The following is a 43,547-nucleotide window of genomic DNA, read 5'->3' as shown; positions in this document are numbered from 1 at the left end:
ATAATGAGCCCATCGATCAACTTGTTGCGATGACACTTGTTATTCGGACGCAGCATCCACGTGATGTGTTTACATTAATTCATGGTAGCTTTGGGGCGTTGTCATCTTCTGGTCAGCAGAGTCTTGGTCGAATATTCGGCCGGGATTATGTCGGACCCATTGCGCGTTTCTTTGCTCAACCGGCTGTTCATTTGCGTGAGCATGTGGATCCTAAGATGGCGAGTTCTTTCTATATCACAAGCTTGGCACCGATATTTGGTGATTTTCATGCTTTAAATGCACAGCAAGATATTCAAACAAGAGTGCAAGAATTAGTTGATTTAATCTTACATGGTGTTGTCCAGTAGGTCCTTGATTTTTTTACAAAATAGCGTATACTATAACATAGTAATACTGCGAATAAATACGAAAATCATGATCTATTGTCCATGAATTTCATCATAGTTGAGGCAAACGTTGTCTGCGGAAACAGCGACGATTGCTTTTTTTGTGCCTATACCTTATCTTTTTAAGGGGTATTTTTGATTTTGTAATCAAATTGTAATGTACAGAACGCAGTGAAAAACAAACGAGGTGATAAATGTGGCAGGACATTTAGTAAAGTATGGTAAGCACCGTACGCGTCGTTCATATGCTCGAATTAAAGAAGTCTTAGATGTGCCGAATTTGATTGAAATTCAAACGGCATCTTATAAGTGGTTCCTTGATGAAGGTATTAAAGAAATGTTTGGCGATATCATGCCAATTGATGATTTCCAAGGTACTTTGTCTTTGGAATATGTCGATTATAAATTGATGGAACCAAAGTATACAATTGAAGAAGCGCGTGAGCATGATGCGAACTACTCAGCACCACTACATGTGACATTACGTTTGACTAACCACGAAACTGGTGAAATCAAGAGTCAAGATGTGTTCTTTGGTGAGTTCCCATTGATGACAGACCAAGGAACATTCATTATCAATGGTGCGGAACGTGTTATCGTTTCTCAATTGGTACGTTCACCTGGTATTTATTACAATCAAGAAACTGACAAGAATGGTCGTCCTCATTTTGGTACCACAGTGATTCCTAACCGTGGCGCTTGGTTAGAATACGAAACGGATGCTAAAGGTATTGCCAACGTTCGTATCGATCGTACACGTAAACTCTTGATGACGGAGCTTGTTCGTGCATTAGGATTTGGTTCTGATTCAGACATTTTAGAAATTTTCTCTGACCAATATGATGCTTTGAACATGACTCTGGAAAAAGACGTTCACAAAGATATGTCGGATTCACGTGTTGAAGAGTCATTGAAGGACATTTACGAGCGTCTACGTCCGGGAGAACCTAAAACAGCAGATTCTTCACGTGCGTTACTTGTTGCGCGTTTCTTTGATCCACGTCGTTATGACTTGGCCAATGTGGGACGTTATAAGATTAATAAGAAGTTGTCGCTCAAGACACGCTTGCTTGGACAGACATTAGCCGAAACATTGGCTGACCCTGATTCAGGCGAGATTATTGCTGAAAAGGGAACTGTTGTAGACAAGACAGTCATGTCTGAATTAGCACCATTCCTTGAACGTGAAGATTTCAAGACGACAACATATACACCATCAGGGGATGCTGTTTTGCAAGAACCAGTTATCCTACAAAAAATTAAGATTGAATCACCTGAAGATCCAGAAAAAGCACTAGTGTTAATCGGCAATGGTCATATTGAAGCAGCTAACCGTACAGTGCGTCCTGCAGATATATTAGCAGGTATGAATTATTTCTTGAACTTGCAAGAAGGCATCGGTTCAGTTGATGATATTGACCACCTTGGAAACCGTCGTATTCGTTCAGTCGGCGAATTACTACAAAACCAATTCCGTATTGGTTTGACACGTATGGAACGTGTTGTGCGTGAACGTATGTCAATCCAAGATGCTAATACTGTAACACCACAACAATTGATTAACATTCGTCCAGTTGTGGCTGCAGTTAAGGAATTCTTTGGTTCATCACAGCTATCACAGTTCATGGATCAAACTAACCCATTGGGTGAATTGAACCATAAGCGTCGTTTGTCTGCATTGGGACCTGGTGGTTTGACACGTGATCGTGCTGGTGTTGAAGTGCGAGATGTGCACTATACGCATTACGGTCGTATCGATCCAATTGAAACGCCAGAAGGTCCTAACATCGGGTTGATTAACTCGTTGGCCACTTATGCACGTATTAATAAGTATGGCTTTGTTGAGACACCTTACCGTCGTGTTGATTGGACAACCCATAATGTTACCGACAAAATTGATTATTTGACAGCTGATGAGGAAGATAACTTTATCGTGGCGCAAGCTAACTCACCTTTGAACGATGATGGTAGTTTTGTTAACGATACAGTTATGGCACGTTTCGGTGAAGAAAACATCGAAACACCCGTTGATAAAATTGACTACATGGACGTGAGTCCTAAACAGGTTGTTTCTGTTGGAACTGCTGCGATTCCGTTCTTGGAAAACGATGATTCTAACCGTGCCTTGATGGGTGCCAACATGCAACGACAGGCTGTGCCGTTGTTAGACCCACATTCACCATTAGTGGGAACAGGTATTGAATATAAGGCAGCTCACGATGCTGGTGTTGCTTTGATTTCCCGTGCCGCCGGTGAAGTGGAATATGTTGATGGTCGTCAAATCCGTATTCGTCGTGAAGATGGCCAACTTGATACGTATGAATTAATGAAGTTCCGCCGTTCTAACGGTGGTAAAAACTATAACCAAAAGCCAATTGTTAAAGTTGGTGAACACATTGATGATGATCAAGTTATTGCTGATGGCCCATCAATGGAATTAGGCGAACTTGCTCTGGGACAAAACCCATTGATTGCCTTTATGACTTGGCAAGGTTATAACTTCGAAGATGCCATTGTTTTGAATGAACGCTTAGTTCGTGAAGACGTTTATACATCAATTCATATTGAAGAATATGATTCAGAGGCGCGTGATACAAAACTTGGCCCTGAAGAAATGACACGTGAAATTCCTAACACTGGTGAGGAACAACTGCGTGACTTAGACGAGAATGGTATTATCCGCATTGGTGCCGAAGTCCATGATGGCGACATTTTGGTTGGTAAAGTAACACCTAAGGGTGTTACAGAACTTTCTGCTGAAGAGCGTCTTTTGCATGCAATCTTCGGTGAAAAGGCACGTGAAGTACGTGATACTTCATTACGTGTCCCACACGGTGGTGGTGGTGTTGTCCAAAACGTTCGTATTTATACGCCTGAAAACGGTGATGAATTAGCACCTGGTGTTAACATGATGGTTCGTGTTTATATCGCCCAGAAACGTAAGATCCAAGTTGGTGATAAGATGGCTGGACGTCACGGTAACAAGGGTACAGTTTCAGTTGTTGTACCTGAAGAAGATATGCCGTATATGCCTGATGGAACACCAATTGATATCTTGTTGAGTCCCATGGGTGTGCCATCACGTATGAACATTGGGCAGGTCTTAGAATTACATTTGGGATTTGCTGCACGTAATTTGGGTATCCATGTTGCTTCACCAGTCTTTGATGGTGCAACAGATGATGAAATTGAAGATGCTTTGCGTGAAGCAGGACTACCAGTTGATGGTAAATCTGTTGTCTATGATGGCCGTAGCGGTGATGCCTTTGACAAGCGAGTTGCTGTCGGTGTTATGCACTATATGAAGTTGGCCCACATGGTTGATGATAAGATTCATGCACGTTCAATCGGTCCTTACTCACTTGTTACGCAACAGCCATTAGGTGGTAAAGCACAGTTCGGTGGACAGCGTTTTGGTGAAATGGAAGTTTGGGCGCTGGAAGCTTATGGTGCTGCCTACACATTGCAAGAAATTTTGACTTATAAGTCTGATGATGTTGCTGGTCGTGTTAAGGTCTATGAATCAATCGTTAAGGGTGATTCAATTCCTCGACCTGGTGTTCCTGAATCATTCCGTGTTCTTGTGAAAGAATTACAAGCACTTGGTTTGGATATGCGTGTTCTAGATGTTGCCGGTGATGAAGTTGAATTACGTCAAATGGATGAAGATGATTCAATTTTGCCAGTTGATGCTTTGGAAAAGTTAGCACGTACACATCCAGATCTTTTGAATCAAGAAGATGACGAAGTTAAAGTTGCGTTTGCCAAAGTAGAGTCTGACGAAGACACTACTGAAACAGAATAAGTGAAGAAAGGTAACAGCAAATAGATGGCTATCGATGTTAATAAGTTCGAAAGTATGCAAATCGGTTTGGCTTCTCCTGATAAGATCCGTTCATGGTCTTATGGTGAAGTAAAGAAGCCAGAAACGATTAATTATCGAACACTTAAGCCTGAAAAAGATGGTTTGTTCGATGAGCGTATTTTTGGACCTACAAAAGATTATGAATGTGCTTGTGGAAAATATAAGCGAATTCGTTACAAAGGTATCGTTTGTGACCGCTGTGGTGTAGAAGTTACATCATCAAAGGTACGCCGTGAGCGTATGGCCCACATCGAATTGGCTGCCCCAGTTACACATATTTGGTATTTCAAGGGAATTCCTTCACGTATGGGACTAGTGCTTGATATGAGCCCACGTTCATTGGAAGAAATTATTTACTTTGCCTCATATGTTGTTATTGAGCCAGGAGATGCACCAGTTGAAAAGAAGCAACTATTAACTGAGCGCGAATACCGTCAATTAAAGGTACAATACGGTGCTGATTTCGTAGCGGGCATGGGTGCTGAAGCAATTAAAGCTTTGTTAGCTGATGTTGATTTACAGTCTGAAGCGGATAATTTGAAGCACGAATTGCAAGAAGCCACAGGACAAAAACGAGTACGTGCTGTACGTCGTTTGGATATTGTTGAAGCATTCTTAACATCTGAAAATAAACCACAGTGGATGGTTATGGATGTTGTACCAGTTATCCCACCTGACTTGCGTCCGATGGTTCAATTAGAAGGTGGTCGCTTCGCTACATCTGATTTGAATGATTTATACCGTCGTGTAATTAACCGTAACAATCGTCTGAAGCGTTTGTTAGATTTGAATGCACCTGGTATTATCGTTCAAAACGAAAAGCGTATGTTACAGGAAGCTGTCGATGCATTAATCGACAACGGTCGTCGTGGACGCCCTGTTGCTGGTCCTGGAAATCGACCATTAAAGTCACTTTCACATATGCTGAAGGGTAAGCAAGGCCGTTTCCGTCAAAACCTGTTGGGTAAGCGTGTTGATTATTCTGGTCGTTCAGTTATTGATGTTGGACCATTCTTAAAGATGAACCAAATGGGCCTACCACGCCCAATGGCATTAGAACTTTTCCGACCATTCATTATGCGCGAATTAACAAAGCGTAACTTGGCCGGTAATGTTAAATCAGCTAAGCGTAAGATTGATCGTCAAGATAATGATGTTATGGATGTTTTGGAAGATGTCATTAAAGAACATCCAGTTCTTTTGAACCGAGCACCTACGCTACATCGTTTGGGAATTCAGGCTTTTGAGCCAGTGTTGGTTTCAGGTAAGGCAATGCGTTTGCATCCTTTGGTAACTGAAGCTTATAACGCTGATTTTGATGGCGATCAGATGGCCATTCACGTACCACTTTCTGATGAAGCACAAGCAGAAGCACGTTTGTTAATGCTTGCCGCTGGGCACATTTTGGCACCTAAGGATGGAAAGCCAATTGTTGCGCCATCACAGGATATGGTGATTGGTAACTATTACCTAACGACTGAAGAAGCTGGTCGTGAAGGTGAAGGTATGATTTTCAGTAGTGTTGCAGAAGCACGCATTGCTTATGAAAATAAGATTGTGCATTATCATACACGTATTGGAATTCAAACATCGACATTCCCTGACGAAAAACCATTTACTGATGAACAACGCCAGAAGATTATGATTACATCTGTTGGTAAATTGTTGTTTAACGAAATTTTGCCAGTAGACTTCCCTTATATTAATGAACCATCTGAAGATAACTTTAAGGGTATCAGTGATGAATTCTTTATTAACTTTGGTGAAGATATTCATGATCATTTGGCACATGAAGAAATTGTACGTCCCTTTAAGAAGGGATTCTTATCTGATATTATTGCCGAAGTTTATAAGCGTTATAAAGTAACAGAAACATCATTACTTTTGGATCGCATGAAGGACTTGGGTTATGATAAATCAACACAATCTGGATTGACGGTTGCCATGACAGATGTTATTGAATTAAAAGATAAGCCAGCAATTTTGGAAGATGCCCATAAGCAAGTTGCGACAGTAACAAAGCAGTTCCGTCGTGGTTTGATTACAGATTCTGAACGTTATCAACGTGTGACAGAAATTTGGACCAAGGCCAAGGATATTATTCAAGATCGTTTGATTGAATCCTTCGATGTGACTAATCCAATCTATATGATGCAGGATTCAGGTGCGCGTGGTAACATTTCTAACTTCGTTCAGTTAGCCGGTATGCGTGGTTTGATGGCTGGACCTGGTGGTAAAATTATTGAATTGCCAGTTACTGCTAACTTCCGTGACGGCTTGACTGTGATGGAAATGTTTATTTCTACCCACGGTGCCCGTAAGGGAATGTCAGATACGGCTTTGAAGACAGCCAACTCTGGTTACTTGACACGTCGTTTGGTCGATGTTGCGCAAGATGTTATTGTGCGTGAGTACGATAATGATACTGATCGTGGACTAGAAGTTTCAGCAATCATGGATGGCAACTCTGTTGTTGAACCGTTATATGATCGTATTTTGGGTCGTTATGCAATGAAGTCGGTATTTGATCCTGAAACTGGTGAAAAGATTATTTCAAAGAATGAAATGATTAGTGAAGATATCGCCAAGAAGATTATTGCTGCTGGTATTGATAAGGTAACGATTCGTTCCGTCTTTACATCAACAACAGAACACGGTGTTTCAGTCTTGGATTATGGTCGTAATTTGGCGACTGGAGAAGATGTTGAAGTTGGTGAAGCAGTTGGTACAGTTGCTGCCCAATCAATTGGTGAACCTGGTACGCAGTTGACAATGCGTAACTTCCACACGGGTGGTGTTGCTGGTGGAAACGATATTACGCAAGGTTTGCCACGTGTGCAGGAAATTGTTGAAGCACGTATTCCTAAGGGACGTGCTGAAATTTCTGAAGTTACTGGAATCATTGCTTCTATCGAAGAGAATCCAGCTGAACGCACAAAGATCGTAACAGTTGAAGGTGAAACAGATACACGTTCTTATACATTGCCACTTTCTGCACGTATGCGTGTTGGAGAAGGTGATGAAATTCAACGTGGTCAAACACTTAATGAAGGACCTATCGATCCTAAGGAATTGTTAGCTGTTACTGATACATTGACAACTGAGAGCTACATGTTGACTGAAATCCAAAAGGTTTATCGTTTGCAGGGTATCGAAGTGTCAGATAAACATATTGAAGTCATGATTCGTCAGATGATGCGTAAAGTACGCGTTATGGATCCTGGGGAAACACCTTTGCTTCCTGGTACATTGATGGATATTGCAGACTTTAAGCGCGCTAATGAACCTGCATTGTTTGCTGGCAAGGTGCCTGCTACAGCTCGTCCAGTTTTGTTAGGTATCACTAAGGCTGCGCTTGAAACCAATTCATTCTTGTCAGCTGCATCATTCCAAGAAACAACACGTGTCTTGACTGATGCTGCTATTCGCGGTAAGAATGATCCGTTGGTTGGTTTGAAGGAAAACGTTATTATCGGTAAGATTATTCCAGCTGGTACTGGTATGGCTGAATATCGTAAGATAAAAACAAAGGTTGTTGGCGACACTATTGAGAGTGACGACAACGAAGTTGAAGAAAATATTCAAACATTAGATGAAGTTGCACGAACATTTAATGACAAGCATTAAAAAAAGCCGCTACGTTAAGTAGTGGCTTTTTTATTATGCTAATAAATCGTTAACAAATTTTTTGAGTTGTGCCTCATCCGTTTTATCAGGGATGAGATTAATTTTAACATTTTGTGCAGCCTTGTTTGCTTTCGCATTGGACAATGCTGTATCAAATTTATCTACAGCAACACAATAATCATCTTCATAGAACAAATCACCTGAACCAGCAACGCCATACTTTGTTCCTGATAAATCAATAAATTCTAAATCATCGTAGAAATCTAATCCTTCATCAGGTAATGAGCCATTATCATAAGTGTACGGTACGACAACCGCAATATCTTGATTTTGTAAATCTTCAACTTCAGTTTGAGATATTTCTGATTTAGTAACCATAACATCATGTGATTTTAATTGGTCAATAATAATATCTGCAACAGCTTCATTATTACCAGTAATCGTTGCATAAACAACAATAGCATTCATAGTTTATATCCTTAATCATGAGCTTATTTATTTTACAAATTCTATCATACAATACTCAATTCAAATAATCATGGAAAATGTGTTAAATATTTTAGCACATTTTTAACTGTTGTAATGTATCATTTTCAAGTTAATTATTTAACAAAAAATTAACAAAAAGACCAGAACCTTTATATTTGAGGATAGAAAAAATAGGCGTTATAATAACCGTAGTTTGATTGATATGATATATGTCATCAATAACATAAATGAAAAGGGGTAGTATTAGTGTCTGAAATCGGGGTAAAAGTTATTGCAGATCCAATCAATGTAGCAGTGGTTAAGCGGGATGGTCGGCGTGTCACATTTGACTATCATAAAATATTGGTTGCTTTAAATAAGGCGAATCAAAAGATTCAGGGGGAGGGCAACGCAAGCGACGAAGCAGCACTTGAAGATGTCATGCTTGATGTTGTAGAAGAAGTTAAAAAGCGGTTTACAGACGATGTTAAAATTTATGAAATTCAAAACATTGTTGAACAATCATTGCTGGCACATCACTTTTTTGATTTAGCCGAGGAATATATTAACTATCGTGCGCGCCGTGATTTTGAACGGAGTCAAGCAACCGATGTTAATGTTAGAGTTCAACGCCTGATTAATAAAGACAGTGCAGTTGTGAATGAGAATGCCAATAAGGATAGTCATATTTTCAATACACAACGAGATTTAACAGCTGGAGCGGTTGCTAGAGCTATTGGGTTGAAAATGTTACCACCCAAGGTGGCTAACGCTGATATGAAGGGTGAGATTCACTGGCATGATTTAGATTATCAACCTTATAGTCCAATGACAAATTGCTGTTTAATTGATTTTAAGGAAATGCTAACGAATGGTTTTACAATCGGTAATGCTGAAGTAGAAACACCAAAATCAATTCAAACGGCAACTGCTCAGATGGTTCAAATTATTTCAAACGTAACATCAAGTCAGTATGGCGGCTGTTCTTCAGATCGTACTGACGAAGTGTTGGCGCCTTTTGCAGAAAAAATTATCAAAAGCATCTTACCGAGTCTAAGCAATGGATTAGTGATGCTGAACAACAAATTGATTATGCCAAGCAACAAACAAAAAAGACATCTATGATGCCATGCAAGCGTTGGAGTATGAAATTAACACATTATACTCATCACAAGGACAAACGCCTTTTACTACTGTTGGATTTGGTTTAGGAACGAGCTGGATTGAACGTGAGATACAGAAAGCTATTTTACAAATTCGAATAGAAGGTTTGGGAAAAGAAAAGCGTACAGCAATCTTCCCTAAATTAGTCTTTACAATTAAAAAGGGGTTAAACTTCGCGCCAGGAGAACCTAATTATGATATCAAATCATTAGCTGTTGATTGTGCAACTAAACGTATGTATCCTGATATCTTAATGTATGACAAAATTGTTGAATTAACAGGTAGTTTTAAAGCACCAATGGGATGTCGTTCATTCTTACAGGGTTGGCATGATGAAAATGGTAAAGAAGTGAATGCAGGACGGATGAACCTTGGCGTTGTCACGGTTAATTTGCCAAGAATCGCTTTGGAAGCCAATGGTGATACGGAAAAATTCTGGAAAATTCTAGAAGAAAGACTAGATATATGCCGAGAAGCATTGGTCTTTAAGGTTAATCGTGTTAAAGATGCGACGCCTGAGAATGCACCTATTTTGTATCAGTTTGGTGCCTTTGGAAAACGATTGGAAAAAGATCAGAGTGTTGATGAGTTGTTCAAAAATAAGCGAGCAACAGTTTCCTTAGGATATATTGGATTATATGAGGTTGGTGCTGCTTTCTATGGCCCCGATTGGGAACACAATGCAGAAGCCAAAGCATTTACTGTTAATATCGTGAAAAATCTTTGGGAACACTGTAACGACTGGGGTAATGAGTATGGTTATCATTTCAGCGTTTATGGTACACCAAGTGAAAGTTTGACAGATACTTTCTGCCGTTTAGATGCTGAGAAATTTGGATTAGTACCCAATATTACAGATAAAGATTATTATACAAATAGTTTCCATTATGATATTCGCAAGCCAGTGACACCTTTTGAAAAATTAGACTTTGAAAAAGATTACCCTAAGTATTGTTCCGGTGGCTTTATTCATTATTGTGAGTATCCAAATTTGAAACAGAATCCAAAAGCATTGGAAGCTGTTTGGGATTATGCTTATGATAAAATTGGTTATCTTGGTACAAATACACCAATTGATCAGTGCTTCGAATGTGGTTTTAAGGGTGAATTTATGCCTACGGAACGTGGCTTTAAATGTCCAGATTGTGGTAACACAAATCCTGAAACTTGTGATGTTGTGAAGCGAACATGTGGCTATCTAGGCAATCCACAGAAACGCCCAATGATTCATGGTCGGCATAAGGAAATTGTCACACGTGTTAAGCATATGAGTTTAGGAAATGATGCCACAAGTGCAGCACGCCAAGGTTAGGAGACAATATGTCAGAAGAAATCGAGACTGCCACACCGCGTCAGCGACCTAAAAGAGTACGACAGCCTAAGAATCCTAAACCACAAGAATGGCTAGCAGAAGACTTGAGTATGGATTATGTGGCAAGTTATAAGCCGTTTAATTTTGTCGATGGAGAAGGCGTACGTTGTAGCCTCTATGTGAGTGGCTGTAAATTTAGCTGTCCAGGTTGTTATAACAAGGTTGCGCAAAACTTCCATTATGGACAACCTTATACACAGGAACTAGAAGATCAAATTATTCAAGATTTAAGTCAAAGTTATGTTCAGGGCTTGACGTTGCTTGGTGGCGAACCTTTTCTCAATACGAATGTTTGTATCGCGCTAGTTGATCGTATTCATCGCGAATTTGGTCACGATAAGGATATTTGGTCTTGGACGGGATATACTTGGGATGAATTACAAGTTGAGTCGGATGATAAGAAAGCGTTATTATCGAAGATTGATATTTTAGTTGATGGTCGTTTCCTATTAGCCAAAAAAGATCTTACTTTACAATTCCGCGGTAGTTCGAATCAACGCATTATTGATGTTCAAAAATCATTAGCTCAAGGTGAGGTTGTGATTTGGGATAAATTAGTACGCTAAATAAAAAACTTGCTGGGTCGTCAACGACACCAGCAAGTTTTTTATTGTAGAAAATGTTTAATGATGTGCATGTGGCATAGGATTATCTTGATTGGCAAAACGGTCACCAATGAACATAATCATTGAACCAATCACAATCACAATAATACCTAACCAGGTGGATAATGTAATTTTTTCATGTAGAATAAGCAGAGCTAAGATAGGTGCAAGAGCGGGTTTGATAAAGAATACCAACGAAGCTGTGGAAACATTAGATGTTTCCATAGCTAAGAAATAAAAGCCAAATCCACCAGCAGTTACACCAAGGCAAATATATAATAGTAAGAAAGCATTGCTTGAGGTAATACCTGAAAAATAAGGAATATTTGCGAATTCACTGAGTTTTGGATTTTGTAAGAGACCAGTTGCAATTGATTGGATATGAGAGATACCCATTAAGATGGCTAGTTCAATCGCACCAAATATGAATGTAAAGCTTGTCATGGTCAGACCATTGAAATGATGACGCATAGAACCCCAACGTGAAATAATAGAATATAAACCAAATGTCAATGCTGCTATAATCGATAAACTAAGCCCCAAAGGATCTGTTAAGTGTGTTGGATTTACAATAATTAGCAAACCGACAATTGATACAATGACCGCAATTAAATTTGATCGGCTCAACGTTTCTTTTAGAATAAGATATGAAAAGATAAGTGCAAAAATAGGATTGGCACTAAAAACAACCGCAACAGTTGAGGCTTTGTCCACTTCAACGGCAACTTGATAGAAGGACATGCTGACGACTACAGCAATGAGACCGGTGAATGCAAATAAACCCATATCTTTCAAATGAATGCGTTGATGCTCACGGCTAAGTGCATGAAGCGCAAAGGGGAGCAGTGCTATACCGCCTACTAAAAAGCGTAGAAAATTAAGCTGAATACCACTAAATGAACCACCGGCCATTTTTAAAGAAATTTCCATTGAGCTAAATAAAAATGTTGAAATGATGACATAGAGATAGGTTTTTTTCATAATGAGCGCTTTCCATATTTATGATATAATATTTTTTATAAAAAACTAACTGATATAATTATAATTTATAAAAGGGGTTTGTCAAATGCAATCCATTGAAAAGCAAATACTACACCTCATTGATGTTGGAGAAGAAGTTGAAGCGAAGACTTTAGTGGATATCTATACTCAGCGTGATTACAATGAAATGACCATTAGAAATAATTTGTCCAAGTTAAAACAAGCTAAACAAATTACCAGTACCAAACGCGGATGGTATCGATTGGCACCAGCTGGGAAGCGTTGGTTATCTGATATTAATCATAAATATGCTAACTATAATCAAGTATTTACTGATGAGTGGACAATTGTCTTACTGCGCATTCCTGAAACAATGCGACGCTCAAAACAGATGTTTAAAAATAGCTTACTGGATTATGGTTTTGGTGCCTATACATCTTCTGTTTTGATTTCACCGTGGCCGTATCAAGAGGTAGTCCAACAATTAGCGATTGAAAATCAAGTGCAAGATCGAGTGAAAATTATTCGAACATCGTTACTTAACGCAACGTTATCCAAATCTGAAGCTTATGATGTTTGGCGTTTAAAAGATATCGTTGCTTTTTACGAAACGGAACTTGATTGGATTCGTCATCAGCGTCAAAATCTACCCCAACAAGAATTAGCATTACTCAATGTTTATTTAGATATCGGCATGCATATTAATGACACATTTTTACGAGATCCTATGTTACCAATTAGTTTATTACCTGATCATTGGATTGGCCGGCAGACAATGGACTTGTTAATTCAAACATATAATGAAATTGCGACATTATATCCCAAGCAATCAGAGTATGCTAGGCTAGTAGTACCTATGTTTTCATAATAATGATGCTTTAAAGGAGATATACTTATGATGCAACCCATTTTGGGCATTAGTCTTAATATTATTTTTATTTACTTTTCTTTTTGGACTATTCGGCCTATTAATTTTGAGAAAATAATGCCGTTTACACCGTTTCAGGCGGCTGTCTTAAAGGTTATTTTAGCCGTTATAATGGGCTATCTTTTAGCAAGCTTTTTCTTAACAATGTTCAATTGGATTACCAGTGTTCCTGACGTATTATTACGATAAAGCTAGCCAAGATTACCCCTAAGAAAATGAACAAAATATGATATAATCAAATAGGTTATGGCATTTTTTGCCACACGATAATTAAGTATAAATGTTAAAAGAGGAAACTATCATGGCAAAAGATATCGGCATAGATTTAGGAACTGCCAACGTCTTAATTTATGTTGAAGGTAAAGGGATTGTTTTAAATGAACCTTCTGTTGTTGCAGTAGATGATAAAACAGACCGTGTTTTATCAGTTGGTTCAGAAGCTTACCGTATGGTTGGTCGTACGCCAGGTAATATTCGTGCTGTTCGACCATTGAAAGATGGTGTAATCTCAGATTTCGATGTTACAGAAGCAATGCTAACTTACTTTGTGGACAAATTAAATGTTAAGGGTTTTATGTCAAAGCCTAATATTATGATTTGTGCGCCAACAAATATTACTGAAATTGAACGTAAAGCGATTATACAAGCAGCAGAAAAAGCTGGTGGTGCCAAAGTTTACCTAGAATATGAGCCTAAGGTTGCGGCAGTAGGTGCCGGACTGGATATCTTTAAGCCAATTGGATCTATGGTTATTGATATGGGTGGTGGTACTTCGGATATTGCAGTGTTGTCATTAGGCGATATTGTTGTTTCAGAGTCAATACGTGTCGCTGGAGATAAAATGAACTTTGATATTGTCGGTTATTTAAAGCGTCGACATAACTTGATTGTTGGTGAACGTACAGCAGAAACAATTAAGATTCAAATTGGCTCCGCTTTACCTGTTGATGAACCACTTACCATGGAAGTCCGTGGTCGTGATAATTTTGAAGGTATGCCAAAAACCATTACGATTAATTCTAATGAAGTTGAAGAAGCATTACATGATACCTTACAACAGATTGTCCGTGCAGCGCATTCTGTGTTATCTAAATTACCGCCAGAATTGGCTGCAGATATCATTGACCGTGGTATTATGTTGACCGGCGGTGGTGCCTTATTGCATGGAATGGATCAGTTATTGTCCGATGCATTAGAGGTACCAGTTGTCGTTTCAGATTCACCGTTAGATAATGTTGCTAAGGGTGCTGGCGCTTTGTTAGAACATATGAAAACACGTCGTCGAGGATTATAAAATGCGTAAAAAAATCAAAATTTCAGCGTGGACCTAGTAGAGCAAGATCAACAGTTACAGGTTTTGGTTGATGGCGAAATGATTGGCTATATTGAAAAGTCTGCCCGTGGATTTAACGGTGTCTTTGGTAAGCAAACCGTCATTAATCAGGCTAAAAGCCAAGATCAAGCGTTGCAGGAAATTTTAGCAAGCTATAATTTGTACGCTTAATATTGGTATATCAAAAGTTTCCAGTGAGCGATTGTGATGAACAATCGCTTTATGCATAACGAGGGTGTAGCATGCAACAGTTTTCTAATCAGAAAAATAAAAAAGTAACTGAAAATGATTTGGATTGGGGCATTATTTTAGCACTATTGCTATTTATGATGATTGGTCTTAGTTCGTTATTTCAGGCAGCCATGCATATGCATGGCGCAACACTAGCCAGCGCACTCAGGCCAGTAGCTATTCAAGGTGTATTTTTGGATTATTGGGGCTGTGTTGATTGTATTCTTGGTACGGTTTGATGCCACGCAACTATGGCGTTTAGCGCCCATTGCGTACGGTGTTGGTCTCTTCTTGTTAGTTGCAGTGCTCATTTTTTATAATCGATCAATGGCGGCATCTACAGGGGCCAAATCTTGGTTTGTCTTCGGACCACTATCATTTCAGCCATCTGAAGTGGTTAAGCCGGCATTTATTTTAATGTTGAGTCGGGTTGTTGTTGAGCACAATCGCGAGAAACCAGTGCATGAAACCCATTCTGATTGGCTCTTGTTAGGTAAGATGGCGCTTTGTTTCGCACCAATTGCTGTGTTAATTGCTTTACAAAATGATTTAGGCACGTTATTGGTATTTGCGGCAATATTTGGTGGGGTAGCACTTGTTTCTGGTGTTACTTGGCGTATTTTAGCACCTGTTATCGCAATTGCTACAACGTTTGGTATCACAGCTTTAGCATTGGTAACGTCCACCTTGGGACGTACTGTTTTGTCTAAATTTGGATTCCAGGCTTATCAATTTGCGCGTGTGGATTCTTGGTTGCATCCTGCCCAAGATACATCGAACACTGGTTATCAGACTTACCAAAGTTTAAAAGCTATTGGTTCCGGACAGATTTTTGGTAATGGTTGGGGAAATCTCAAAGTTTATGTACCAGTTCGTGAATCGGACATGATTTTTTCTGTCATTGGTGAGAGTTTTGGATTTATTGGCGGTACATTTTTAATTGTGCTTTATTTTGCCTTTATTGTCATGATGATTCAGGACACATTTAAGGCCCAGACTGCCTTTTATGCATATATTGCAACAGGTGTTGTTATGATGGTTTTGTTTCATGTCTTTGAAAATATTGGTATGAGTATTGGCCTTTTGCCACTGACAGGTATTCCGCTACCCTTCATTTCTCAAGGAGGGTCTTCACTGTTGGGAAATCTTATTGGTACAGGTCTAATATTGTCTATTGGTTATCAAAAACAATCGTCTGCATTTACTGAATCGACAGGATTTTCAATCTAATGTTATCATTTGAACAGGGAAGAACGAATTTAAGTCACTTACGACAAAAAGTGAAAAACGGGCAATTGTATCAGTCTCTTGGTAGTCAATTGCTTGCTTTGGCTGAAAATATGCCATATGTTCAGCAAGCTTCAGTTGTTGATACGCCACCACTGAGTACAGAAGCTGAAAAATTCATGCAAGAATATCAGAAATACTGGCATGCTTTAGAAAAAGAAACCCATGCTGAATATGTTGATTCTGAAATTAGTGATGAAAATTTATTGTTAGTTTTACAACAGCTAGCGCATCAATCACCACGTTATCGAGATGATGGGGCATTCACATTTTTGAGTAATGCAATTCAAGGAGAGTGGCTGACGCAACGTCAACTTAGCTGGATGGCAGAATTTCTAATATCTGATCATCAATTATTTGCACATATTTTTGAACCACACAATGATGCTGTTTATCGCCGATCGTTTAGTATTTTAGTATTATCTTTGTTATTACATTATCACTGGACAAAGCAAAAATTCTTGACGATAGAACAGCTTGATATGGTGGTTGATCAAGTTGCGCTATATGCTATATTGGAACGTGATGGCCGTGGTTTTATCAAAGACAACGGCTGGGCGCATGCTTTTAATCACATGAGCAGTATAATTACTGAGCTCTCTGCCATGCCTGAATTAGTCAGAGCAGATAAGTTATTTCTGTTGGCAACATTATTAACAGGTTATCGGGCATTAATGGAGCCGTTAGTTATGGGTGAAACGCAACGAATCATTGACGTTGCGATGCGATTGGCTAATCAGAGTGATGTGTATGCCGAGTATATTTTACTGAATCTGAAATTTTGGCGAAGAGATTTGGTATCATTGCAACCACCACGTGAAGAAAAAATGTGGCATACAATCTATAATCGAGCACGTTTTTTTGATAGCATAGTGTTGTATGGTGAAGACAATGTACCACAAAAAATTTGGGATTATGTCCTAAGTTCGCGTGATTTTTTGGTGTAACAATCAGCTGTAATGAGTTAAGAATGGAGAAATACTATGAAAAAACATGTTGCTTTAGTATTTGGTGGTAATTCATCAGAGCACGATGTGTCGAAGCGTTCGGCAGAGAATATTTATAATGCCATTATGGCAACTGGTAAATATGATGTCACTTTGTTTAGCATTGCGCAAAATGGCTATTTCTTAGATCCAGATGCTTCACGCCGTATTTTTGAGGGTGAAGATGAGCAAATGGTTGTAGATGAATTTATGGCTAAAGTTGATGAAAAAGATCCGCTAGCTAGAATTAAAGCCATTAGTCAAGCTGGACAGTTTGATATTTTCTTCCCAGTTGTACACGGTAATTTAGGTGAAGATGGGACATTACAGGGACTATTTAGATTGTTAAATAAGCCATTTGTTGGTGCACCACTAAGAGGGCATGCTGTTAGTTTTGATAAAGTATTAACAAAAGAGTTGTTAACAGTCAATGGTATTCGCAATACGAAATATATTGTTGTGAGTCCAGAAAGTGTTGATAATTGGCGTTGGTCAGATGTTAAAACACAACTAGGCGATATTGTTTTTGTTAAGGCAGCTAATCAGGGATCATCAGTTGGTATTTCTCGTGTTACAAATGAGCTAGAATATCAAAGAGCATTACAAGATTCTTTCCAATATGATTATAAAGTCTTGATTGAAGAAGCAGTGAAGGGACCTCGTGAACTTGAAGTTGGCGTGATAGGTAATGAAAAGCCTATTGTCTCAGTGATTGGTGCGCATACCGTACCAAACCAAGGGGACGGGGATGCTTGGTATGATTACAGCAATAAGTTTGTCGATAACTCATCTGTCTTATTTGAAATTCCAGCCAAACTAACGCCCGAAGTGACGCAAGAAGTAAAAGATATGGCCTTGAAAGCTTATCAGGTCTTAGATTTACGTGGTGAAGCACGTATGGATTTCTTGCTTGATGAGAATGGTATACCGTATCTTGGTGAACCCAATACACTACCAGGATTTACGAATATGTCTTTGTTCCCAAGATTATGGGATGATACCAACATGGATAATGCTCAACTTGTAGATGAATTAATTCAATTAGGATTTGCTGAGTTTGAACGAAATGCGCAATTAAGCTATGCTTTCGTCGCCTTAGGTGAAGAGAAGATTGGTAAATTTAATGCGTAAAAGCAAACAAAAAAGACGATCATCATGATCGTCTTTTTTTATGACTTAGAGTGAGATTAATGTGCACGAACAACCAAGACATCAATCTTTGAAGTACGTGTAACATATTCAGTAACTGATCCAATAACAAGTCGTTCAACAGCGTTTAATCCAGTAGCACCAATAACAATAAGATCTGCTTGTAGCTCATTTGGCACTTCTTTACCAATCAAAGTTTTAGGGGAACCATATTCAATCATGAAGTTTACATTAGCAACACCAGCATCTTGTGCTTGCTTCTTATAACCTTCAAGGCTCTTGCGTGTTTCGTCTGAAACGGCTTCAACCATTGTATCGTCAAAACTAGCAACGTTCTGGAATGCACGAGTATCAATAACATTTAAGATTGATAAATCACCTGCGGGACCAGCATCCTTAGTTAGTTCGATAGCACGTGCGAGGGCAGCTTCAGATTCCTTTGAGCCATCCATTGGTACTAAAATCTTGTGATAATTCGTTGGCATGATAACATCCTCCGTTTCTTTCTGTACCTTAAGTATAGCGCTTTCATGAAGAAAATAATAGTTTTTTGCAAAATATATATAAAAACCCACATCAGATGATGTGGGCTACGAGATAAACTCGGAACACTCAATTGGTACCGTTAAACACTTCGCAGATTTTCCTCGAAATTGTCGAGGTGGAAGATTCCAGCAGAATCGTCAAATGACCAAATGATAGGGCATATTTTCGGATTAGGTGTCCTCTTCCAATTAAAAGGTTGTAAGGAAAAAACTGATGGTGAAGTGAATCGTATACCTGAGGAATTCACTTATATTATATCGTGGAATACATGGAAAAAGTAGTCTTGACATTCATAAAATTAAGATAGTTCATTTTGTTGACGCTTTTTTAGATTTTCATTAATTTCTTTGAGCTGTAATTCAATTTTTGAATTACCTTTTGGCTGAAAATAAGTTTGAGAGCGTATTTCATCAGGTAAGTACTGTTGTGCAACCCAATCATTCTCATAATCATGTGGATATTTATAATCAACACCATGATTGAGAGCTACTGCGCCTTTGTAATGACTATCCTTAAGATGGACAGGGACATGGGTTGCTTTTCCCTTTTGGACATCTTCTAGTGCTTGATTAATGGCTAAATAAGCTGAGTTTGATTTTGGCGACAAAGATAATTCAACAATAGCATTTGCAATTGGAATCCGAGCTTCAGGGAGACCTAACATTTGTGCTGCTTGAATAGCTGAAATTGTATGCTGAGCAGCAGAGGGATTGGCTAATCCAATATCTTCGTAAGCAATGACTGCTAAACGGCGTATTAAAATATTCAAATCACCACTTTCAATTATCCTAGCGGCATAATGTAAAGCGGCATCAACATCTGAGCCACGAATAGATTTTTGTAGGGCACTAATAACATCGTAATGCGCATCGCCATCTTTATCGGCACTCAAAGCTTTTCTTTGCGTGACTTCTTCGATAGCAGATAAAGTGAGGTGAATCGTATCATCATTTTCAGGAGATGTTGACAGCACCGCTAATTCAAGCGCATTTAATGCACTACGAAGGTCACCGTTGGTGGCTTGGGTTAATTGCTTCATTGCTTGATCATCAATTGTTACAGCATAGTTACCTAAACCATTTTCTTTATCATTTAATGTACGTTGAATAGCCTGGTGTATATCATTTTCCGTTAAAGGATAAACTTGAAATATTTGTGTTCGTGAACGGATAGCAGGTGTGACATTGATATAGGGATTTTCTGTGGTTGCACCGATTAGAATAATATTGCCAGATTCCAAATGAGGCAGTAAAAAATCTTGTTTCGTTTTATCAAGACGATGAATTTCATCTAACAATAAAACAACAGACCCAGACATTTTGGCTTCTTCAGCAACAATTTGTAGGTCTTTTTTACTATCTGTAGCTGCATTTAAAACGCGAAAAGCATATTTGGAAGAACCTGCGATGGCACTAGCAATACTTGTTTTACCTGTACCTGGTGGACCATATAAAATCATTGAACTTAGACGATGTGCTTGCACCATGCGCCAAATAATTTTATTTTTGCCAACCAAATGTTGCTGACCGACGATATGTTCAATTTTTTTGGGACGCATACGATATGCTAAAGGCTCTTGTGTCATATTATGAAATGTAGATATTATCAATATTAACAGCATGATCTGATGCCAATAGAACAGCAATGGCATCATCATGTTGCGTTGCAGTAGGATGATCTGATAATAATGTAAAAGGATGATGGGTGGCGGTGGCTTGCTTAACAAATGTTGTAAAAGAGCTCTGTGCTAAGTTTTGATTAATCAAAACTTTGCCATCACTATGATTCTTGAGATAATTTAAGAATTCATTTTGGACATGTGTATCAGCAATTTGAGAGGCTTTTATTGCAATGAGCACTCGCTCTCTAAATGTTCCTAAGTATCGATTCTGTTCATCGGGATTAAGTTTAGGTGTACCAGTGGTTTTCTGGGATTGTTGTAGGCGATCATTAATGTCCATAACTACTCCTATAAAAATAAGTTTAATCTATTATACCGCAGTATATAAAAAACTCGCACAAGGCGAGTTTTTGATTAATGAAGAATTAACCCAAACGGTTGTAGTATTCAACAATCAATGCTTCGTTAATGTCAGCATCTAATTCTTCACGTTCTGGCAAACGAACTAATGAACCAGTCAACTTATCGGCATCAAATGATACGAATTGTGGACGTGATACAACAGCTTCGATTGCAGATTGGATAGGTACAATGTTCTTTGACTTATCACGAACTGAAATCTCTTGACCAGGAACAACATGATATGAAGGAATATCAACGCGCTTGCCATCAACTAGAATGTGACCGTGGTTAACCAACTGACGTGCTTGTGCGCGTGAAGTTGCAAAACCTAAACGGAAAACTAATGAATCCAAACGTTGTTCCAACAAGATCATGAAGTTAGTACCGTGAGTACCCTTACGGATACTACCAGCTTTGTTAAACAAGGCGTGGAATTGACGTTCTGTCAAACCATAAGTGAAACGCAACTTTTGCTTTTCACGTAATTGAACACCATATTCAGAAAGCTTTGAACGACGGCCGGCACCGTGATCACCAGGTGCGTAAGCACGACGTGATAATTCTTTACCAGTACCAGACAATGAAACACCTAAGCGACGAGAAAGGCGCCACTTTGGACCTGTATAACGTGACATATATATGTCCTCCAAAATATTTTTGTCGTTTTGAAGGGTAAATACCAGATGCGTGCAACGCTAAACTTGACGTTTCTCAGAACCTGTAGCTTGGCCTTACTAACGAGTTGGAGCGTTGTTGACGCGCTTCTTTATTTACTGCTACTCAATAACAACTTATTAATCATATCAAACTTATAAATGATTGGCAAGTTATTAAGAAAAGACTAAGCGCTTTAAGTTTAGTAAATATTAAATGAATGCTACCGTTGGCGTGTTAAAATAATTAGTGAATACTTAAAAGGTCGGAAATTAAACTTATGGAACTTGTAATACTATTCATTGTTCTCGCAATTGTAGCGATTGCATACATTACGATATTTGTTTTGCAACGCGTTACGGTGCAAAAGGTTAATGAATTAAAAGAGAAAAAAGAACAACTCAAATCTTTAAAAGTTCGAGACGAGTTAATGGCGGGCAGAAAGCTCTCACTAACTGGTGAATCTTTAAAGCAGTATCAATCATTAGAAAATCAATATAATGACGTGCAGAATAATAAGTTTTTGAAAATTGACCAGCAGGCCAATTTAGTTTTATTTGAAACACGTGGTATCAATTTTTTGAAGACACGTCAAGAATTAGCGCGCTTGCAAACAATGGTTACTGATACAGAAGCTTCTATTAAAGAAGTGCGTGCGGGTCTTAATGAATTGAAGCGTCTCGATGAAGCGCATCGTGAGGCAGTGAATGATTTAAAGAAGAAGTATGATGACTTACGGAAAAGATTATTAGCAGAAAACTTTAAGTTTGGACCAGCTAATCCAGCATTAAATAAATTCCTAGATCAACTAGAAAAAGATTATGATGAATTTACACGTTTAACAGATGATGGTGATCATGCTGCTGCGAGTGATATTTACGAACAGCTTGGCATGGAAACAACGCAGATGGAAAAAATGATGCGTGATACACCAACACTGTTTGATAAGCTTAATGTAAAATATGTTGATCAATTGAATGAGCTTTCTCGTGGACATGCTGAACTATTAGAGCAGGGTTATGTGTTCCCAAATGATAGTGTTGATGCAGAACTTGGTGCTATTGATGCGCAACGTCAACAAGTATTATCATTGTTGGCTGATTTGAAGTTAAAAGAAGTTAGTGAACAAAACGGCTATATTGAGCGACGTATTGAAGCGCTTTATGACGTTATGGATAATGAAATTGCGGCACATCGTCAGGTTTTGGTGAATGCTGATAAATTATCTTCTTATCTTTTACGCTTGCGTGAGCAAAACAAGGTATTAAGCACCCAATTAGATGTTTTGGGGCAAGTCTTCCAATTCAATCATAAAGAATTTGAGATGCGTCGTACTTTCCTAGAAAAGATTAACGAGTTAGAAAATCAAGTCAATCATACGGATGATTTGTTAGAAGAAAAAGAAATATCCTACAGTGAAGTTAGAGCGCAGCAGGAAAATATTTTAGAACAATTTGAAGAAATTGAGAAGCAACAACGTGACATTTGGGATAAGATTAGTGGTTTAGAAAAAGCACGTCGTTCAGCTAGTCAATTTGGTGGTAATTATCAGCAAGATATTGAGGAAATTAAGCATCGTGTTGAACGCCTGAATTTACCCGGATTACCAGCCCCTTATTTAGAATATTTCTTTGCTGTTAGCAACGAATTAGAGCGGTTAGCTAAAGCGTTAGGCGCAAACTTAATTGATATGGATGACGTACAACGCCAATTAAATATTGTGTCATCAGATATTGATACACTTAAAGAAAAAACAGATACCTTGGTAGATCAAGCAAGTTTGTCTGAACAACTGTTACAATATGCCAATCGTTATCGGACACAAAGCGAGCGGGTGGCAGCAGCTAGTGAGCAAGCAAGAATGTTTTATGAACGAGACTATAATTATCAAAAAGCTATGGATATTTTAGGTGATGCATTGAATAGTGTTGAACCAGGCGTTTATGAAAAAATTATTGATGCATACATGAAGCGTAAAAAAGCAAGCAGTTAAACAGAGGCCTTAGGGCCTTTTTTTATAAAAAATATAAAAACTGTTGTCTTAAACGCTATAATTTGGTATAGTATAAGAGTTGTTTGAGACGACATGGGAGTGTAGCGAAGTCTGGCTAAACGCGACGGACTGTAAATCCGTTCCTTCGGGTTCGTAGGTTCGAATCCTACCGCTCCCATATAAATGATATTGTAAAATATCATTATTGCCCCTTGGCCAAGTGGTAAGGCAGTGGTTTTTGGTACCGCTATGCGCTGGTTCGAATCCAGCAGGGGCAATAAAAGAGCACACCACATTGTGGTGTGCTTTTTTATTGTTTCAGTTTTTTAATAATATAGGTTACTTAAATAATAAATGGCGCATACAAATGAGCTTCGTCTGGAGATAAAGTCACTTCTATAATCGTACCTGATTCATCAAAGTTTTCACTAATAAAGGTATGATTGGCTGCTAATTTTGCTTGGATATTGCCTTGGGTAAAAGGAATATGCAATTTAACAACAACATCATTTTTGAAGATATGCTTTTTAATAAGATCAATTAATACATCTTGCGATGTTGTGTCTAAAGCAGAGATTGTAATCGTGTTATCCCCAGTTATTTCTGGAAAAGGTAGGCCCGCTTTATCAGCTTTGTTGAAAACAGTAATCATTGGTCGCCCAGAAACACCAATTTGCGCTAACGTTTCTTGTGTCGTGTGAATCATGTCCTGATAATTTTCATCAGAAATATCAACAATGTTGAGTAATAAGTCTGCGTTTGCCGCTTCAGATAATGTTGATTTAAAGGCTTCAATCAAATTATGCGGTAACTTAGAAACGAACCCGACAGTATCACTGAGTAAGAATTGATGTTTATCTGGTAATGTCAATTGCCGTACTGTTGTATTTAGCGTGGCAAACAACATATCTTTTTCAAAAACTTGTTTTGTCGTACCTGATGTTGCACCAACACCAAAACGGTGCAGTAGTTGGTTCATAATGGTAGATTTTCCGGCGTTTGTATAACCAACCAGCGCAACATTGGGCAACTGATTATGTTGACGTTGTGCGGAACGCGTACCTTCACTTTTTTCGATATCAGCTAATTCTTGACGAATATGAACCATCTGCTTGGTGATACGTCTTCTAGATTGCTCAAGTTTGGTTTCCCCAGCACCACGCGAGGTGAAGCCACCGCCACCAGCACCTGTTTGTTGATCTAAGGTAATGGACATACTGGTTCTTAGACGTGGTAGCTGATATTGTAGACGGGCAAGTTGAACTTGTAACTTTGCATTTTTAGTTTGAGCACGTTGCGCAAAAATATCTAAAATTAAGCCCGTCCGGTCGACAACTGTTGTACCAGTTTCTTGTTCAAGATTGCGAATTTGAGAAGGTGTTAACTCGTCATTAGCAATAATCATGTCAACATCATAAGTTTTGGCATGATCAGCCAGTTCGGCAACTTTACCTTTACCAAAATAAGTTGCTGGGTTAGGACGCTCTAACATTTGTGTGAAGGATTCAACCGGTTCTAAATGATTGGCTTCGGCTAGGTTAGCCAGTTCCTCTAATTCATATTCAATATTATCTTTTTGATTAGCTAGGCCAACCAAAAAACGCGACGACGTTTATTTTCCATAAAAAACTCCAATCAATGATGCAAGGTTGGAGAAAAATCGTTTAAAAGACGTCATCCAATCTTGCAGACATTTATTTATCATAAAATTTGCCTTCAGTTATCGTGACGACAGTTCACATATTGTAACTTTTAGAATATCGTTTGATCATCGTTGTAGCTAACGACATCCACTTGATTTGGTGACAGAGTTAAACGTGTCACAGCACCATTTTTAACACTTTCCTGTGCATAATTATTTTGTGTATATTTTTCAGTAATGGCGCGAATAGCCGTACCATGAGAAACTAACAAAATGTTTTGACCAGCTTGGTGCTGCTGACGTAAAGTATCAAAACCATGATCAATACGTTGCCAAAATTCAGTATTATCCTCTGCAAAATTGAAAGGATCGGCTGCTTTAACAGTGTTCATGGCATCAGGCATACCGTATTGTGTGACCAGTTCAGAAAAATTGGCAAAATCTTCATGCTTAATAGCGCCTAGATTTTGCATGACTGATGTTGTAATCACACCTTCAAATGAGCCAAAGAATTGCTCACGGAAATCGGGCAGTAAGCTCGGTGTCAGCGGTGAATCGCTTTGATTGTTAGATAAGACATATTGTGCAGTATGGATAGCCCGTGTCAAGTCAGATGAGTAGGCAGCATCGAAATGGACATTTGCCAATCGTTCACCTGCATTTAAGCCATGGCCAATACCTTTTTTGTTAGCGGGGCATCTGACCAACCTTGAAAGCGGTGCAAGAAATTAAAATAAGTTTCACCGTGACGGACCATATAAATATTGATATTTGACATGAGAACTCTCCTTGATATATTAATTCTATTTTATCAGATAACAATTAATCTTTTGCAAGTCTTTATTAATATGCGTATAATTAATACATCATAATTTAAGCATATAAGTTGCGTATTATATAGAAGATGAAGCACCCAGGAGATATGAACTTGGATAAGACAGTGAAACAAGAAGAGACACGTTACTTGAATGCCACTTTGGCTGCAATGCAAAAAGCCAAAGATGAAACAATTAATGAGATTAAACGAACGAATCAAAATATTGATGAAGTTGCTAAAAGCTGGGGAGATGTTCGGCTAAAAACTGAAACTTACTCAGGTATTGTTGAGACAGCGATGTCCATTCGTCAGCAACAGCAAATGCTATCTGAACGAGAAAATTCTAAAACACTGGCACAAAGAAGGCTGGTGACATTAGATAAACAACTAGAAAAACCATATTTTGCACGAATTGATTTTAGTGAAAAAGCCAGTGATAGCGGTGAACCTGAAACAATCTACATTGGCTTAGGCTCTTTTAGCGATGGTCATGATCATTTTTATGTGTATGATTGGCGGGCACCGGTGGCATCAATTTACTACGATGGTGGTATCGGCGCTGTTGAATATTTAACGCCTGATGGCACACAAGAAGCAAATGTAACGCTAAAAAGACAATTCCAAATTGAAGATGGTGTCATTGTGACGCTTTTTGATACGGAAGAAGCCATCGGTGATGCTATGCTGATGAACGCCTTAAGTGGCGAATCATCGACTAAAATGAAATCAATTGTCACAACTATCCAAAAAGAACAAAATAAGATTATTCGTAATACGAAATCTGATTTATTATTTGTTCAAGGGGCTGCTGGTTCAGGTAAAACAGCGGCTGTGCTACAACGCGTAGCGTATCTACTTTATCGGTATCGGGGCAAGCTAACGAGCGGACAAGTTGTTTTATTTAGTCCCAACCAGCTCTTTAATGATTACATTGATCAAGTCTTGCCAGAATTGGGCGAACAAAATATGGTACAGATGACATTTTATCAATACACGTCACGCCGTTTGCCTAAGATCACTGTTGAAACTCTACAAGAACGTTTTGAAAAAGATAATAATCAAACTTATCAACAGTTTACAGCATTAAAGGGTAGTTTGCTGATGCATCAAGCATTGTTGAAATATAGTCAACATTTGATTCATAAAGATACAAAATTCCGTAATTTAGTATTCCAAGGGGATGTTGTCATTAGTAAGCAACAAATTGCCGATACTTATTATCAATACAATGAAAATTATGGGCTTGGTCCGCGATTAGAAGCAACACGTGATCATTTAATGCGTCAATTAACTGGACGTATTAGTAGTGAAATGAAAAAAGACTGGGTTGACTTAGCTATCGAAAACTTGAGTAAACAAGAATACGATGAATTAGTTGGAACAGGACAGGTGCGACTTGGTGATGATGAAGGAGAGGATGCTGCGGCTAATACACGTCGTGCGCAATTAGGGCCTAATGCCAAGGAACGTGAGTTTACTAGTGAAAAAGCGGAACGTCGCTTTTTGGCAAAGCAAATTGTTGTGCGAGCATTACGACCACTCGTGCGTCAAATTAGACGTAGCGCTTTTTTGAACATTAATGCGCAATTCATTGACTTTTTGCAACAGTTACCCGAATATTTAGACTTATCAGAATTTGATTTAACAAAAGAGCAGTGGCATGAACATGTGGCAGTAGTGACAAAAGACTTGAAGCAAAGGAAGATTTCGTTAGCCGATACAACGCTTTATCTGTATCTATATGATCTCTTGACGGGTAAGCATGGCGAAAGAGATATTCGTTTCTTATTTATTGACGAAATTCAAGACTATACGCCGCTTCAATTAGCTTTTCTAAAGTTCAGCTTTCCAAAGGCTAAGTTCACGGTACTTGGTGATTTGAATCAGGCGATTTTTACTAAGGATAATGCTAAGAATCTACAAAATAATTTCGCAAATCTTTTTGATTCAGAAAAAGTTGAGATGGTGCAACTGACACAAACGTATCGTTCAACGCAGCAGATTACTGATTTTACCAAGGCAATTTTAGTTGATGGTAAACAAATTGATGCGTTTAACCGAGAAGGTGAATTGCCAAGTGTTCACGTTTTGACATCTGAAGCAGAAATGTTAGTCAAATTACAAGAGCAATTACGTGAGAACGATGAACAGCAGGACACTACAGCAATTATCACCAAAACGTTAGCTGATGCAAAGGCACTCTATGCTGCCTTAAAGGACGCAGAAGTACCAGTGACTTTGATTCAATCTGAAAATCAACGATTAGCCGAGGGTACGATTATTGTACCTTCTTATCTTGCCAAGGGATTAGAATTCGATGCGGTTGTTATCTGGGAAGCTAACCGTTCGCAGTATGGTCACGATAGTGAACGCCAATTGCTATACACGGTAGCCAGTCGTGCTATGCATCGTTTGACCATTTTAGCTTCTGGCACACTGTCACCATTAATCAGTGCAATACCAAACACCCTATATAGAGGATAACGTCATGTACTGGCAAAAACTGTTAGATTATATTGAAACGCGGACAACAGATTTTTTGTAATTGGCTTAACAGGATCTGTTGCGGTAGGGAAAAGTACATTATCTGCTCGATTATCAGAGAGTTTACAAGAACGCCATTTTGATGTGGAAGTGGTCAGTACGGATGATTTTTTATTGACTAATTTAGAATTAAAGCAACATCAATTATTTGATGAAAAAGGATTCCCCAAGACTTATCATTTGAATAAATTAGCACAGATGATTCAAGATTTTCGTGATGATGCGCCACAAGTCACTATTCCAGATTACTCTCATGAATTAGCAGATATTCGACCAGATGTTCAAAAGGTAATTCAAAAACCAGATATTTTAATTATTGAAGGTGTAACGGCTTTACAATTACCTGATCACATATTAGACTTAGCAATTTATGTCGATGCTAAACTTGCTGACATCGAGTCGTGGTATCTGAATCGTACGCTAGCCGTTATGGACAAAGCACGCTTTGATGCCAAAAGTTGGTATTATCCTTATACACAAATGCCACTTTCTCAAAGGCAAGAACATATTATGTCTGTATGGCGCAGAACAAATTTAAAAAATTTGCAACAATATATCGCGCCAACAAAAGCAAAAGCAAATGTGATTATTAAAATTGATGCGCAACATCATATTCAGCATATTGAGTATGATGATTGATATTTAGAAAGAATTTTTGTACTTTTAACTTGCTTATATCAACAGGTATGGTACACTAGTAACCGTAATATAAGTTTTTGATATTTTTGATTCGTTTTTCTTTGAACGCGCTCGATTTACCAATTAATTTAATTACAAATAAAATAACATTGGTGAGCACACCAAAGGAGAATTAGTCATGTCAGAACAAGGTACAGTAAAGTGGTTTAACGGCGAAAAGGGTTACGGATTCATCACACGCGAAAACGGTGAAGATGTATTCGCACACTTCTCAGCAATCCAAGGTGACGGTTTCAAGACTCTTGAAGAAGGTCAAAGCGTTTCTTTCGAAGTTGAAAGCTCAGACCGTGGCTTGCAAGCTACAAACATCGTTAAGGGCTAAGCTTTAGGCTTCCATTAATGAATAAAAGCACTCATTCAGTTGAGTGCTTTTTATTTGTCTAAAATGAACAAATAAAAAAGATGAGGCTTATGCCTCATCTTTTTTATTGTCTTGGGGATGACCATACACTTCAATATGATAACCAGAAATATTCCAACCAGTAATCTCACGGGCTGCTTCGAAAAGTGGCCGCATATCAAAATTATTAGCGTCAATAATTTCATTCGTTTCGGGATTAATTATGTGATAATGCGGTTCACCATAATAATCATAATGATGCTTGCCATCATCTAATTGATCAATGGTAATAACTAATCCAGATTTTACAAGATGTTCTAAAGTATTATACACAGTTGCCAAGCTAATCATTGGTAAATCTTTATGAATCATCTCAGCAGTCGGATGTGTATGATTTGTTGCAAGATAGTCTAAAATTTTTAAACGCTGGCTTGTTGCTTTTAAGCCATGTTCTGCTAAAATTCCCCGTAAATTTTGTTCTGTCATTAATGATTACTCCGTTGCTTATCAAAGGCTTAAAACGATTTGAGAAGTTAACTTATATATGTTTAGTATAGCATTTATTTAGAAATGTTCCAAACTACTTGATATGGAACGGCATTTTTGATATAACTGTATTTGGAACAATTCTAAATTGGAGAGAGCAAATGAGCGATAAACAAAGTTTAATGCAGAGAAATAATATTATTCGTGCAGGGGTAATGGGGGCTAACGATGGTATTTTATCTGTATCAGGTATTGTTTTAGGTGTTGCTGGGGCAACATCTCATACTTATACAATTATGTTGGCCGGTATGGCTGGTATGTTAGCGGGAACGATTTCAATGGCGATGGGGGAGTACGTCTCTGTTAGTTCTCAGCATGATGCACAAGAAAAAGTACGTCATGAACAGGAAAAAGCCTTAAAGCAAGATTATGATGCTGAATTTGAATTTGTTAAAAATAAATATGCAGCGAGCGGTATTTCTCCGGAATTAGCCCAACAGGCAACCCAAGAAATGATGGCGAAGGATGCCTTATTGACCACTGTACGTGAACGTCATGGTTTTACACTTAATCAAGAGTTAAATCCAATTAGTGCAGCAGTTGCTTCAATGGTAAGCTTCCCCCTAGGTTCGATCTTACCAATGGTGGCTATGGCGTTTTTACCACAGAACCTTCGCGAAATTGGTACTTTTATTGCGGTGATTATTGCATTAACCATTACGGGATATAGTGCTGCTAAATTGAATGGTGCAAATGCTAAGCATGCTGCATTTAGAAATGTTATTGCTGGTATATTTACAATGGCCGTTACTTATGCCATTGGTACATTGTTCCGTTAAAACATATAAGAGGAATATAAATGATGGAAATGTTAAAAGCGGGTATCAAGAGTACCTTTAAGAAAACCGAAAAGACAATGGATGAGCGTTTGAATGCCATCCGTGCCGGTGTTTTAGGATCTAACGATGGCATACTAACAGTTGTTGGTGTACTATTTTCAGTTGCTGGCGCAACGACGAATCAGTTTGCAATTTTTATTGCCGGTTTAGCTGATTTATTAGGCTGCGCATTATCAATGGCGTCTGGGGAATATGCTTCTGTTAGTTCACAAACCGATAGTGAGAAGGTTGTGGTAAAGGCTGAAGAGGCCTTGTTGAAGACAGATTTTCCAGCACAACATCAAGTGGTGACGAATTTCTATATGGAACGTGGTGTTTCAAAAACAACGGCAAGTCATATTGCGGATGAATTATTGCATGATAAGCCCTTAGCAACCGTGTTAAGTATTAAATACGATATTACTTTAGGTCATTACGTGAATCCTTGGGATGCTGCGTGGGCTTCATTATTCAGTGCTGCTTTAGGCGGCGCATTTCCTCTGTTAGCTTTGATGTTGGCACCGGTTAAGTATCAGTTTTTAGCTACTATTGCGGCAACAGCAGTTGCGGTTGCTTTGACCGGATTTTTGAGTGCAAAACTTTCAGATGGCTTGGTCGGTAAGGCTGTTGTTCGTAATGTGGCAATTGGCATGTTAACGATTGCCATTCACTATGGCGTGGGGCTCTTTTTTAACAATTTAAGGTCATTTTGCTACACTTTTAGCCATGAATTGGGCATAATAAAAGCATGTTAAAAAAGATATTACAATTTTGGTATCGTGCGAATGAGCGATATAAATTTGATCAATTAAAAGTATATTGGCAACGCTCACAAATTAGTTATGTTGGGCCGACGTTTGCCTATTATGTATTGCTGACTGCTTTCCCAATTTTAATTGGTGTTGCTATGATGTTGTCTTTTACAAATATCGATAATACTGTCTTGATTGATAATTTGAGAAATATTTTGCCACCTAATATTAGTAAAATCCTTTTACCTATTTTGACTTCGATTTTAAATAATCGTAGTGTCTCTTTGTTTTCAATTACCATTATATTGGCGATTTGGTCCATTTCAAGAGTGATTGCGATCTTTAGAAAAGCATTCAATGCGATTGCCGGTGTCGAAGAAAAGATTAGTAGTTTATTAACACGAGCATTTTCTTTTATTTGGTTACTCGTTATTATTTTATTATTTGGTGTTTTCCTGATTGTTGGCAATGTGTCAGTTGTTGTACTACAAAATTTTCCGGCGTGGTCATTTGCTGATACTATCTTGGCACAATCTCAATGGATTGTATCATTAGGTTCATGGCTGATGTTGGTACTTCTTAATTTTCTGTTACCAACTAAAGAAGCTCGGACAAAGTTGCGTTATGTTCTTGTTGGTAGTTTTATAGAGGTTGGCTTATTGACACTGCTCAATAAGGGGTTTACTTTTTATGCAAAATTCGCCTTAGGACGCTACGACTTTTACCAGTCGATTAGTTCAATCATTGTTGTTCTCATTTGGTTGAATTTAATTGCCAGTATTTTAGTTGCTGGATATGTTATTATTCACTGGTTATCAGAATTCCACTGGAGGGAAAAGGATGTTTGAAGTCACTGATTTTGATATTTTTAAGGATACGACCTTGGCGGGGCGCATGACAAAAATACGCGATATTATTGATCCAAAATTTGATACATTTGCGACGAAAGCGTTACCCGTTTTGGCACAAGATGGTCAAGTGTGGTATGCGCATGTGGCCAAACATTTACGTCGCGTGACAAATGCGCCCGATAATACATGGGTCGCTTTTGCACCGAATAAGCGTGGCTATAAAATGATGCCGCATTTTGAACTTGGCCTTTGGGAAGATAATCTCTACTTGTTTTTGGCTGTTGAAGAAAATATGAAGCCAAAAGCATTAGACGATATTGTACCAAAACTGAGAAAAATCACGGATGATGTTTTAAAATTACCAGAATATTTTGTATTGAGTCCTGATCACATGGTCAATGCGACACAACCATTAACAAATTATAATGCTGTTGTTGATCGCTTTGCGAACATCAAACATAGTGAAGTACTAATTGGTGTTACAATTTCACGAGATGACACACGTTTTGGGACATCAGCTCTGGATGATTATTTATTAAAAGTTTTGGAGCACTTGTTACCACTTTATCAACAATTAAAATAAAAAGGTACGTCAAAGAATGACGTACCTTTTTATTTTTCACGTGTTTCTTCAATCGCGTCGCGGAGTGTATCTACAACATCTTGTGTTTGGTTAGCAAGTTTAGAACCAACTAATGTGAAAAGGGTGTCGATAATAGTAACTTGAGCGATTAAGGAACTCATGGATTCACTACGAAAGTTAACCTCTTCTGCTAAAGATAAGAAATTAATGTCGGCGATTTTTGCTAATGGCGCATCCTCAAAGGCTGTAATAGCAATCATGAGGACACCATTTTCTTTTAATTTTTGGGCGATGAGTAAGGTGTCTTTATTACGACCAGAATGAGAAATAACAACACCAACATCACCTTTTTTCATACGGACAGCTTCCATGAGTTGAATATCATAATCTGGATGGGCAAAAACATTAAGTGGTGTGCGTAAAAATTTGTGATAGGCGTTAAAAGCTAAAATAGAGGAACCACCAATTCCGAAGAAACCGACACGATTAGAGTTGATAAGGGCTTGTGTTGCATGATCTAATTTTTGACCATCTAAATTTGCTTCTGTTGTTGCCAGAGCGTTTGTAGCGCCATGAAAAACTTTATGTGCAATGGCAATTGTATTATCATCGTCACTAATTTCACCAAAAAAGTCATTGGTTATATTTCGAACGCTTGAACTAGCTAAAGCTAATGAAAATTCACGGAAAGATTCAAAGCCGATTTTCTTAACAAAACGCGAAATACTGGCCGTGCTAATGCCACTGCCAAGTGCCATCTCTCTAATGGTCGCTTCTTTAGCGCGCTGTGGATCATCAATGATATATTGGATTAATTTTTGTTCAGTTGGATTATATTGCTTTTTTTGAGCACGTAATTTTGTAACGATATTTTTTGGCATATTCTAATACTGATTTCATATAAATTTTATTAAAGGGTAACAACGTACTTTACTATACAAGATAAGAAAAAATTTTCAATAAATGGCTTGCATATTGTAAATTTTTTCATACAATGGTCTTGTACAAAAAATAAAGAGGTATGTAAACATGAAGTTTGCGATGATTGGCCTTGGTAAGATGGGCTTGAACTTAGTTAAGAATGCTGTTGACAATGATCACGAAGTTGTAGCATTTGATTTGAATGCTGACTTTGTTAAAGAAGCAGCAGACTACTCAGATAAGGTTTCAACTGCATCTGACATTGATGACATGTTGTCACAATTGCCTTCACCAAAGGTTGTATGGGTAATGGTACCAGCTGGTGTACCAACTAACTCAACAATCGATACATTGATTGAAAAGATGGACAAGAATGACATCATCATCGATGGTGGAAATTCAAACTACAAAGATAATTTGGAACAAAACAAGCGTACTACTGCTGCAGGCATTAAGTTCTTTGATGCTGGTACTTCAGGTGGTATGTCTGGTGCACGTAACGGTGGAAACTTCATGATTGGTGGAGATGATGCTGAATCATGGAAGGTTATCGAACCTTTGTTCAAGTCAATCGCTTTGGAAGATGGTTACTTGTACACAGGTAAGTTGGGATCAGGTCATTACTTGAAGATGGTCCACAATGGTATCGAATATGGTATGATGCAAGCTATCGCCGAAGGATTTGAAGTTCTTGAAGCTTCACAATACGACTACGATTACGAAGCTGTTGCTAAGCTATGGAACCACGGTTCAGTTGTTCGTTCATGGTTGATGGAATTGGCTGAAGAACAGTTTGCTAAGGATCCTAAGTTGGATGCTGTCGCTGGTCGTATGCATTCATCAGGTGAAGGTAAGTGGACAATTGAAGAATCTCTTGATTTGGAAGTTCCAGCACCAGTTATTGCATTGTCATTGATGATGCGTTACCGTTCATTGCAAGATGATACATTCACTGGTAAGGTCGTTTCAGCATTGCGCAATGGCTTCGGTGGTCACGCAATGGATACAGCTAAATAAACACTCGAGGTTTAGATGTGAGGACTAATCTGTTATGTGGTATATTCTATGTAGCAAGGTTGCTGTCAAATATCGAAGTCTAGTTAAATCATTTTGAGTAAGCTCCCTGTTTAGGGGGCTTTTCTTATTGAGTTGAAATTATTTAACGTTGTACATTTTGAAAGGATAATTTATGGAATACATGATTGGTGTTGATCTTGGCACTACTTCAACAAAAGCTGTAATGTTCGATGACCAAAATCAAGTCGTTGCGAGTGCAAATAAAGGGTATTCACTTTATCGCGATTTACCCGATATGGCAGAGGAAGATTTAGATGAAATTTTTACTGCACTAATTGATGCTCTAAGTGAGGTTGTACGGACTGCTAAATTGAATGATGAAGATCGTGTTGCTGCCGTATCTTTTAGTTCAGCAATGCATTCATTAATTGCTTTTGACAAAAATTGGCAACCCCTAACACGTGTCATCACTTGGGCAGATACACGTGCTGTTAAATATACTGAAGAATTGAAAGCAAGTGGTGTTGGTCATGAGATTTATCAAAAGACAGGAACACCAATACACCCAATGGCACCTTTGTCGAAGTTGCTTTGGTTGAAAGCTGAAAAGCCAGAAATATTTAATCAGACTGCGCATTATTTAGGCATTAAAGAATACATTTTCCATCGTTTGTTTGGTGCAAATAAGATGGATATTTCTATCGCTTCAGGAACAGGATTATTCAATATTTTTAACCTTAACTGGGATGAACAAGCCTTAGCCGTTACTGGTATTACCAAGGAACAGTTACCGCAACCAGTTGAAACTTATGAATATGAAACAAAATTGCGCACTGAGTATGCGAAGGTGATTGGTATACCAGATGATACACCATTCGTTTATGGTGCTGGTGATGGTCCATTATCTAACCTGGGTGTCGACGCAGTGAAACCCGGTGTAGCTGCCATTACCATTGGAACGTCAGGGGCTATTCGTGTCGTTGCGGATGAACCTGTTATCGATCCAAAGGGAAGAACGTTTACTTACGCATTAGATAAGGATCATTGGGTTGTCGGTGGCCCAGTTAACAACGGTGGCGATGTCTTTAGGTGGGCTAGAGATAATATGTTTGATGCTGAAAAGTCTACAGCAGCCTTATTAGGGATTGATTCTTACGATCTACTAACTAAGATTGCCTCAGAAGTGCCAGCTGGTTCAAATGGGTTGATTTTCCATCCTTACTTAGGTGGCGAACGTGCACCAATTTGGGATGCGAATGCCCGTGGTTCATTCTTTGGATTAAATCATCAACATACGCGTGCCCATATGTTACGCGCGGTATTAGAAGGAATTACCTTTAACGTTTACATGGTATCGTTAGCACTTGAAGAAGTGGTTGGTGGTCTTAAATCTATTCAGGCAACGGGTGGTTTTGCTCGTTCGCCATTGTGGCGCCAAATGTTTGCTGATATCTTTGAACAGCCAGTTACAGTGCCTGAAGCTTTTGAGTCAGGTGCATTAGCAGCTGTTATTGTGGCACAAAAAGCACTTGGTAAGATTGATGATTTGTATGAAATTTCTAACTTTATTGGTAAAAGTAATACTTATCAACCAGATCCTGAAAATTTTGAAGCCTATCGTGAATTGGCCCCAATTTTTATTCGTTTAAGCCGTCAGCTACAATCAGAATATGAAAACATTGCCAATTATCAGCGTAAGCATAGTAACTAGTGTATATAAATAAAGGAGAAGATCTGCAGATACTGTAGGTCTAATGAAATAAATGGAATTCTTAATGTTAGTAATTTCTATTTTGATATTACTATTGTTAATTGTTAAGTTAAAACTGAATACGTTCGTATCGCTGATTGTCACAGCGTTTATCTTAGCGCTTTTGCTAGGAATGTCACCGATGGATATTCCTGATGCCGTTCTTGGTAGTGAGGGTGTTGGTAACATCCTAGGACCTAACTCAGTTATCTTTATCTTTGGTGGTATGATTGGTCGCTTGGTTGCAGATGCCGGTGGATCATATAGAATTGCCAAGACACTGATTGATTGGTTTGGTCTAAAAAAGTTGCAATGGGCCGTTCTAATTGCCTCATTTATCATCGGAATTTCAATGATTTTCGGTGTTGGTATGGTGCTATTGATTCCAATCGTCTTTGCGGTTGCGATTGAAGCCAAAGTACCACTACTTTACTTAGGTATTTCTATGACGGCGGCATTGAGTTCAGCACAAGGTTTCTTGCCACCACAACCTGCACCAACAGCTGTTGCCTCAGCATTAGGCGCTAACATTGGTATGATGCTTATCTTCGGTTTGTTGGTTTCGGTTATTACAGCTGTTGTTGCTGGGCCGGCATTTACTAAATTAGCACAAAAATATGCACCAGGTGCTTTCCAATTCAAAACGGAAATTCGTGCCGTTGGTGAGATTAAAGAATATGATTTAAAGGCAACACCTAGCTTTGGTTTGTCAGTTTTGACTTCAGTTTTCCCATTAGTATTTATGATTATTGCCACAGTGTATAAGTTGATTTATACAGGTGGGGTAACACCTAAAAATCCAACTTTGATTGATGAAATTGTCGAATTTGCTGCTAATCCTGCAGTCGCGATGACTGTTGCCTTAATCTTTGCCATCTTCTCGATGGGTGTTTGGCAATCAAAGTCAATGACAGAAGTCGGTAAGTCACTTAACGAGGCAATTAATGCAGTTGCAGGTATTTTGTTAATTGTTGGTGGAGGTGGCGCACTACGTGGTGTATTAGTCACTTCTGGTCTGTCTGATAAAGTAGCGCATATCTTTAGCGCTAGTGGTTCGATGAACGCTATATCCGTTATCTTATTTGCTTGGGCTGTTGCTGCCATTTTGCGTGTATCTGTTAGTTCTGCAACAGTTGCAGGTATGACAGCTGCAGGTATTGTAACAGGTATTCTAGCAACCCAGCCTGGTAATACATTATTGCCGGTATTCGTTGCCTTGGCTATTGGTGCTGGTTCATTAATTGCTTCACATGTTAACGATGCTGGTTTTTGGATCTTTAAAGAATTCTTCGATTTGACGGTTAAGCAAACATTCCAAATTTGGACAGTCTTAGAGACGATTATTTCTGTAACCGGTTTAATTGTGATTCTAATATTAGCAACAATATTTATCTAGATTAAAATTTCGTTACGAGAAACCAATGTTTTAGTTATTTTTTCACAATATTGATGCTATCCATTAAGCGCTTACACGGTTGATGTAATCAGTATTATCAGAATGATGTGTAATGATTGTGTAATGAAATAGAATGTGTTTTGTTACATATCAAGTGATAAATTGGTGTATTATTAAAACATACTCAATTAACATTTGAGTTTCATTACTCCCCCCAGTAATGTTTTCAATCAGATCCCCCAATTAACTGATTGATACTTGATGATTATTCATCAAAACCCTCTGACCATTGCCCTCTCCGGTCAGAGGGATTTTTTATGTTATGGTTTAATAATAGGTGGAAATTATGGATAAATGGACTTTATTTTTTTATGGATTGTTATAGCAATGATTATTTCTAATGTTGGTATGTGGTTCTTGATGCGGTGGTATCGACAACACATCGCGAAATTATCTCAACAAGATCAACAAAAGGTGACGCATAAAGATGAGGATACCTTAGAATGATTGTATTATTTTTGATATAATGATAAAGTTATTATCCTAATAAGGTGGACAAATAAAATGAAAATGTTATTGGTGCGTTATCGTGCGCTAATTTTGTATCTCATATTTGGTGGGCTAACAACGTTAGTCAATATGGTTGTATTTTATCTTTTGTTTACAGTGTGGCATAGCACTTATCAATTTGCTTATATCATGGCTTGGTTTTGGAGCGTTTTGTTTGCCTACTTAACAAACCGCGTATGGGTTTTTGGTTCTCAAGTGCATGGCTTTAAGGGGTTGGCATATGAAGTCTGGCAATTTTATCTTGCCCGTGTACTAACCGGAATATTAGGATTTGCTATATTGGCATTTGGTGTACGTTTACTACACCAAGAAGCTAACACCTGGAATTTAATTCAAAACGTTTTTGTTGTAATTTCCAATTTTGTGTTAGGTAAACTCTACGTTTTTAAGAAACGTTCATAAAATAATGTTTCAATAACGGAAAGGTATCAAAATGGGTATTAAATTAATTGCGTCCGATATGGACGGTACTTTTTTGCGAAAGGATAACATGTATAATGTTGAACGCTTTGCAAAATTATTAGTAGAATTAAACAATCGTCAAATTAAATTCGTGGCAGCTTCTGGTCGACAAATCAGGAATTTGCAAGAATTATTTCAGCCGGTTTTGGATGAAGGCCATCAGATTGATTATGTCGCCTCAAATGGCGCTGTGGTATCAACGTTTGATCAGAAGTTGTATTCGGTGCATTTAACACCTGATGAATTGGGTAAAGTCATTGATTGGAATGCTAAGAATCCGGAATCAGCTGAAAATTTAATTATCATGACCGGTGAGGAAACGACTTACATTTCCAATCACGCGACACCAGAAGTCGCAGCACAAGTTAAATTGTTTTATCCGAATGTTAAACAGGTTGAAAAATTATTGGCTGTGGATGAAAAAATACTAGAGGTGACTTTTGTTTGGCCAACTGATGAAGTACAACATCATGTTGCTAAGCTCAGAGAAGTGTTTGGTAATGAATTGCATGCTACTGGATCTGGTTTTGGTTCAGTTGATATTTTGGGTCATGGCGTTGATAAAGCCACTGGAATTCAAGTGCTACAAGACTACTATGATGTCTTAGATGATGAAGTCATGGTATTTGGTGACAATGGTAATGATTTAGAAATGTTACAAAAGTATACCAATGCTTATGTTATGCCGAATGCATCGCCGTTTATGTTACAAAGTATTAATAAAAAGGCGTTGGCAGATAATCGTGCTGATGGTGTCATGAATACAATTGAAGATTGGTTAGAAAAAAACGGCTGAAATATTTCAGTCGTTTTCTTTTTCGGGTGATCCAAATCGATTGATTAAAATAGCTACGGCAACGCCAATGAAAGTATCCATAATTCTTTCAAAAACATAAAAAATCGTTTCATCAGCTGAAATTGTCAGTGAAATCATAAGTAGTGCAGCCAAGCCACCAATAACACCCGTGTTGTAATTGAAACCATCTAATAAAACAATCTCAACGATGACAAGCAGTGGTAGTAAGACCATTGAAACCCAGGGAGCATTATTAGCAGCTTGATGAATTAAAAAATAAAGTAGTGCCAGAGCACCACCAACAGCGTTTGAAATCAATCTAACCTTACCGAAACTCAAAGTGGTTTCCCAAGTTTCACGCAATGCGAAAACGGCAGCTAGCGCAGCGATGAATGGTGGCCGATTGAAAAAATAAAATGTCACGATGATGATCATTACAGCAAATGCTGTTTTTAGTGTTCTTAAACCTAATCTAAAATTTCCTATTTTCATAATGTTCTCCAGTCTTATATTGGTGCTGAAGTATTAGCCTATATATTAGCATAAATATTCGAATAAATGTGTTATCATGTTCTGTGAAAGCGGTATCAAAAGGAGGAAGTCATGACGATTTTGTTTTTGAAAAGTGAGCTACATCAGAAAATGTGGGGTGGCCAAAACCTTGCTGATTATGGGTTTAACTTAGAAAGTGATCATGTTGGTGAAGCTTGGGTGGTTGCTGCACACCAGAATGGTGATAGTCATGTTATGAATGGTAAATTATCGGGCATGCCTTTAGCAGAGGTTTGGCAGCAGCATCCTGAACTATTTGGTGGTCACGGTGAAAATGAAGCATTTCCGCTATTGGTGAAAATTTTAGATGCGCAAAAGAATTTGTCCATTCAAGTTCATCCAAATGACGATCAAGCCAGAAAAGTGGGCGAGAACTTTGGCAAAACGGAAAGTTGGTATATTTTATCTGCCGAGCCTGGTGCAAAACTTTATTATGGTCATCGTGCTAAAAACAAAACAGCATTACGTCAAGCAGTGAACGATAAAGATTGGGCTAATATCTTGCGGACAATTCCTGTTAAAACTGGTGACTTCTTTTACGTCCCATCGGGAACCTTTCATGCCTTAGGTGCAGGTATTGTGGCAATGGAAATTCAGCAAAGTTCAGATACAACCTACCGTTTCTATGATTTTGATCGCGTTGATCCAACGACGCATCAACTAAGAGCATTACAAGTAGACGAGGCGTTATCGGTAACCAAAGCACCACATATCGATCCTATTTTAGGGCAAAGAATCATGATGCAAGATAACACAATTATTACACGCTTACTCATGGCACCGTATTTCTCAATTGATAAGTTGTCAGTTAGAGGGCGTACAGTTCTTAATCAACATCATAACTATGAATTATTTACAGTTATTTCAGGAAAGGGTACACTCACTATTGGTCATGAACATTATGATTTGCAAAAGGGTATGAGCTTTATTTTGGCTAAGGATGTTAACAGTTATGTTGTAGATGGTGATATGACATTGATTAAGAGTTTTGTAACACCAAAAATTTATCGTAATAATGATCTGGCGTTCTTAAAAATTAAGATAATTGATAAATATAAAATAGTTTCAAAAAGTCTTTGAAACCGTTTACATTAATATAGAAAGGGGTTACAATAAAAACAGTAAATATTAGGAGCCTAGAGTTAGGTAGAGGATTAGAGTATGACAATCATATCGATAATTTTGGTATTTGTTGTAGCGCTTCTAGCGGGGATGGGTAGCGTCTTAGACGCGTGGCAATTCCATCAGCCGTTAGTAGCGTCTACACTAATAGGTGTTGCAATGGGCCGGCCAATTGAAGGGATTATGCTAGGTGGGTCTTTGCAAATGATCACAATGGGTTGGATGAACATCGGTGCAGCAATGGCACCCGATGCGGCATTAGCTGCTATTGTGAGTGCAATTTTGGTTACTGGGCCTGCTGGCGTTAGTGTTCGAGAAGGTATTGCCTTAGCGATTCCACTAGCCGTAGCTGGTCAAGTATTAACCATCTTTGTTCGTACAGCAACAGTTGTGATTGCGCATTTGGCTGATGAAGCGGCTCGAAAAGCTAAATTTAGGACGATTGAGTATCTTCATTTTGGTGCGTTACTGCTACAAGGATTACGTGTTGCAATTCCAGCGATGTTAATCTTATCCATTCCGTCATCAGCAGTTGTGGCTGGTTTGAATGCTATCCCAACAGTTATCACAGAAGGATTACAAATTGCTGGTGGTTTCGTGGTTGTTGTCGGATATGCCATGGTCATTAACATGATGGCGGCAGATTCATTATGGCCATTCTTCTTCTTAGGATTTGTCTTAGCAGCTGTGACCGAATTGAATTTGATTGCAATGGGTATCATCGGTGTATCATTAGCATTGATTTACATTCGCTTACGTGGTAAAAAGACGGTTGATGTGACAACACAACAGTCGACTTTCGATACCTCGTCTTGGAAACGTTTAACTAAAAAAGATCAGCGGTCGATTTTCTATCGATTAGGATTCTTACTTGCATCGTTCAACTACGAACGTATGCAAAACATTGGTTTTGGATATATTATGATTCCAGCTATTCGACGTTTGTATCCAGACGATAAGGTTGAACAAGCTGCAGCAATGCAACGTCATTTGGAATTCTTCAATACACATCCATATATGGCAGCACCAATTGTTGGTGTCACAATGGCACTTGAAGAAGAACGTGCTAATGGTGCCGAAGTTGATAACGCGGCCATTAGTGGTGTGAAAGTTGGTATGTTAGGACCTTTAGCCGGCGTTGGAGATCCTGTGTTCTGGGGAACATTACGACCTATACTAGGCGCCTTAGCTGCATCATTTGCCGCAAACGGCTCTTGGATTGGTCCAATAATGTTCTTCGTGGTTTGGAACGTGATGCGTTTACTTGTCCTTTGGTATGGTGAACAAATTGGTTATCAACAGGGTAAGAATATTACGCAAAACCTAGCTGGTGGTATCATGCAAGATGTGACGCTAGGTGCATCGGTTCTAGGAATGTTTATCATGGGTGTGTTAGTCCCACGATGGACAACGATTTATTTCCCACTCGTTGTTTCACGAGTTAAGAACCCAGATACTGGTAAAACAGTGACAACAACTTTGGATCAGATTGTTAACGGTCAATTACTTTCTGGTTTGGCAGCTTTGTTACTAACTATGGGTGTTTTGTGGCTATTGAAGCGTCGTGTGAATCCTTTGGCAATTATCTTTGGATTATTCGTCATTGGTATTATTGGTCGGATGCTCGGCATTTTGGGACTACAAGCCTAAAATAAATAATGCTTTGGAAGTGTAATGTAAACATTACACTTTCTTATTGAAAGAACTTGTAAGCGTTTACTTAGAAAAAGAAAAAGGGTATACTTTGAATTAGGGAAAAGCTAAATATCAG

At 38.4% G+C, this 43,547-nt stretch carries 34 protein-coding genes, 2 tRNA genes and 5 pseudogenes; 30 read left to right on the top strand and 11 right to left on the bottom strand.

The features are described from left to right. The 3 genes and pseudogenes from LEUFL_RS12885 to rpoC all read left to right on the top strand — a co-directional run. Window positions 1–347, top strand: a pseudogene (locus LEUFL_RS12885) (TetR/AcrR family transcriptional regulator); the annotation flags it as partial. A 235-nt stretch (window positions 348–582) separates the two neighbouring features. Then, window positions 583–4,191, top strand: coding sequence for a DNA-directed RNA polymerase subunit beta (rpoB, locus tag LEUFL_RS0108695; protein WP_010008858.1), 3,609 nt, complete (start codon window positions 583–585; stop codon window positions 4,189–4,191). Window positions 4,192–4,215: 24 nt separating this feature from the next. Beyond that, window positions 4,216–7,878, top strand: coding sequence for a DNA-directed RNA polymerase subunit beta' (gene rpoC / locus LEUFL_RS0108690; RefSeq protein ID WP_010008856.1), 3,663 nt, complete (start codon window positions 4,216–4,218; stop codon window positions 7,876–7,878). A 33-nt stretch (window positions 7,879–7,911) separates the two neighbouring features. On the opposite strand, the gene LEUFL_RS0108685 is transcribed toward rpoC, so the two are convergent. Continuing rightward, the gene (locus LEUFL_RS0108685) at window positions 7,912–8,346 is read right to left on the bottom strand and encodes a flavodoxin domain-containing protein (RefSeq protein ID WP_010008853.1); all 435 of its coding nucleotides are present in this window, start codon (window positions 8,344–8,346) and stop codon (window positions 7,912–7,914) included. 267 nt (window positions 8,347–8,613) lie between these two features. On the opposite strand from LEUFL_RS0108685, the pseudogene nrdD reads away from it, so the two are divergent. Both nrdD and nrdG read left to right on the top strand, forming a co-directional pair. Then, a pseudogene (nrdD, locus tag LEUFL_RS12270) lies at window positions 8,614–10,822 on the top strand (anaerobic ribonucleoside-triphosphate reductase). 8 nt (window positions 10,823–10,830) lie between these two features. Continuing rightward, complete coding sequence (nrdG, locus tag LEUFL_RS0108675) at window positions 10,831–11,448, top strand: anaerobic ribonucleoside-triphosphate reductase activating protein (RefSeq protein WP_010008851.1); 618 nt, start codon at window positions 10,831–10,833, stop codon at window positions 11,446–11,448. Between the two features lie 57 nt (window positions 11,449–11,505). Here the strand turns inward: nrdG and LEUFL_RS10680 are convergent, their stop codons facing one another. Next, window positions 11,506–12,468, bottom strand: a complete 963-nt coding sequence (locus LEUFL_RS10680; protein ID WP_010008850.1) for a DMT family transporter — start codon at window positions 12,466–12,468, stop codon at window positions 11,506–11,508. Between the two features lie 85 nt (window positions 12,469–12,553). Between LEUFL_RS10680 and LEUFL_RS0108665 the strand changes: the two genes are divergently transcribed. From LEUFL_RS0108665 to LEUFL_RS0108635, 7 genes and pseudogenes are all read left to right on the top strand, one after another. Beyond that, window positions 12,554–13,336, top strand: a complete 783-nt coding sequence (locus LEUFL_RS0108665; protein ID WP_010008849.1) for a PaaX family transcriptional regulator C-terminal domain-containing protein — start codon at window positions 12,554–12,556, stop codon at window positions 13,334–13,336. A gap of 27 nt (window positions 13,337–13,363) precedes the next feature. Continuing rightward, complete coding sequence (locus tag LEUFL_RS0108660) at window positions 13,364–13,585, top strand: DUF1146 family protein (RefSeq protein ID WP_010008848.1); 222 nt, start codon at window positions 13,364–13,366, stop codon at window positions 13,583–13,585. A 112-nt stretch (window positions 13,586–13,697) separates the two neighbouring features. Continuing rightward, a complete protein-coding gene (locus LEUFL_RS0108655; RefSeq protein WP_010008847.1) occupies window positions 13,698–14,690 on the top strand; it encodes a rod shape-determining protein in 993 nt (330 codons plus the stop codon). A gap of 9 nt (window positions 14,691–14,699) precedes the next feature. After that, window positions 14,700–14,900, top strand: a pseudogene (locus LEUFL_RS0108650) (DUF2969 family protein); the annotation flags it as partial. A gap of 71 nt (window positions 14,901–14,971) precedes the next feature. Further along, window positions 14,972–16,190 (top strand): annotated as a pseudogene (locus LEUFL_RS12265) (FtsW/RodA/SpoVE family cell cycle protein). Continuing rightward, entirely contained in the window at window positions 16,190–17,194 is a 1,005-nt protein-coding gene (locus LEUFL_RS0108640) for a DUF2785 domain-containing protein (RefSeq protein ID WP_010008843.1), read from the top strand. Before LEUFL_RS12265 ends, LEUFL_RS0108640 begins: the two are co-directional and overlap by 1 nt. 36 nt (window positions 17,195–17,230) lie before the next feature. Then, window positions 17,231–18,364 (top strand): D-alanine--D-alanine ligase family protein, encoded by a 1,134-nt coding sequence (locus LEUFL_RS0108635; RefSeq protein ID WP_010008842.1) that lies wholly within the window; start codon window positions 17,231–17,233, stop codon window positions 18,362–18,364. A 56-nt stretch (window positions 18,365–18,420) separates the two neighbouring features. Here the strand turns inward: LEUFL_RS0108635 and LEUFL_RS0108630 are convergent, their stop codons facing one another. From LEUFL_RS0108630 to rpsD, 4 genes are all read right to left on the bottom strand, one after another. Further along, on the bottom strand, window positions 18,421–18,867 hold the full coding sequence (locus tag LEUFL_RS0108630) for a universal stress protein (protein WP_010008841.1): 447 nt from the start codon (window positions 18,865–18,867) through the stop codon (window positions 18,421–18,423). Between the two features lie 359 nt (window positions 18,868–19,226). Then, window positions 19,227–20,513 carry a replication-associated recombination protein A gene (locus LEUFL_RS0108620; protein WP_010008839.1) on the bottom strand — a complete coding sequence of 429 codons (1,287 nt, stop codon included), beginning with the start codon at window positions 20,511–20,513 and terminating at the stop codon, window positions 19,227–19,229. A gap of 1 nt (window position 20,514) precedes the next feature. Beyond that, entirely contained in the window at window positions 20,515–20,889 is a 375-nt protein-coding gene (locus LEUFL_RS0108615) for a YueI family protein (protein WP_010008838.1), read from the bottom strand. 85 nt (window positions 20,890–20,974) lie between these two features. Further along, window positions 20,975–21,586, bottom strand: a complete 612-nt coding sequence (gene rpsD / locus LEUFL_RS0108610) for a 30S ribosomal protein S4 (protein WP_010008837.1) — start codon at window positions 21,584–21,586, stop codon at window positions 20,975–20,977. 299 nt (window positions 21,587–21,885) lie between these two features. On the opposite strand from rpsD, the gene ezrA reads away from it, so the two are divergent. From ezrA to LEUFL_RS0108595, 3 genes are all read left to right on the top strand, one after another. Beyond that, window positions 21,886–23,598 carry a septation ring formation regulator EzrA gene (gene ezrA, locus LEUFL_RS0108605; protein ID WP_010008836.1) on the top strand — a complete coding sequence of 571 codons (1,713 nt, stop codon included), beginning with the start codon at window positions 21,886–21,888 and terminating at the stop codon, window positions 23,596–23,598. A 95-nt stretch (window positions 23,599–23,693) separates the two neighbouring features. Further along, window positions 23,694–23,776: transfer RNA gene (locus LEUFL_RS0108600), tRNA-Tyr, on the top strand. 28 nt (window positions 23,777–23,804) lie between these two features. Next, window positions 23,805–23,876 (top strand) — tRNA-Gln (locus LEUFL_RS0108595). Between the two features lie 65 nt (window positions 23,877–23,941). On the opposite strand, the gene hflX is transcribed toward LEUFL_RS0108595, so the two are convergent. Both hflX and LEUFL_RS12260 read right to left on the bottom strand, forming a co-directional pair. Then, window positions 23,942–25,195, bottom strand: a complete 1,254-nt coding sequence (gene hflX, locus LEUFL_RS0108590) for a GTPase HflX (RefSeq protein WP_010008834.1) — start codon at window positions 25,193–25,195, stop codon at window positions 23,942–23,944. A gap of 155 nt (window positions 25,196–25,350) precedes the next feature. Continuing rightward, window positions 25,351–26,018, bottom strand: a pseudogene (locus LEUFL_RS12260) (histidine phosphatase family protein). A 150-nt stretch (window positions 26,019–26,168) separates the two neighbouring features. Here LEUFL_RS12260 and helD point away from each other — a divergent pair. The 3 genes from helD to LEUFL_RS0108570 all read left to right on the top strand — a co-directional run bounded on the left by helD (window position 26,169) and on the right by LEUFL_RS0108570 (window position 29,622). After that, complete coding sequence (gene helD, locus LEUFL_RS0108580) at window positions 26,169–28,541, top strand: RNA polymerase recycling motor HelD (protein WP_010008832.1); 2,373 nt, start codon at window positions 26,169–26,171, stop codon at window positions 28,539–28,541. A 60-nt stretch (window positions 28,542–28,601) separates the two neighbouring features. After that, complete coding sequence (locus LEUFL_RS10665; protein WP_050792597.1) at window positions 28,602–29,240, top strand: type I pantothenate kinase; 639 nt, start codon at window positions 28,602–28,604, stop codon at window positions 29,238–29,240. Between the two features lie 178 nt (window positions 29,241–29,418). Next, complete coding sequence (locus LEUFL_RS0108570) at window positions 29,419–29,622, top strand: cold-shock protein (RefSeq protein ID WP_010008829.1); 204 nt, start codon at window positions 29,419–29,421, stop codon at window positions 29,620–29,622. A gap of 87 nt (window positions 29,623–29,709) precedes the next feature. On the opposite strand, the gene LEUFL_RS0108565 is transcribed toward LEUFL_RS0108570, so the two are convergent. Then, the gene (locus LEUFL_RS0108565; protein WP_010008828.1) at window positions 29,710–30,126 is read right to left on the bottom strand and encodes a Fur family transcriptional regulator; all 417 of its coding nucleotides are present in this window, start codon (window positions 30,124–30,126) and stop codon (window positions 29,710–29,712) included. A gap of 161 nt (window positions 30,127–30,287) precedes the next feature. Between LEUFL_RS0108565 and LEUFL_RS0108560 the strand changes: the two genes are divergently transcribed. The 4 genes from LEUFL_RS0108560 to LEUFL_RS0108545 are packed head-to-tail and all read left to right on the top strand — an operon-like array spanning window position 30,288 to window position 33,190. Then, window positions 30,288–30,965, top strand: a complete 678-nt coding sequence (locus LEUFL_RS0108560) for a VIT1/CCC1 transporter family protein (protein WP_010008827.1) — start codon at window positions 30,288–30,290, stop codon at window positions 30,963–30,965. Window positions 30,966–30,985: 20 nt separating this feature from the next. After that, window positions 30,986–31,759 (top strand): VIT1/CCC1 transporter family protein, encoded by a 774-nt coding sequence (locus LEUFL_RS0108555; protein WP_010008826.1) that lies wholly within the window; start codon window positions 30,986–30,988, stop codon window positions 31,757–31,759. Further along, on the top strand, window positions 31,753–32,604 hold the full coding sequence (locus tag LEUFL_RS0108550; protein ID WP_010008825.1) for a YihY/virulence factor BrkB family protein: 852 nt from the start codon (window positions 31,753–31,755) through the stop codon (window positions 32,602–32,604). The genes LEUFL_RS0108555 and LEUFL_RS0108550 overlap by 7 nt, the downstream gene beginning before the upstream one ends. Next, window positions 32,597–33,190: a DUF1054 family protein gene (locus LEUFL_RS0108545; RefSeq protein WP_010008824.1), complete on the top strand. Its 594-nt coding sequence runs from the start codon at window positions 32,597–32,599 to the stop codon at window positions 33,188–33,190. The genes LEUFL_RS0108550 and LEUFL_RS0108545 overlap by 8 nt, the downstream gene beginning before the upstream one ends. A 29-nt stretch (window positions 33,191–33,219) precedes the next feature. Here the strand turns inward: LEUFL_RS0108545 and LEUFL_RS0108540 are convergent, their stop codons facing one another. Beyond that, window positions 33,220–34,071, bottom strand: coding sequence for a MurR/RpiR family transcriptional regulator (locus tag LEUFL_RS0108540; RefSeq protein WP_010008823.1), 852 nt, complete (start codon window positions 34,069–34,071; stop codon window positions 33,220–33,222). Between the two features lie 148 nt (window positions 34,072–34,219). On the opposite strand from LEUFL_RS0108540, the gene gnd reads away from it, so the two are divergent. From gnd to LEUFL_RS0108510, 6 genes are all read left to right on the top strand, one after another. Continuing rightward, complete coding sequence (gene gnd, locus LEUFL_RS0108535) at window positions 34,220–35,128, top strand: phosphogluconate dehydrogenase (NAD(+)-dependent, decarboxylating) (protein WP_010008822.1); 909 nt, start codon at window positions 34,220–34,222, stop codon at window positions 35,126–35,128. A gap of 172 nt (window positions 35,129–35,300) precedes the next feature. After that, complete coding sequence (gntK, locus tag LEUFL_RS0108530; RefSeq protein ID WP_010008821.1) at window positions 35,301–36,839, top strand: gluconokinase; 1,539 nt, start codon at window positions 35,301–35,303, stop codon at window positions 36,837–36,839. A gap of 52 nt (window positions 36,840–36,891) precedes the next feature. Continuing rightward, window positions 36,892–38,274 carry a gluconate:H+ symporter gene (locus LEUFL_RS0108525; protein ID WP_010008819.1) on the top strand — a complete coding sequence of 461 codons (1,383 nt, stop codon included), beginning with the start codon at window positions 36,892–36,894 and terminating at the stop codon, window positions 38,272–38,274. Between the two features lie 354 nt (window positions 38,275–38,628). After that, a complete protein-coding gene (locus LEUFL_RS12895; RefSeq protein WP_010008818.1) occupies window positions 38,629–38,781 on the top strand; it encodes a hypothetical protein in 153 nt (50 codons plus the stop codon). Between the two features lie 57 nt (window positions 38,782–38,838). After that, entirely contained in the window at window positions 38,839–39,246 is a 408-nt protein-coding gene (locus tag LEUFL_RS0108515; protein WP_010008817.1) for a GtrA family protein, read from the top strand. Window positions 39,247–39,277: 31 nt separating this feature from the next. After that, on the top strand, window positions 39,278–40,102 hold the full coding sequence (locus tag LEUFL_RS0108510) for a Cof-type HAD-IIB family hydrolase (RefSeq protein WP_010008816.1): 825 nt from the start codon (window positions 39,278–39,280) through the stop codon (window positions 40,100–40,102). 6 nt (window positions 40,103–40,108) lie between these two features. Here LEUFL_RS0108510 and LEUFL_RS0108505 read toward each other — a convergent pair whose 3' ends face one another. Then, on the bottom strand, window positions 40,109–40,594 hold the full coding sequence (locus tag LEUFL_RS0108505; protein WP_010008815.1) for an FUSC family protein: 486 nt from the start codon (window positions 40,592–40,594) through the stop codon (window positions 40,109–40,111). A 111-nt stretch (window positions 40,595–40,705) separates the two neighbouring features. Here LEUFL_RS0108505 and LEUFL_RS0108500 point away from each other — a divergent pair, with 111 nt between their 5' ends. Next, complete coding sequence (locus LEUFL_RS0108500; protein WP_010008814.1) at window positions 40,706–41,734, top strand: type I phosphomannose isomerase catalytic subunit; 1,029 nt, start codon at window positions 40,706–40,708, stop codon at window positions 41,732–41,734. An 81-nt stretch (window positions 41,735–41,815) separates the two neighbouring features. Beyond that, window positions 41,816–43,426: a PTS mannose transporter subunit IID gene (gene manZ / locus LEUFL_RS13440; protein WP_010008813.1), complete on the top strand. Its 1,611-nt coding sequence runs from the start codon at window positions 41,816–41,818 to the stop codon at window positions 43,424–43,426. Window positions 43,427–43,547: the final 121 nt, after the last annotated feature.

The organism is Leuconostoc fallax KCTC 3537, assembly GCF_000165675.1.
GTDB classification, from domain to species: domain Bacteria; phylum Bacillota; class Bacilli; order Lactobacillales; family Lactobacillaceae; genus Leuconostoc_B; species Leuconostoc_B fallax.
This window is presented reverse-complemented; position numbering and strand designations above follow the sequence as displayed.

Bases quoted from the DNA above. Each gene is read 5' to 3' on its own strand.
- rpoC (WP_010008856.1), top strand. From the start codon at position 4,216: ATGGCTATCGATGTTAATAAGTTCGAAAGTATGCAAATCGGTTTGGCT.
- LEUFL_RS0108685 (WP_010008853.1), bottom strand. From the start codon at position 8,346: ATGAATGCTATTGTTGTTTATGCAACGATTACTGGTAATAATGAAGCT.
- nrdG (WP_010008851.1), top strand. From the start codon at position 10,831: ATGTCAGAAGAAATCGAGACTGCCACACCGCGTCAGCGACCTAAAAGA.
- LEUFL_RS10680 (WP_010008850.1), bottom strand. From the start codon at position 12,468: ATGAAAAAAACCTATCTCTATGTCATCATTTCAACATTTTTATTTAGC.
- LEUFL_RS0108665 (WP_010008849.1), top strand. From the start codon at position 12,554: ATGCAATCCATTGAAAAGCAAATACTACACCTCATTGATGTTGGAGAA.
- LEUFL_RS0108660 (WP_010008848.1), top strand. From the start codon at position 13,364: ATGATGCAACCCATTTTGGGCATTAGTCTTAATATTATTTTTATTTAC.
- LEUFL_RS0108655 (WP_010008847.1), top strand. From the start codon at position 13,698: ATGGCAAAAGATATCGGCATAGATTTAGGAACTGCCAACGTCTTAATT.
- LEUFL_RS0108640 (WP_010008843.1), top strand. From the start codon at position 16,190: ATGTTATCATTTGAACAGGGAAGAACGAATTTAAGTCACTTACGACAA.
- LEUFL_RS0108635 (WP_010008842.1), top strand. From the start codon at position 17,231: ATGAAAAAACATGTTGCTTTAGTATTTGGTGGTAATTCATCAGAGCAC.
- LEUFL_RS0108630 (WP_010008841.1), bottom strand. From the start codon at position 18,867: ATGCCAACGAATTATCACAAGATTTTAGTACCAATGGATGGCTCAAAG.
- LEUFL_RS0108620 (WP_010008839.1), bottom strand. From the start codon at position 20,513: ATGACACAAGAGCCTTTAGCATATCGTATGCGTCCCAAAAAAATTGAA.
- LEUFL_RS0108615 (WP_010008838.1), bottom strand. From the start codon at position 20,889: ATGGACATTAATGATCGCCTACAACAATCCCAGAAAACCACTGGTACA.
- rpsD (WP_010008837.1), bottom strand. From the start codon at position 21,586: ATGTCACGTTATACAGGTCCAAAGTGGCGCCTTTCTCGTCGCTTAGGT.
- ezrA (WP_010008836.1), top strand. From the start codon at position 21,886: ATGGAACTTGTAATACTATTCATTGTTCTCGCAATTGTAGCGATTGCA.
- LEUFL_RS0108570 (WP_010008829.1), top strand. From the start codon at position 29,419: ATGTCAGAACAAGGTACAGTAAAGTGGTTTAACGGCGAAAAGGGTTAC.
- LEUFL_RS0108565 (WP_010008828.1), bottom strand. From the start codon at position 30,126: ATGACAGAACAAAATTTACGGGGAATTTTAGCAGAACATGGCTTAAAA.
- LEUFL_RS0108560 (WP_010008827.1), top strand. From the start codon at position 30,288: ATGAGCGATAAACAAAGTTTAATGCAGAGAAATAATATTATTCGTGCA.
- LEUFL_RS0108555 (WP_010008826.1), top strand. From the start codon at position 30,986: ATGATGGAAATGTTAAAAGCGGGTATCAAGAGTACCTTTAAGAAAACC.
- LEUFL_RS0108550 (WP_010008825.1), top strand. From the start codon at position 31,753: ATGTTAAAAAAGATATTACAATTTTGGTATCGTGCGAATGAGCGATAT.
- LEUFL_RS0108545 (WP_010008824.1), top strand. From the start codon at position 32,597: ATGTTTGAAGTCACTGATTTTGATATTTTTAAGGATACGACCTTGGCG.
- LEUFL_RS0108540 (WP_010008823.1), bottom strand. From the start codon at position 34,071: ATGCCAAAAAATATCGTTACAAAATTACGTGCTCAAAAAAAGCAATAT.
- gnd (WP_010008822.1), top strand. From the start codon at position 34,220: ATGAAGTTTGCGATGATTGGCCTTGGTAAGATGGGCTTGAACTTAGTT.
- gntK (WP_010008821.1), top strand. From the start codon at position 35,301: ATGGAATACATGATTGGTGTTGATCTTGGCACTACTTCAACAAAAGCT.
- LEUFL_RS0108525 (WP_010008819.1), top strand. From the start codon at position 36,892: ATGGAATTCTTAATGTTAGTAATTTCTATTTTGATATTACTATTGTTA.
- LEUFL_RS12895 (WP_010008818.1), top strand. From the start codon at position 38,629: ATGGACTTTATTTTTTTATGGATTGTTATAGCAATGATTATTTCTAAT.
- LEUFL_RS0108515 (WP_010008817.1), top strand. From the start codon at position 38,839: ATGAAAATGTTATTGGTGCGTTATCGTGCGCTAATTTTGTATCTCATA.
- LEUFL_RS0108510 (WP_010008816.1), top strand. From the start codon at position 39,278: ATGGGTATTAAATTAATTGCGTCCGATATGGACGGTACTTTTTTGCGA.
- LEUFL_RS0108505 (WP_010008815.1), bottom strand. From the start codon at position 40,594: ATGAAAATAGGAAATTTTAGATTAGGTTTAAGAACACTAAAAACAGCA.
- LEUFL_RS0108500 (WP_010008814.1), top strand. From the start codon at position 40,706: ATGACGATTTTGTTTTTGAAAAGTGAGCTACATCAGAAAATGTGGGGT.
- manZ (WP_010008813.1), top strand. From the start codon at position 41,816: ATGACAATCATATCGATAATTTTGGTATTTGTTGTAGCGCTTCTAGCG.